Consider the following 57,671-nt stretch of genomic DNA (forward strand, 5'->3'; position numbering starts at 1 on the left):
CCAACCAACATCCTGAGAAACATAATATGGTAAGAAAATTGTTTCCATTGGTGCAGGAACTATTCCGTCTTTTGACTCTAATGTCAATTTAAAATTGAATAATTCACTGAAAAAGTGTTTAAGTTTAACATGTTCAACTGAATTGTTAGCTCCCATACCATTAAAAACAGACACTTTTGAATTTCCATCTTTAATGTAAAGAGTTTCATCTTTTCTAATAAAAATATAATTTTCGCTTACACCATTTTTTTCAATAATTATATTTAGTCTAACAAATATATTTTCTGATAAAATTTTCACTAATTTAAATTTATTATCATTTATCCCAAAAGCAAATAATATAAGTTGAATGAGTGTACTTTTTCCTGCGGTGTTTGGCCCATAAATGACATTGAGTTTTGATCCAAATTCAGTGTAAAATTTGGTTTTTGAAGATTCGCTATATAAAAAAATACTTTTTAAACTTAAATATGTTTTCATTGTTTAGTTTTTATAAGATAAAATGCTGCTGCAATTGCTGCTTTTAACTGAATTTCGGAAAGTGTTGAACTTATATCCTTATGGAATTTCTCATAAAGAGCACGTATACATTTGACGTCATTAAAATGCTTATTTAGTAAGTCAGAATTTTGTGTAACAAAATCTAATATTTTTCTGTGTTCACTTTGAGTAAGGTCTTTAAATTTATCTAGACTATTTTCAAAGTTTAATTCGAAATACGAACTGTCAAATAAATTAATCTGTAATTTTTCACAAATTTTTTCAGATTTTTGTCGGCAAAATTCTAAAGCTAATTTATGTGTCGTAATTACATCTAATATCTCGTTGACTTTTGTCGATTCAAGTCGCTTTTTAAAGTCGGAAAGTTTAGCAATGTTATTTTGGTTAAATTTTGAATCAATTGCATCTAATTCATAAATAAAGGTGTCACGTGCAGCTTTGTGATCTAAAATCGAATTTCCAAATACTTCTTGAAATTTTCCAATTAGTAGTTCCATTTGAGTCTTGCTATTTCGACCAAAGTCTAAATAAGAAAAATTTAATGTGCTAAAGTGCAAGGCCTGAATGTCAGTAAATTTTATTTTAGAATTACCTTTGAGTAACAATTCTCTCAATTCATTTGGTAAATCAAGGAAATGAACAGATTCGTTAGTTTCGTTTATATATACATTTACCTCATTTTTTAATGAATTTTTATATTTGAGCTTGATAGTGTTATTAGTTATAAAAAATTGATTTTTAGTATAGATAGTTGATTTACATAAATCATCTGAGAGCAATGTAATTCCATTATCAACGATTTTTCGAATTATCTCATATAGGGAAGAATTACTCCAGACAGTGGAAGATTTTTTAGCTTGGTAGGTTTCTACTTTATCAATTTCATCATTATTATTTAAAAACCCAAAAACAATGTCATCATAATGCTCAAGAATGATAAAGTATTTTTGATATTTAATAGTGTGATATTTCTCTAAAAATATATATAAACTACAATTACGTTGAAAATCCATTCCAACATTTGCCTGTACACCTGAATTTACATCTATTTCGGGATTTGCCATTTTTATTTTGAGACTTTAAAGTGGCATTTACGAGATTTGTTAAAGCACTTGTTAACTCATAAATATACACAACTTAATTATTATATATACGCCTTAATTTAAGTGTATTTGCTGTTTATAACTTTTATCTTCCAAATATAATGTTTTTATTTTTTAGTCAGCTTTTTCTTCAATTAAAACTATAAAAATCTGTCCTTTTGTATTTTAGTTATCCGCGCTCGTAAAGGGATTAAGCCCGTTTATAAAAAAGTATTATTGCTCCTGACTCAAAGGTTTTAGTTTTTAAAAGTTTAAAAACCCTCCTGTCGTTTATTTTGTCAAACAATGGCAAACCTTTTCCAATTACAACAGGATGAATACAAAGCTGGTATTCATCAATTAAATCAAGGTTGGTTAATGCTACAATTAAACTTCGGCTGCCAATCAAAATATCCCTGCCCGGTTGTTGCTTCAATTCTGAAACCACTTCATCAATAGGCTGGGTTGCCAATTTTGCACTCTCCCAGTCCGTGTTTTTCAGCGTACGTGAAAAAACAATTTTTGGAATTTTGTCCATGGCCAAAGCAAAGTCGTCCATTGTTTTTTCACCTGAAGGATTTTTTACCAGCGGTTTCCAAAATCCCATAAGCTCATAGGTTATTCTGCCGTATAAAACTACATCCGCGTTATTTAATAATTCCGCATAATGCTGATGTATTTCTTCATCGGGAATGCCTGCCGTATGATCGCAAAATCCGTCAATTGTCATATTGATTCCTGCAATTATCTTTCTCATAACTCATCTTTTAAATAGTCTTAAAGATAAAAAAAAGTTCAACACGGCACTTTTAGAACAACCTATTTTCCTTTGCTTTATTTTTGATAAATCGTCATAAAAAAAGAGCCGTTAATAACTAACGACTCCTTTTATAAATTTATTTTCATGAAGTTTTAATCCAATCCATAAAACCGTTCCGCATTCCTGAACCAAATCAGTTCCTGCTGCTCAATCGGCAATTGGGCAATATAATCTTCGAGGGTTTTTACCACCAACTCATATTCGGAAGCAACCAAACAAACCGGCCAGTCGGAACCAAACATCAATCTTTCGGGACTGAAGTTTTCGAAAACCACGTCTAGATACGGTTTCAAATCATCGGGAGTCCAGGTTTTCCAATTGGCTTCGGTGACCATTCCGGAAATTTTGCAGAGTACGTTTTCGGCTTTGGCCAATTCAACAATGTTATTTTTCCAAGACAGGATTTCCCCCGATTTGATGTCTGGTTTGGCAATATGATCCAAAACAAAAGCTTGGCTCGGGAATCGATTTGCCAAATCAATGGCTGCCGGTAATTGGCGATGGAAAACGAGAATATCATACGTATAATCGTGTGTTTTCAAGGCTTCGATACCACGTCTGAAATCGTCGCGGAGCATAAAATCATCGGCTTCTCCTTGTACCACGTGTCTAAAACCTTTCAGTTTCTTTTCGGCGGAAAAAATATCCAAACGCCCTGCCACGTTTTTGTCCAATAAATCTACCCAACCCACGACGCCTTTGATGAAATCATTTTGCTTGGCCAAGTCCAACAAAAAATGGGTTTGTGCTTCGGTTTGGTCTGCTTGGACAGCAACGCATCCTTTGACGTTGTTTTTCTCCAAAACCGGCAAAAGGTCTTCTGGCAAAAAATCTCTTTGAATTATTTGCATACTCTCGTCAATCCAGCTGTCGCGAACGGGATCAAATTGCCAAAAATGTTGGTGGGAATCTATTCTTTGCGACATGTTTTATCCTAAATCATTAATTAAGGAACGATCCAAATGAACGTAACCGCCATCGACAAAAACAAATTGTCCCGTGGTGTGCGAAGAACGATTGGAAATGATGAAAAGTGCCGTGTCCGCTAGTTCCACCGTCTTGGTCATCCTGCTTTCAAACGGAATGCTCTTGTTGATTTTTGCCAAGGTAGCTTCGCCGTCGGCAAGAGTTTTAATCCAATCTTCGTAGGCAGGAGTGTAACTTTCGGCAATGATTAATGCATTCGAACGGATACCAAATTTAATCAAATCGACCGCCCATTCCCTGGTTAATCCCAACACGCCACCTTTGGCGGCGGCATAACCAGAAGTTCCTCCTTGACCTGTCAAAGCCACTTTGGAACCAATGTTCAGAATATTTCCTTTGGACTCTTTAAGGTAAGGAAGCGCATATTTCGTCAACAAGAAATAACTCACGACGTTCAATTTCAACGAATCCATAAATTCCTCGTAGGAGGCATCAAGACCTGCGCCATCGTTTACCCCAACATTGTTGATAACGGCATCAATTCTTCCGTATTTTTCCACGATTTTTTTAACCGCATTTTCTATTTGAACCGGGTCGGTCACATTGGTTTGCGCAAAAAAGGAGTCGATTCCCCTTTTTTGAAGATTGGCAACGTATTCGTGTCCACGGTCATTTCTGTCCACCAAAACAGGAATCGCTCCTTCGTCGGCCAATCTGTTGATAATGGTTTCGCCTATGCTTCCCGCTTTTCCAGCCGAGCCGGAAACCACAATGATTTTTCCTTTTAATCCTAAGTCCATAAAGAGTGTTTTTTATAAGTTGGTTAGTTAGTTTAGTTCAATAATAGCCTTGATGACATTGTTTTTCGGGTCAATCCATTTGTCAAATTCACCAATCATGTCTTCAAAACCGGCTCTGTGGGTGATGTATTTGCTGGGATCAATTTTACCGGATTTCAAGCATTCCATCACATAGTTGAAATCGTCAGTGGTCGCATTTCTGCTGCTCATCAAAGTAGATTCACGTTTGTGGAATTCAGGATGACTAAACGCCAATTCTCCTTTTTGCAAACCAACCAAGACAAAACGTCCTCCGTGTGACATATAATTGAAAGCGGAATTCATTACGTTTCGATTTCCGGTTGCGTCAATCACTACGGTAGGCATATTGCCATTGGTGATTTCTTTCAGTCTTTCCACCACGTCTTCGGTCATCGGGTTGATGATTTCATCGGCACCCAATTCTTCTTTGCAAAAGTTCAATCGGTATTGGTTAATGTCCATCGCGATTACTTTGGCTCCCGCAATTTTTGCAAAATTGATTAGTCCTATTCCAATGGGACCAACACCCATCACCAAGACGGTGTCTTTGGCTTTTACGTCAGCTCTGCGAACGCCGTGGGCTGCGATGGCCAACGGTTCTACCAATGCCAATTGGTCATAATCCAATCCTTGCCCGTGCAATAAATATTGTTCGGGAATCGTGATATATTCTGCCATTCCACCATCTACATGCACGCCAAAAACCTTGATGTTGGCACAACAATTGGTCAATCCATTGGTGCAAGCGATGCATTTTCCGCAGTGAAAATAAGGGATAAAAGTTACCTTGTCGCCTTTTTTAAATCCTTCAACATTGCCTTCTATATATTCTGCGGCAAGTTCATGTCCCAAAACTCTTGGGTATTCAAAATAAGGTTGTGTGCCTCCATACGCATGAATATCTGTACCGCAAACTCCAATTTTGCGTATTTTAAGAAGTACTTCTCCTTCTTTTCGAACAGGCATTTCTTTTTCTTTAATCAAAAACTCGTGAGGTTTCTCACAAACGATATATTTCATTTTAATGTGTTTGTTAATTGTATTTTTAATATTCTATTGGGTAATAAATGGTATTTGCGACAAACGAAATTAGCGACAGGCACAGTAAATCTACTAAAAATATTCGCTCGGTAATAAATGTTTAAATCACACTTACAAATATACTAAATTAATTAAACTATTGGCTTTCCCCTTCCAATATGACAAAATATCTCGCAAACAAGCTTGGATTTATTTTTTACAAATTCACATTGTTAGAAAAATACTGACAATGTAATGTTTGCCTATTTTGAATGTATTCCAATTTTACATTTTTTTTGAATCAAAAAGATAAAAAATAGCGGCTCGATTTAAAATAACTTATGGCAATACATTCATAATTAAAACTAATTTACAAATAGTGTTTGGTTTGTTTTTAATTTCTAAATTTGTACCCAGTTTGAAATGGTAAACAGTCAAACTTTAAATCTTAAATAAAAATATTATGGCATTAGCAATAACAGACGCTACTTTTGATGAAGTGGTTTTGAAGTCAGATAAACCAGTAATGGTAGATTTTTGGGCAGCATGGTGCGGTCCATGTAGAATGGTAGGTCCAATCATCGACCAAATCAGCGAAGAATATGCTGGTAAAGTTGTCGTTGGTAAAGTGGATGTTGACGCCAACCAAGAATTTGCCGCAAAATACGGAGTGAGAAACATACCAACAGTATTGGTTTTCCACAACGGAGAAGTAGTTGGAAAACAAGTTGGAGTTGCTCCAAAACAAACCTACTCTGATAGTTTAGACGCATTATTGTAATCGGTAGATTATGATTTATATAGAAAGGTTTGACGAAAGTCAAGCCTTTTTTTTATATTTGAAAGATGAAGATAGAATCGCAAATAGAGAAAATTTCCAGTTTCCAACATCTCGAAATGTTGGCCAACCAAATTGTGGAAGGATTTATCTCGGGTATGCACAAAAGTCCTTTTCACGGTTTTTCGGCCGAATTTGCGGAGCATAAAGTGTATAATATGGGCGAAAGCACCAAACACATCGATTGGAAATTGTTTGCCAAAACCGATCGGTTGTACACCAAGAAATTCGAGGAAGACACCAATTTGCGTTGCCACATCATCATCGACAATTCCTCGTCGATGCATTATCCAAAATTGGAAGACAAAGAACAATTTTTCCACAACAAGATAGGATTTTCCGTTTTGGCTTCGGCCGTTTTGATGAATATTCTAAAAAAACAGCGCGATGCCGTAGGTCTGAGCGTGTTTTCGAATACTTACGAATATTATGCCCCCGACAAAGGAAGCGACCGCCACCATCGAATGGTGTTGAACGCCCTGGAAAATCTCTTGGAAAAGCCAAAGACTCAAAAAAACACCGACACCATTACATTTCTGCATCAAATAGCCGAAAAAATTCACCGCCGTTCGATGATTATTTTGTTTACAGATATGTTCCAATCTGGCGACGAAGAAGCCTTGTTCGATGCCTTGCAACATTTAAAACACAACAAGAACAAGGTAGTTTTATTTCACGTTATCGACAACAAAACCGAATTGAATTTTGACTTTGACAACGCTCCAAGGAAGTTTATCGACATGGAAACAGGTGACGAGGTCAACCTTTTTGCCGAAAATGTGAAGGACGAATATGAAAAAGGAGTGAATAATTACTTCAAAAAGCTGGCATTAACCTGTGCCCAGAACAAAATCAAGTACATTCCCGTGGGTGTTGGAGAAAATTTTGAAAAAATATTGACCACATATTTAGTTGAAAAACAAAACTTTGGATAAAGGTTCAAAAAAATATTTAAAATTCTCTACTGAAAGGCTTGCGTAAACGAAAATCTATTGTATCTTTGCCACCGCAATAAAGCAGAGGTTTGGTAGTTCAGTTGGTTAGAATACATGCCTGTCACGCATGGGGTCGCGGGTTCGAGTCCCGTCCAGACCGCTAAATTGGGAAGAAGCGATTCAGAAATGAATCGCTTTTTTTGCCCAAAAAAGCATCTAAAATAGTTGTGTTGTTTTCGTCACGCCTTTGTAAAGCGTGGCCGGTTTAGTAGTTAGACCAATGAAAAGCTTTCCACTTTGTGGACAGCTTTTTTGATTTTAGGGCTGTTCCATATATCAATTCCAAAATTAATTATAAATTTGGTTAAACTTTTTGGTGTAATCTAATCTACAGCCTCTTTAAAAAAGTTTTCTAAACATATGGAAAAAACTACTTCTCTGAGCTCAAAAAAACATTATCCAATACTTGACGGTTTACGCGGCGTTGCTGCAATCATGGTGGTTGCCTTTCATATTTTTGAGACACACACAACCAGTCGTCTGGATCAAATCATTAACCACGGGTATCTTGCCGTTGACTTTTTCTTCCTGCTTTCCGGGTTTGTTATCAGCTATGCTTACGACGATCGTTGGAGCAAAATGAGCGTTGCCGATTTTTTTAAAATCCGCCTTGCCAGACTGCAACCGATGGTGGTTATGGGAATGATTATTGGAGCCCTTTGTTTTTATTTTCAAGATTCAGCACTCTGGCCAATGATTCACGAAGTTCCGATATGGAAAACATTGCTTGTCATGCTTATCGGATTTACCTTGATTCCCCTATCGCCATCCATGGATATAAGGGGGTGGCAAGAAATGCATCCGCTGAATGGTCCCGGCTGGTCTTTGTTCTTTGAATATATAGGCAATATTCTTTATGCATTGTTCGTAAGGAAATTTTCGAATACAGCGCTTGCCATATTGGTGTTTTTATCAGGCTGTCTTTTAATCCATCTTGCGGTATTTGGCCCAAAAGGTGATGTTATTGGCGGCTGGACTCTTAATTACGAACATCTTCATATTGGATTTTCACGTTTGTTGTTTCCTTTCTTTGGAGGATTATTATTGCACCGAATAGTAAAACTGACAACTATCAAAAATGGCTTTTTTTGGACTAGCTTATTAACGATTGTCGTACTTGCAATGCCTAGAATTGGCGGAAAAGAACATTTATGGATGAATGGTTTATACGATTCGTTATGCATCATTATCGTTTTTCCATTGATTGTTTTCTTGGGAGCAAGCGGAGAAGTGACCGGCAAAACCTCAACCAAAATCTGTAAATTTTTAGGCGACATATCCTACCCCATTTACATAACACATTATCCGTTGATTTATATTTACACGGGTTGGGTTCGTGGCAGCAAACCTTCCTCTCAAGAAGCACTACCATTTGGCTTATTGACATTAATTGGATCTATTGTCCTTGCTTATGTTTGCTTAAAATTATATGACGAACCGGTACGTCTTTGGCTAAAACAGAAAATATTAACTTATAAATTGGCATTCATTCCGGTTAAATAGCAGGAATAAAAAAAGCTTCTAAAATAGTTGTGTTGTTTTCGTCACGCTTTTGGATATGCATAAAAAACCGCAATTATCAGTTACGGTTTATATTGTGTTTATTTAATTTATTTTGGTCTAAAGGCTCCTGTTTCTTTGTCAAGTCGTGGATCGTTATTTATCGCTTCGAGTCGCTGTAATTGAATGTTTAATGGATATTCGGCACAAGCCATTATTGCATGGTTATAAATTACACTTATGTATAACCCATTTGTATTTACTTCTATGTCCTGATATAGTTCACTGGAACACAGTATAGTATGATACCCGTCGCTTAAAACTTTTACGCTATAAATATCGTAAATTCTTATTTCTCCAAAATTTACAATTTCTACAGTTGCGTTTAGGAGATTAATTTCTACGCAAATAGAATTATCTTCGCACAAGTGTTTGTTTGTTGCCAGATCGACAAGAAAACCATCATTTTTGTTTTCTCCAAAAAAAACGTTTTGATTGTATTGGGCATTTGAATTTAAACCAAGTAATGCAATGGCAATAAAAAGCAGTTTTTTCATTATTTTTCAATTTTATAATTAACGGTAATTGAAGGAATAAATTTTACTAATTCATCCTAAACACATTTGTTCAAACAACATCATAACGCCTAATTACTGTTTATATTTTGATTATTTTATGTGATGAATACAAGCAGCCTATTTGTCAACCAATACACAAGACTAATCACCAATAATAGCAGTTTTACATTCTTTTGATACTCTCATAGAAATACATTTCACAACTAGATTATTTGAAAATATTAATTGCTAAATTTTTATAGTGAGAAATATTTAGACACAAGGTTATACCCCCGAATACACAACAAAACACAAAAACAAAAAGTTAATACAATAAAGGGAGGGGGTTTCTTAATTTATACACAGAACTAAAAAACAGGGTAGTTATTGGGGCAGAGTAAAATAAAAAATCCTTTAACCGTTTGTTTACAACGTTTAAAGGATTTTTAAAGTGCGGATAATAGGACTCGAACCTACACGCCTTGCGGCACCAGATCCTAAGTCTGGCATGTCTACCAATTTCACCATATCCGCAAAATTGTGAGTGCAAATATAAACATAACTTCCAACTTTCAAAGGAATTTATTCAAAAATATTTACGCTCTTTTTTGTACTTTTGAAAGTATAAAATTATAACCCATTATGGAAACCATAAAATCCTACGTTCAACAGCATAAAGACCGCTTCATTAACGAGTTAATCGAATTGTTGAAAATTCCTTCCGTTAGCGCCGATTCCGCTTACCATCATGATGTTATCAATACTGCCAATGCCGTAAAAGCCAGCCTGGAAAAAGCAGGTTGCGATTTTGTGGAGATTTGCGACACGCCTGGAAACCCAATTGTATATGGCGAAAAAACTATCGACGCCAGTTTGCCAACCGTTTTGGTTTACGGTCATTACGACGTGCAACCCGCCGATCCAATCGATTTGTGGACGTCTCCCCCATTCGAACCTGTTATCAAAAAAACCGAAATTCATCCCGAAGGTGCGATTTTTGCCCGCGGTTCCTGCGACGATAAAGGTCAAATGTACATGCACGTAAAAGCACTGGAATACATGATTCAATCGAATACTTTGCCTTGCAACGTGAAATTCATGATTGAAGGCGAAGAAGAAATTGGCTCCAAAAGCTTGAGTTGGTTTGTGGAACGCAACCAAGAAAAACTAAAAAACGACGTGATTTTAATCTCGGACACTGGAATGATTTCCAACCAACAACCTTCCATCACTACCGGATTGCGTGGTTTGAGTTATGTGGAAGTCGAAGTTACGGGCCCCAATCGCGATTTACATTCTGGTCTTTATGGTGGTGCAGTTGCCAATCCCATCAACGTTTTGGCCAAAATGATTGCTTCGCTTCACGACGAAAACAATCACGTGACCATCCCCGGTTTCTATGATAAAGTCGAAGAATTGTCATTGGAAGAAAGAGCCGAAATGGCAAAAGCGCCTTTCAACTTGGAAGATTATAAAAAAGCATTGGACTTGAATGATGTTTATGGCGAAAAAGGCTATGTAACCAACGAAAGAAACTCGATTCGTCCAACGCTTGACGTGAACGGAATTTGGGGCGGATACATTGGTGAAGGTGCCAAAACGGTTATCGCGAGTCAGGCTTTCGCCAAAATCTCGATGCGATTGGTTCCAAATCAAGATTGGGAAGAAATCACCGAATTGTTTACCAAACATTTCATCAACATTGCACCTGCCGGAGTGAAAGTAAAAGTAAAACCGCATCACGGCGGACAAGGCTATGTGACGCCCACGGACAGCATTGGATACAAAGCCGCCAACAAAGCCTACACCGAAACTTTTGGAGTTCCCGCGATTCCGGTTCGTTCCGGTGGAAGTATTCCAATTGTAGCCTTGTTCGAAAAAGAGCTGAAAAGCAAAACCATCCTGATGGGATTTGGCCTGGACAGCGATGCCATCCATTCGCCAAACGAACATTTCGGAATTTTTAATTACCTGAAAGGAATTGAAACGATTCCGTTGTTTTACAAGTATTTTGTGGAGATGAGTAAATAAGTCTATTGCACACTGATAAAACGGATGATACAGATAAAAACGGATTTTCTTCAGTGAAAATTCGTTTTATCCGTTTAAATCCATAGGCTGTAAAACTATTCATCAAGCATTATAACCCAAATAAGGCACGATTTGCTCCTTGAAAACAACTCCAAATTCTTCCAACTCTTTCAAAATGGGCAAATACACTTCTTCTCGAATAGGGAGTTGCACACCGGGAGTTTTTATCTTTCCGTTCAGGATTAACAAAGTTGCCATTGCCACGGGCAAGCCCACTGTTTTTGCCATTGCAGTATAAGTTTGGTCTTCGCCAATGCAAACCATTTTGGAATCTATTTGCTCTTTTTTGCCGTTCAATTCATAGCCAAATTTGTGATACATCACGATCATGTCTTTGTCTTTGGGTTGCAAAGTCCAGCTGTCGGTCAGGATTTTTTCGAGAATTTGGGCGGGAGTGGCCTCTTTTAGACCTACTTTTTTGTTGGGATTGAACAAATCCAATTCCAGCAATTTGTCCCACATAATATCATCCTGATCGATTTTTAATATAAAACGCATCTTGATTTCGACAGAATCCGTTGGATGATAAGGCAAGAAAGAATTCACGAATTGACGGTAACTCATCTCTTCTGAACCTTCCATAACATAACTATCATCCGTCATTCCAAGCTGCACGAACATATTCCAAGCCTTGGAAAATCCGACCCTGCGAATGGTTCCCCGATACAAGGTAAGAACATCTTTCAAACCATAAACATCGAGATATTTCAGTGAATCCCGGTTCGAATAAGCTTCAAACCGTCCATAACCTTCGACTTCCAGAAATTCGGTTCTGCGGAATAAATTCCAATACGGGATGTATTTATAAGTTCCTTCCTGGATGAATTTTGCAGCTCCACCTTGGCCCGCCAATACCACGTTTCGAGGCGCCCAAGTGAACTTGTAATTCCACAAATTCGTGTCCGATTCCGGAGCGACAAGACCTCCACAGAAAGATTCAAACAAAAGCATTTTTCCTCCTTTGGCCTTGATTTCGTGAATCACCTTCATAGCGCTCATATGGTCAATTCCGGGATCAAGACCCACTTCATTCATAAAAATCAAATTGTTTTCTTTGGCCGCAGAATCCAATTCCTGCATGGCATCGCTAATATAGGAAGCCGTCACCAAATGTTTTTTATAGGCAATGCAATCCTTGGCAACTTCAATATGTAGATGTGCCGGCAACATCGAAATCACGATATCCACTTTTTGGACAAGTGCTGTCCTTTGATTTTGGTCGAAAACATCCAATGCTATTGCGGTTGCATTGGGATGATTATTGATTTTCTTTTGGGCGGAAGCCAATGACAAATCCCCAATAATGAGGTGCAGATTTTCCTCGTCGGATTTGTTTAAAAGATATTGAATCAAGGACGAAGCCGATCTTCCCGCCCCGATGATTAGAATGGTTCTCATAACTGTGATTATTAAGGCAAATGTAAGTTAATCATAAAATAACGATCCAGCCAAAAGTTAGCCACAAATTACACTAATTGTCACAAATTTGAAATGATTTAAAATCGAATCACGCGAATTTTATCAATTTTTAGAATTCGTGAAATAAAAAACAGATTGCAATTCGTCTTCATTGGTGTAATTAGTGGCAGAAACTTTTAAAAACAACAACAATAAAGTATCGTTAAAATTGATTCTATTTAGTGATAAAGCAATATTTTTGTAGTTAAAACATATAAAAAATGGACAAAAAAATAATTTCTACAGGAGCAATTTTCGGAATGCTGGCCATCATATTGGGAGCTTTTGGAGCACACGCCCTCAAAAAAGTTTTATCCCTCGAAGAACTTGCCACATTTGAAACGGGAGTAAAGTACCAAATGTATCACGCCCTATTTTTATTGTTCATTGGCTTGGCTTCTGGAATTTCTGAAAAAACAAAGAAAACCATTTACTATTTGGTTGTTGTTGGAGTACTTTTCTTTTCGGGTTCCATCTATTTATTGGCCACAAACAGCCTTACCACTTTTGATTTCAAAACCATAGGATTTGTAACTCCCATAGGCGGATTGCTGTTAATATTGGCTTGGGGAGCATTATTATTGCATTATTTTAATAAAAAATCATAAAATTACTGTAAACCAATCTTATACGGATTTTTATTTCTATTTTTGTATCATAAATCAAATCTCACGAAAACGATTTCGTTTTAGATTTAATATTGATTTTTCAAAATTTTCAGCATTTGTAAATGCAGGAATTATGACAGAGGCAATCTCTGGTTTAGTTAATTTTAATTCAAAAACAAAAAGAGCTGCTCGAAACGAACAGCTCTTTTTTTATCTTCAAATGAAATTTACAACAATTGGTAACTTTTGGCGTTAAATAGCTACTAATCAACATCAATCATCAAAGCGACGGGAAACTGGCGCTGCAAATCAAAATCAATCATGTTAAAACAATTCTTCATCCTCTGTTCCGGAGCCGATAAATCCTTGCTGGAAGGCTGCTCCGAAGGTGAACAAACCAAATATGTGGGTATTGGCGCCACGGTTTTCTTCACTGCCGTCATGGCTTTCATCGCCAGTTCTTATGCGCTTTTCACGGTTTTTGACAACCCTTTTATTGCCATGGGATTTGGAGTCGTTTGGGGATTGCTCATTTTCAATTTGGATCGGTTCATTGTCTCCACGATTCGAAAAAGAGATAAATTCAAAAGCGAATTCCTGCAGGCCAGTCCGCGAATTATTTTGGCGATAATCATTGCCATCGTGATTTCGAAACCATTGGAAATTAAAATTTTCGAGAAGGAAATCAACACCGTTTTATTGAAAGAAAAAAACGCCATGGCCTTGAACAATAAAAAGGAAGTTGCCAATTATTTCAAATCGGATTTGGACAAAAACAAGGCCGAAACCAACGTTTTGAAAGCGGAAATTGAACGTAAAGAAAAAGAAGTAAACACTTTGTACGAAACCTACATTACCGAAGCCGAAGGAACAAAAGGCACAATGAAACTGGGAAAAGGCCCGGTTTTCAAGGAGAAAATCGCCAAGCATAATTTGGTTTCCGCCGAACTGGATTCCATTCGAAAAACTAATTTGGCCAAAATTGCCGTCAACGATAAAAAAGCCATAACCCTTCAAGCCGATTTAGACAAAAAAGTAACCGAAACCCAACCCATAATCGAGGGTTTCGATGGTTTGATGGCGCGAATTAATGCGTTGAACAAACTGCCGTTGATTCCTTCCTTGTTTATAATGTTGCTGTTTTTGGCGATAGAAACTTCGCCAATCATCGCCAAATTATTGTCCCCAAAAGGCGAATACGATTATAAGTTGGAAGATTTGGAAACGGCTTTGAAAGCCACTTTGTCACAAGACAAATACCAACGCGATTTATTGGTAAAAACTAGCGCTTCGATGCACGATAAAGTCTATGACGACATTGCCCAAGACAAGAAAATCTATGATTTACAACGCCAAAAAGCCACCGAATTGCTGGAACTTCAAGCGCATAATTTTGTGGAAAAACAGAAGAGAACTTTATAAAAAAGGTTCTATTGGTATTTGTGCAAAAGAGTTGAACCATTAAGCACATTAAGAAAATTAAGATTTGCATTGTTCTTAATTTTCTTAATGTGCTTAATGGTTTGAAAAAAAGAATGCTCACAACATTTCCTGTAGATCCATAAAAAACAATAAACCCGACAAATTTCGATTTGTCGGGTTTATTGTTTTTAAAACGAGATGATTTTACATCAAACTCAATATTTCTTTTTTGAAAGCGTCGTATTCGCCTTGTAAAATCAATCCGTTGTCGAGGAGTTTTTTATAATTTTGAAGTTTGGCAAAAAGCTCGTCTTGCGTCAATTCACTTGAAGGTTTTTCAGTTGAAGTAGCCGTGTTTTCAACAACAGGTTCTGCATAATTGGTAACTGCCGGCATAATTTCGGCATAATTCACCACTTCTTCCGTTTCTACTTCTTCCACAATTTCTTCTGGAACATATTCCGGGATTTGAATTTTTTCTTCTTCAGAAACCACAGGATTTACAACAGGATTTTTCAACAAATCCAATTGTTCCTTGGCGTAAGTGGAAATCTTTCTAGCCTGAATTTTCGGAATATAATCAATGGAAACCTGAATCTGTGTCTTGGTTGAAAACGAAAATTCGGAACCCAAAATATTTTCTTTCATGAAAGTCCCTTCAATTTCATCCCAAGTAAAATCGGTGAAATTCATGGAAAGCCCCATGTTTTTGGGTTGGCAAATGATGATTCTTTTATTGGTCACTACAATGCTGTCCGGAAAAACGGTGATAGCCGGTTTTTTTTGAACGGCGATATAGCCAATTTCTTCGTTTTTCATCAATAAATCATTCAATTTTGAAGTGATTTTCTCGATGGCTTTTGGGTCTTGTTCTTCGTTCAGGAATTTTTTTATATTGTCAATCATGCTGTTTTTATTTGAATAATGTTCTAAAATTTTTAGCAAAAGTAATGCCTAATTTTCTAATTGCTTCGCCTGTTCGGTAAATTTTTTACCTCGGGTGCAGAATTTCGCTTTGGATTTTTTTGGTTAAACTTTTGAAAACCAATTCATAGGAATCGTCAATCAATTCCTTTACAAATTTATCCGAAACCTCGCTGTTTATGGCAATCGAGTTCCAATGCACTTTGCTCATGTGAAACGCCGGCTGGATATCGTCATATTGGGCGCGCAATTCCTGGGCATAATCGGGATTGCACTTCAAATTCACTTTGGGTGCGCCATTTTCCCATTGCAACAAAGACGACAGCGCAAACATTTTTCCACCCACTTTAAACACTAAAGTGTCTTGGTCGAACGGAAAATGTTCGGTCGTTCCTTTCTTGGACAGGCAATATTCGTAGTAGGTTTCTAAATTCATATCGTTACTTTTTCCATCATTTTTTCTGGGTGTGCCAATGCCCTAAAACCGAATTTCTCGTATAAATAATGCGCATCCGATGTGGCCAGTCGCCATATTTTAATGTTTTTCAAAACCGGTTCGTTCATCATCGCATCAATCAAAATGGATGAATAGCCGTTTCCTCGATGTTCTTCGGCAATAAAAACATCCATCAAATAGGCAAAAACCACATAATCCGTAATCACTCTGGCAAAACCTATTTGGACCCCATCCAAATAAATCCCGAAACATACCGAACTGTCAATCGTGGTTTGCACTTCGTCAATGGTTCTTCCGGCCGCCCAATAAATGTCCTTCAAAAAATCTTGGATGAAAGGAACATCGAGCTTCGTCTTATCTGTTGAAACGGTAATCATATCTTTTTATTTTAAATCCAAATAAAACAAATCACTGGCAATTCCATCGGTCAAAAATTTTCCTTTTGGAGTGGGTTTGAGAATCTTCTCGTCAATAAAAAGCAAGTCGTCATTAATGAATTTCCGGGATAGTTTTTGCAAATAATCCAAATAGTCCTTTCCAAATTCTTGTTCAATTCTATCCAAGGAAACGCCCCAAATGGTTCGCAAACCCGTCATGACATATTCGTTGTAACGGTCGGATTTGGACAAAATTTCAATTTCGTTGGGCAATTTATTTTCCTCCAATGATTTCAAATAAATGGAATTATTCGAAACATTCCAACTTCTGGAAATTCCGTCATAACTGTGCGCCGATGGACCAATTCCGATGTATTTTTTTCCCAACCAATAAGCCGAATTGTTCTTCGAGAAATAATTTTCTTTGCCAAAATTCGACAATTCATAGTGGATAAAATCATTATTTTCAAGCGTTTCGACCAAAATCTGGAAATGGGCTTCGGCAACTTCGTCTTTGGGTTTGGCTATTTTTCCGGTTTGGATAAGTTTGTTCAAAGCCGTTTTGGGTTCGACCGTCAAGGCATAACTCGAAATGTGCGGAATGCCGAAAGACAAAGCCGTTTCGATGTTTTGTTTCCACTTTTGGTTGCTCATCCCTGGAATCCCATAAATCAAATCGAGGGAAATATTGTCGAAATATTTTGTTGCTTCCTCCAAACATTTTTGGGCTTCAGCCGAATTGTGGGCACGATTCATCATCACTAAATCTTCTTCAAAAAAAGACTGGATTCCGATGCTCAATCGGTTGATTGGAGTTTTCGACAATTCAATTATTCTCTCATTCAATAAATCATCGGGATTGGCTTCAAGCGTGATTTCAGGGTTTTCAGCAACAGCGTAATTTTCATAAACCGCATCAATCAAAAATCGTATTTCGTCAATCGTCAATATTGATGGCGTTCCTCCTCCGAAATAAATGGTTTCCACAACTTCATCTTTGAACTCAGTTTTGCGCATTTGTAGTTCTTTGACCAAGGCCAAAACCATCTCGTCTTTCTTCTTCATCGAAGTCGAAAAATGAAAGTCGCAGTAATGGCAAGCCTGCTTGCAAAAAGGGATATGAATGTAGATTCCTGACATAATTTAGTGTTCAGTTTTTTAGTATTCAGTCGCAGTCGCAGTTTTCAGTCCAGTGGCTGGAAACTGCGACTGAAAACTATTTCTTGATTCGTTCTTCATTATTTTTCACAAAAGCATCCCAACCCGAATAACTTTTCTCGCCCACCACTTTCCCGGAATTGAAAAAATGACAAACCGCAGCCGCCAAACCATCGGTGGAATCGAGATTTTTGGGTAATTGTTTCAGTCCCAAAAGTTGTTGGAGCATTTTGGCCACTTGTTCCTTGCTGGCGTTTCCGTTGCCGGTGATGGCCATTTTTATTTTCTTGGGCTCGTATTCGGTGATGGGAATGTCTCTCGAAAGTCCCGCCGCCATTGCCACGCCTTGTGCTCTTCCGAGTTTTAGCATTGATTGCACGTTTTTGCCAAAGAAAGGCGCTTCAATCGCAATTTCGTCTGGATGGTGCGTGTCGATGAGTTCGATGGTGCGTTCGAAAATGATTTTCAGTTTCTGGTAATGGTTGTCATATTTGGACAATTGCAATTCGTTGAGTTGCAAAAATTCCATTTTCTTGTTGACTACACGAATCAATCCAAAACCCATAATCGTGGTTCCGGGGTCTATTCCTAATATAATGCGTTCGTTTGTATTTGTCATTTCAAAAATTTCATTTCAAAATTCATTAATTCTTTTTCCTTCGCTGAAATTTTATTTCTAATCATTTTATTTTTGTTATCAATAACGAAGGCCTTTCCGTTCTTTTGGACGTAAAATTCTTTGCCCTTCAGATTTAGATTAAAAGTTTCTGTACATATCTTACTATAATCAAAAGGAATAACTAGAGTGTTTTTAATTGTTACAACTCCAAACTTTTGGTTTTTAGCCAAAATAATAGTTTGGTCATTGATGAAGCGTAATTCGTCATAAACAGGAGGAATAATTGTCTTTCCTCCTTTTGTAATCAACCCTTTTTTATTGTTTTTTGTTACAAAATGATAATTAGAACCGGGTCCATATTCAACCCAATTTGATAACTCGTCGTATTCAAATGGTATAATAATATCCCCTCTTAAACCAATAACACCATATTTATCATTCTTTTTAGCAATAAATAGATTTTTAGGATTATAATGGCAAGGTGATATATCTTGATAGTTGAAATCTAAAACAGGTAAAAGATTTTTATTTATAATTCCTGCTTTATCATTTTTCTTTACAATATAGAAATCCAAATCCCTATCTCTCAAAATCCAATCATTATTAATTGGATAGACAATTTCATTATTAGATTTAATCAAACCATACTTATTTTTTGACATTACTGTAGTTACACTATCACCTCTAAATCGATTAATTTCATCATAAATTACCGGAATTAGAACTTTACCTTTTTCATCAATTACACCCGAAAGTCCATTTCCTTTCTGAATTTGATAAATGGTTTTTACTTTATTATTTAATCTACAAACATCTTTAAAATAATCTTTTATGCCCTCAATTATCAAATTTCCTTTTTGATCAAATAAGGTCAGTTTATCATTTTTAAAACCAACAAAACAATCAGAATCACTATATTCCTCTTGAAGATATCCTATCGAGTCAAATTCAGTTTTAATGACTTGAAAATCCTTATTATTAATTACTCCAAAACGATTCTTTTTTGATACAATTGCCAAACCATTATTGTTAAAAGGCGTTCCATAATCATATTTTCCAATTGGAATCTTTTCGGTTAAATTAGAATCTAAATACCCAATTTTTTTGTCCTTCTTTATTAGAATCAGGGATTTTTTAGAAAAAGTAATTTGATCGTAAATAAAGTTTGTAACCTGTTTTCCTTTTTTAGAAAAAAATGCCCACTTCTTATTTTTAGATATACAAATTAGAGAGTCTTTTTCAGACAGAAATATATTTTCGTAAACAATTGGAATAATAAAAGTCCCTTTTTGGGTTATGATTCCGTATTTATTATTCTTTTGCACTATAGCCAATCCCGATTGATAAAATCCGTCAACTTCATCAAATTGAAAATCTATAATCTTCTTGCCTTTTCTATTTAAAAACCCATATTTCCCATTAATTTTAGCCGACGCTAATCCTTCTGAAAACAAACTTAGTTCATCATATATGAATGGAATAATTATATTTTGATCAATATCAATATATCCATATTTATTCCCTTTTTGCGCATAAATCATTCCTTCTTCGTCAATCGGATTTAAAAATGAATACTTATCCAAATTGTATGTTTTAGATTGGTTTGTTGTATCATTCTTATTACAAGAAAGAAATAACAAAAAAAAGAAATATAATATGATGCGTTCGTTTGCCATAATTATTTTGTTCCTAAAGTACCTGGAATAAATTCATTGGAAATCAACCAATTTTCACAGGCTTTCGACCAATTTTTGTTGGTTCCTTCAACACCCAAACCAAAGCCGTGTCCACCATTTTCAAACAGGTGCAATTCCACTGGAATCTTATTTTGTTTTAGTGCCAAATAATAATTGATGCTGTTTTCAACCGGAACTGCTTTGTCATCGGTAGCGTGAACGATAAATGTTTTGGGAGTAGTTGCATTTACTTGTTTGTCATTCGAATATTTTTCGACCAAGGTTGCGCTTGGATTTTCGCCCAACAAATTGGTTTTCGAACCTTTGTGCGTCATTCCGCCCTGCATAGAAATCACGGGATACATCAAAATCGAAAAATCGGGACGCGCGCTGGTATTGTCAACAGGAACATATACTTTTTCGAGAAATTTCGTGGACAAGCTGGAAGCCAAATGTCCTCCTGCCGAAAACCCCATAATGCCAATTTTGTTGGGATCCAACTTCCATTTTTCGGCATTGCGCCTTACCATCCTTAATGCTTCTTGAGCGTCTTGCAAAGGACCAACTGTTTTGTCTTTCATCGTCAAATCACTCGGCATTCGGTATTTTAAAACAAAGGCCGAAATACCTAAAGTATTCAACCATTGAGCGATTTTATACCCTTCTTTATTAATGGACAAATGATGGTAACCTCCTCCGGGACAAATAACGACAGAGGTTCCGTTGGCTATTTTGGCGTCGGCCATAAAAATGGTCAATGTAGGTTCAGAAACTTTACTGATTCCGTTAATGGCTCCTGCTGCGTCATACGTGAATTCTTCTTTATAATCCTTCGCTTCAATGGCATCGGGAACTTTTTCCCACAACGGAATTTCGGTGTTTTGCGAAAAACCGCAAAATCCAGTTCCCAAAAACAAAAGGATTAAAACCAATTTAGTGTCTCTATTTTTTTTCATGTTCTTCAATTGCTGCTGTTGTTTTATTCTCATACAAATCTAATTCATTTGTGGCAGTTCCTCCAATAATTATTTTAGGAGTGTTCGTGACGAATTCTAAAGAAAAAACAGTCTCAATTTTGATGCTAATTATAAATTTCAGGACAGTACAGGACAGCATAGGATGGATTAGTTTGGAAAAAGAATTACATTGCCCTATCATTTCTGTAATTCAGTTATTTAAAAAAAATTAAACTGCCGAGGCGCTTCTTTCCATTGCTATGAGAACTAAAAAAACACTTATTCTAATTTTTGGATATCTATTGCTTTTATTTCCGCTTCTTTTAATAAGTCAAGAAAAAGAAACCACACCACCATTGGCACGCAAAATTCATTATGCACCGGAAGGAAACAGTTTTGTCTTGAAAAATGGCAGTCGAAAATTCAATCGCGCCCTTTATGGAACCAATACGGGTTTCAGGGTTGAAACGGGTGACTTACCCGAATTTGCATTGTATCTGCCTGGAATGGGCGGCAATTTCAAACTGGGAATCCAAAAAGACGACAACAGCAAATGGATTACAGAAGCCAAAACAATCGATACCCGATACACTTTGGGAATTATGTATTACAAAATCCAAGATCCCATTTTAGGAAATGGAGAACTGCAAATTGAAGTAATCGCCCTAAAAAACACCGAAGGTTTTGCCTTGAAAGTTACCGGCAACAACATCCCGAAAGACGTTTCATTGATTTGGGCTTTTGGCGGAGCGAGCGGCAAAAAATTCAGTCGTGATGGTGATATTGGTGCCGATCCTGAATCGGTTTTTTATATGCAACCCAATTATTGCATCAACAATAAATATATGGTACAAAAGGAGTCTTTTTTATTGGAATACGGTTCTGAAATCAACAAACAAAAAACTGGCAACAACAAGAGTTTAATTGGTTTTTATCCGAAATCCGAAATCCATTTAACCAACGCCAACAAACAAAATTCACCTTTAGAATTATATCGTTCTACTCCAGATTCATTGACAGTAATTAGCGGAAAAATAAACAACATTTCGAAAAACAGTATGTTTTGGATGATAGAAACGGATGCCAAAACCAAACTCAAAAACCAAAAAGAATTGGCTGTTATTTTCGGGAATTCTGTTCAAGAAACCCAACTTTTGGCCAATCGTGTTAAAATCGTTACGCCCGATCCATACATAAATACTTTAGGTTCTGCCTTGTCCATTGCCGCAGACGGAATTTGGGAAAGTCCTGCTTATTTGCACGGAGCGATTGCTTGGCGAATGCACTTGAATGCTTGGCGAGGAGCTTATACTGCCGATCCTTTGGGATGGCACGACCGAGCCAAAACCCATTTTACCAGTTACAGTCGTTCCCAAGTTTTGGAACCTTTAAGCGGTCCTGCAACACCCGATGTTACCCGAAATTTAGCTCGTGAAAAAGAAGAAATTGGAACTTCGATGTTCAGCAGTGGTTACATTAGCCGGCGACCGGACAACAATACCATTGCGCATCATTATGACATGAATTTGGTGTTTTTCGACCAAATGTTGCGTCATTTTAAATGGACTGGCGACACGACTTTTATGAAAGAAATGTTTCCCGTAATTCAAAGACATCTGGATTGGGAAAAAAGAAATTTTGACACCAACAATGACGGACTTTATGATGCTTATGCCGCCATTTGGGCGAGTGATGCCTTGCAATACAGCGGCGGAGCGGTAACGCATACTTCGGCATATAATTATTATGCCAACAAAGAAGTTGCGGCTGTTGCCAAAATTTTAAATATAGATGATACTCCTTTTTTGAATGAAGCCGAAAAGATTTCAAATGCCACGAACGCCCAACTTTGGATGCGCAATAAAGGAATTTTTGCCGAATACAAAGACGGTTTAGGCAATCAATTATTACACGATTCGCCAGGGGTTTGGAGCATTTACCACACGATTGATTCGGAATTATCGAATCCTTTTCAAGCCTATCAAATGCTTAATTATGTGGACACCAAAACGCCTCATATTCCAATTGTTGCCGAAGGATTGAACAAAAAAGATTTGTATGCCATAAGTACCACCAATTGGCAACCCTACGATTGGTCCATCAATAATGTAGCGCTTGCAGAACAATTACACACCTCATTGGCTTTTTGGCAAGGCGGACAACAAGAAACGGCTTTCAAAATGTGGGAAAGTGCCTTGATAGGAAGCATGTATTTGGGTGCTTCGCCGGGCGGATTTGAACAGCTTTCTTTTTACGATGCCATGCGTGGCGAATTGTATCGCGATTTTGCCGACCCGATTGGAATGACTTCCCGAACATTGGTCGAAGGTCTTTTCGGCATTCAGCCCAATGCTTTGGAAAATACATTAACAATTCGACCAGGATTTCCTAAACAATGGGATAATTCGACTTTAGAAATTCCAGATATTTCTTTTTCGTTTAACAGAAAAGACAACACCGATTCCTATCAAATCAAAACTCATTTTAGAACAAAAATGGATTTGAAATTCCAGGTAAATATTCCATTTGACAATATAAAATCGGTAACCATCAACGGCGAAAAAGCGACTTGGAAAACCAATCCAAACGCTGTTGGAAATCCGCAATTGATTATCGAAAGTCCTTTCAAGGAAAATTACAAAATCGACATTGCTTGGGAAGGCGAAAAACTGGAACAACCCAAAATCGAAAAAAACTATTGCATTGGCGAAAGCCTTTTTTTGCAAACTACGAAAGCCAAAATCCTTGATTTTTACGATCCGCAATCGGCATTAAGCGAAATTTCGAAAACGAATTCCGAACTTAAAGCGAATTTGAAAGCCAAAGAGAATGCTACTTTTTTCGTGCAATTGCAACAAGGAAATACAACTTGGTCGCAACCTATAAATCTGATTATAAAACCAGAAATCGAAGTAAAAACCACCAGAACAGCAAACAACAACTTACTTTTTACGCTAAAAAACAACAGCCAAAAAAACATTGAAGGCAACTTGATTTTCAATCCTTTTGGGGCGGAAATTTCACAAAAAGTAAATCTGTCGAAAGATTCCGAAACGACTATTGTTATTCCATTCGCAAATTTGATTTCTGGAACCAACGCTTTAGTATTAAAAACTATCGAAGGAAAAACATTCCCCATTTCGTTTACCAACTGGGACATTCCTTTGCCTAAAGGAACAAAGCTGGAAACGGTTTCTCTTACCGCAAATTTCAATTCGAAGGTGACCGATATTTTCAATCAGGAATACTTATCGCCTAGACCCAAATCACCTACTTTGCAATTGCCAAAACACGGTATCGGGAATTGGTGTTATCCTAATTTAGACGTGAAAATTGATGATTCCGGCTTGCGTCAAAGTGCTAAAAACAACAATCAAATTAGCGGTCCACAAGGAATTTTGTTTCAAACGCCTTCGGATGCTGGTTCGAGAAACATTGTGTTTACCTCAATGTGGGACAACTTTCCGGATAGTATTGCTGTTCCCCTTTCGGGAAAAGCATCACACGTATATTTGATGATGGCGGGAACCACAAACCCAATGCAAAGCCGATTCACTAATGGGGAATTGGTCGTTAATTATACTGATGGAACTTCAGAAATTTTACTTTTAAAAAATCCAGAAAACTGGTGGCCAATAGAACAAGATTACTTTATTGATGGCTTGGCTTTCACGACCGATGCTCCAAAACCACCGAGAGTTTATCTTAAATCAGGAATTATTTCCCGAACTTTCACCGATTTCACTTCCATAAAAGGATTTAGCAATTATGCAGTCGATGGCGGTGCGGCTACCATTTTAGATTTACCATTAAACAAAAATAAAACACTAAAAAACATCACTTTGAAATCCATTGCCAATGACGTGGTAATTGGAATAATGAGTGCCACTTTGGTTCGATAAAAAAAGACAATTTCAATGGCAATTTCAATAACAATGACAATTTCAATAATAACAATTTTACCCTTTCTATAAATTAACAACCGATGAAAAAAAACCTAATAATTACAGCATTCCTATTCTCTATTACAATGATAGGACAGCAAAAAATTGACCGAAAAGCATTGGTCACACGCCATAATGTAAAAATCACGTCAATCGACACCTTGGCTTCTTTATCCATTGGAAATGGGACATTTGCCTTTACCGTAGACGCCACGGGATTGCAAACTTTTCCAGAGAAATATCAAAAAGGAGTTCCTTTGGGAACCCAATCGGAATGGGGTTGGGACAGTTATCCGAATACCAATAATTACAAATTTTCGGAAACTTTAAAAGACTACAATCAATACGGAAAAACGATTACCTATAGCGTTCAAGAAAAAGCAACGCCACGAAAAAACGAAGCCGTAAACTGGTTCCGACAAAATTCACATTTACTTCAATTGGGAAATTTGGGTTTTGAAATCACCAAGAAAGACGGCAGTTTGGCTCAACCCAAAGACATCCAATTTATTGATCAAACGCTAAATCTTTGGACTGGCGAAATAGAAAGTTCATTCAAAGTGGAAGGCGTTTCTGTAAAAGTGAGCACCGTTTCCCATCAAGAAAAAGACGCGATTGGAGTAAAAGTCGAATCCGATTTATTGCAACAAGGGCGTTTGAAAATTCGATTGAAAATTCCGTTTCCCACTGGCGAATGGGCAGATTATGGAACCAAATGGGAAGGAACCCAAAATTACAAAAGTGACATTAGCAAAAGCAGCAAAACATCGGCCGTTGTCACTCACGTGATGGACAGTATTTCATATAACATCCATTTGAAATGGAAAGGAAATGCCGAATTCAAAAAAACGGGAGCTCATTATTTTGTGGTAACACCATCCAAAACAAAAACATTGGAATTGAGTTGTTTATTTGCTCAAACCACCAAAAAAATTGCCGAAATTCCTGCTTTTACAGACATCCAATCCAATAGTATTTCGGGCTGGAAAAAGTTCTGGGAAAGTGGTGCTGCAGTTGATTTTTCGGATTGTACCAATTCCCGAGCGAATGAATTGGAACGCAGAGTTGTCCTTTCGCAATACTTGACCAAAATTCAATGTACCGGAAAAAACCCTCCACAAGAAACTGGTTTGACTTATAACAGTTGGTTTGGAAAACCGCATTTGGAAATGCACTGGTGGCACGGCGTTCATTTTGCACTTTGGGGTAGATCCGAATTGTTGGAAAAAAGTATGCCTTGGTATCAAAACGCATTCGATAAAGCCAAGAAATTAGCCGAAAGACAAGGATTTAAAGGTGCCAGATGGCAAAAAATGACAGATACAGAAGGTAACGAAAGTCCGTCTTCAATAGGTGCATTTTTGATTTGGCAACAGCCGCATTTCATCACTTATGCCGAATTGTTGTATCGCGATGCTCCAACACCGGCAACATTGGAAAAATACAAAGAACGCGTTTTTGCCACCGCCGATTTTATGGCTTCTTTCGCCCATTATGATGCAGAAAAAAAGAGATATTTTCTAGGACCAGGCGTAATTCCTGCGCAAGAGCGTTTCAAGGCAATCGAAACTTTTAATCCAACTTACGAATTGGCGTATTGGAATTGGGCTTTGAACACGGCATTGGCTTGGAAAAAAAGATTGAACGAACCCGCTCCAAAAGAATGGCAAGATGTTTTGGCTCATTTATCGCCATTGCCAGTTGCCGACAACGTGTATTTGGCCACCGAAAGTGCCAAAGATTCCTACACCAATCCCGAATTCAAAACCGATCATCCATCCGTTTTGGGAACTTTCGGAATGTTGCCGGAAACCACGCTGCTGGACAAGAAAATTATGAAAAATACTTTTGATTTAGTTTGGGACACTTGGTCTTGGGACAAAACTTGGGGTTGGGATTTTCCTATGACCGCAATGAGTGCGGCGCGTTTGCAAATGCCGGAAAAAGCCATTGACGCCTTGTTCATGAACGTCGTGACGAACACTTATTTGAAAAACGGACATAACTATCAATCGGAACGATTGACTTTATACTTGCCAGGTAATGGAGGTTTGTTAACCACAATTGCGATGATGTGTGCTGGATGGGATGGAACAACAGAAAACAATCCAGGTTTTCCAAAAGACGGAACTTGGAAGGTGAAATGGGAAGGTTTGAAACCAATGCCTTAATTATAATAATACGGCTACTTTTCTATTGAAAACACTAAAAAAGTAGCCGTATTTATTTTTTATTAAAAAAAAATACATACTATTGTGCAATCGATTACAATTCGGTATAGTTTTTGCTAAAACAGTTTGTAATTTATTAACTAACAACCATTAACCACAATTTTATGAATAATCTTAAAAAATTAACCCTATTTGTTGGCATCCTTTTTTTAACAGCCTGCAGTGGTGACAAAGAAATAGCAGACGACGGTTCAGTAAAATCCATTACAATCAACTATGCTATTACTCCTATCACTGATGGACTTTCTAGACAATTATCAGTCACGGTTCTTCCTACTAGTGCAGCAAACAAAGCAGTTACTTGGACTGTTTCAGATCCAACTATAGCTGCAATTTCACAAACAGGACTTTTAACTCCCTTGAAAAATGGAACTGTTACAGTAGATGCTACGGCAAAAGACGGCTCAGGAATTTCAAAACAAGTTACCATTACCATTACAGGAGTAACAGGCCCAGTTGTTCTTGCCACAAGTGTAACAATTGGTGGAACAAATAGTACTGACGGTCAATCACAACAACTTTCTTTAGCCTTATTACCGGCTGATGCAACCAACAAAACAGTTACTTGGTCCACTTCTTCAGCTATTGCCACTATTTCGGCGACTGGAATTTTGACACCAAAATTAAACGGCACGGTTATCATTTATGCCACGGCAAATGATGGCAGCGGAAAAGTGGGTCAACTTCAGCTTACTATTTCTGGTGTAACCACTGCGTATGCTACCAAAGTAAGATCTGAAAGTATCTTGATTTGGCAAAGAAGCAATGGCGGATGGGGTAAAGCAGTTCCTGATTTGTCTTCATACAATATTGCACAAACCGATGCAGAAAAAGCTACTGCTTTAAGCACTAAAAACAGCACGGACACAACTATCGATAACGGACACGTAACAACAGAACTCAGATGGTTACTTGAGGATTATAAATCTACCAATAATCCTAATTATTTAGTGGCGGCAGAAAAAGCAATTGATTTTCTATTTACTGCACAATATGCCAATGGTGGTTGGCCACAATATTATCCAGACAAAAGCGGATACAGACATCAAATTACCTACAATGACGATGCCATCGTTAAAGTAATGAATGTGATGTGGGATATTTCCAAAAGTAAAAACAATTTAGACCTTGTAAATCCATCCTACAAAAGCAAGGCAGTAACCGCTTTCAATAAAGGAATTGAAATCATATTGAAAACACAAATTACTTCACCTGCTGGCAAAAAAACAGCTTGGTGTGCGCAACACGATGAAGTAACCTTATTGCCTGCATTAGCCAGAGCCTACGAGTTACCTTCCATAAGCGGTTCTGAATCCGTAGGAATAACAAGAACTTTAATGCTTGTCGAACAACCATCAGCAGAAGTAAAACAAGCCATAAAAGATGCCGTGGATTGGTTCAACAGCGCTAAAATTTATGATATTAAAACACAAGCCACTACCAATCCAACCGATGTTGTTGTTGTCGCTTCTCCTGGTAATATTTTGTGGGCACGATTTTATGATTTGACTACTGGTTTACCATTTTTCTGCGGTAGAGACGGAATCAAGAAAAACACTTTAGCTGAAATCGAAGTAGAAAGAAGAACAGGATATTCTTGGTATGGCAACTGGCCTTCCGGTTTAATCGGCTCTGAATACACAGCTTGGAAAACCAAACACGGTTTGTAAAATTTAGATCAACATCATCAAAACAGCCCGAAGCCCAATCGTTTCGGGCTGTTTTTTTGGATTAATCCCTCAAATATTCAACACGGATTCCACGGAATATCACGGATTAATTTGTTATTTTGCCAACATGATTTCAATTTCTCCCAAAACGAAGCGGTTTCTTTTATTTATAATCAAGGTCTTGATTGTGGGTGGAGCGTTTTATTTTATTTATAGCCAGCTCGCCAATAACGACAAACTGGATTGGCAAAAGTTCCTCGTTTTGTTCCAGAAAAATTATTCTCTTGGCGGAATTGCCTTCCTCCTGCTTTTGAGTATTTTGAATCGCCTTTTCGAAATTTTGAAATGGCAAATTTTAGTTTCCTTTCTCCATAAAATCACTCTTCCTGAAGCTACCAAGCAAGTTCTTGGCGCATTGACCACAGGATTATTCACGCCAAACGGAGTTGGCGAATATGCCGGAAAAGCATTGTTTTTCGAAAAATCGAAAGCCAAAAAAATTGTCTTTTTGAATTTGATTTGTAATGGAATCCAGATGATTTTGTCGGTGGTTTTTGGAATATTTGGGCTGTTGTATTTCAATGCCAATTACAATATCATTACAACAAAAACGGTATCCCTACTTTTTAGTATTGTCTTCGTCTTTTTTCTGTCCCTGTTTTTCTTGAAAAAAATAACGATCAAAGGCTATTCCATCGAAAAGTTGATTCATAAAATCAATGAAATTCCGAAAACCATTCATCAGAAAAATATTTTTTTGGCAATTTGCCGATACTTGGTTTTTTCGCACCAATATTATTTTTTGTTCTTGGCTTTTGATGTGGATTTGCCTTATTTTATTTTGATGGCAACCATTGCAAGCGTTTACTTTTTGGCGTCCTCCTTGCCAACTTTCCAGTTTTTGGACTTTGCGGTAAAGGGAAGTGTTGCCGTTTATTTTTTCGGAATTCTGGGCGTAAATGAATGGATCGTGGTTTTCATAAGCACCTTGATGTGGTTTTTGAACGTGGTTTTGCCCGTTGTCATTGGGAGTTATTACGTGATGAATTTTAAAATTAAAATCGAACAATGATTTTTGTTTTATATATAATCATATTCGCATACTGCTTGGCGATACTTGCCTTGATTTTTGGTTTTGCCAAAATCAATTCCTTTGATTATCTTGGGCTGGAGCCAAAAACCAAATTCTCGATAATAGTTCCTTTTCGCAATGAAGCCGAAAACCTGCCCAAACTTTTGAACAGTCTTTCGAAACTGAATTATCCTGTTGATTTATTCGAAGTAATTTTGGTTGATGACAATTCAGATTGCAGATTGCAGATTGCAGATTGCAGATCCGAGCGACAGGGAACCGACGAAACGTTTCAGATTTCAATAATTGACAACGTTAGGGTTTCAAATTCACCGAAGAAAGACGCCATTTCAACGGCAATACAAATCGTGAAAACCGATTGGATTATCACGACCGATGCAGATTGCGTGGTTCATAAAAACTGGTTGTCGGCATTGGACAATTACATTCAATTACACAAGGTTTCGATGATAGCCGGAGCAGTTACTTATCATTGTGAAAATTCATTTTTGCATCATTTCCAGCAATTGGATTTGGCGAGTTTGCAAGGCGCAACGATGGGAAGTTTTGGACTTCGAAAAGGATTTATGTGCAATGGAGCCAATTTTGCCTACACCAAATCCTTTTTTCAAGACTTAAATGGTTTTGATGGAAATGAAAGCATTGCCAGTGGCGACGACGTTTTTTTGTTGCAAAAAGCTATTGCCCGATTCCCAGAAAAAGTTCATTATTTGAAATCCGGCAACAATATCGTCATCACAAAACCAGAGAACGACTGGAAGTCCCTGTTCCATCAAAGAGTGCGCTGGGCTTCGAAAACGGGGTCTTATCAAAGCAGGTTTGGAATTGGTTTGGGATTGATTGTTTTTGGAGGGAATGTTGGTTTGTTGTTTGTTGTTTGTTGTTTGTTGTTTGGAAAAGAGAACTTTTTTTTAATGTGTTTTTTGCTGTTGGCGAAATTTACTGTTGACTTTGTTTTAATCAAAAAAACGAACGTATTCTTAAAAAACAAAACGCATTACTTTCTGATAAGCAGTTTGTTCTATCCTTTTTTCAGTTTAAGTGTGGCTTTGTATTCTTTGTTTGGAAAATATGAATGGAAGGGACGTAAATTTTAGATTGCTGATTTTTGATTAACGATTGCTGATTTTAGATTTTTTTTCAGAACAACAGTATCGTTCATCCCCTAAATCTCAAGCCCAGATAGTAGTGGAAATCCTTTTCTTTTTTCTTTAAAAAGAAAAGATTGCAACGTATAGCTGGAAAAAGCTCCTCGGAAAACTACTCTACTTTCAAAATAACCGGAAGAATAAATTGGGTTTTCACGGGGATTCCCCTTTTTATGGCTGGATTTATTTTGGGAAATCCAACCAAACGTGCTTTGAGAATGCTGTCGATTTTTATGGTGTCGTAAGCGACGGAATCTTTTGGAAACAAGGGTTCGAACATAATTCTTGAGTTGGGATAAACCGTAACTTTCACTTCTATCGTGTCTAGCTCTGGATAAAGTATCGACAAGGTGTCAACGCTCAATTTTTGCTGGATTAGCTGTGTCATGTACTCGAAAAAGCATTGTTGGCGAAGTGTTTTGTCCTCTATTTTTTCGCAACCGGCAATCGACGGAAATTCATCGACTTCTTTCCAATTGATGGCTTTCAATTCCTTTTGCAACAATTCCTTTTCGGAAGGTACTTGCTTGTCAAAATATTGACAGGAACTAAAAAGTAGTGGCAAAAAAAATAATATTAGAGTAATTTTCCTCATATTCGTTATCGGAACAAATGCTGTTTTAATTTTGTTTAAAAGTACTGCTTTAATTTTCAAAAATACTAAAAAAATACTTTATGGATTTACTGCTTCTGATTATTGGTTTTGTATTTATTGTATTGGGTATTTTCGGAAGTTTTATGCCTGTTTTGCCTGGACCTAGTTTGAGTTGGATTGGATTGGTGCTGCTCTATTTCACGAATGCCGTTCCTGCCAATTATTGGATTCTGGGAATTAGTTTCCTGATTACCTTGGCGGTTTCGGTGCTGGATTATGTCATACCTGCCAAGGGAACCCAGAAATTTGGAGGAAGTTCTTATGGTATTTGGGGAACGAACATTGGTTTGGTTGTGGGGCTTTTTGCTCCAATTCCTTTCGGATTTATTATCGGTCCATTTGTTGGTGCTTTTATTGGTGAGCTTGTTTACGACAAAAAAGACCATCGCAGGGCATTCAAGGCTGCCACAGGTTCGTTTATAGGTTTTCTGACTTCCAGTTTCATGAAGTTTGTGCTTTGCATAATGTATTTGGGGTTGTTCTTTTGGATTGTCTGGAAATATAAAACCGACTTGTTTTTCAATTAACACTTTTCCGGAAAATCTACTGTTGATTTAAAACCCATATTTTCGTTCCAGTTAAAAATCCTTTCAAAATTGGCAGAAGGTGTGCAATCTTTTCCTACCTTAGATAAATATTATCCTATTAATTGACAAATCTTATGTGTGCAAAAGAAACAACCAACTTTAAGCGTTTAACACCCGAGGAATGGGAAAACGCATGGCAACAACATTGGAAAAAAGCCCAACTGGACTATGAATTGCCAATAAATAAATCCGAGGAGCATAAATTTTTAAGTGAAAAAAGGACACCTGAAAAAGAGAAGGAACGATTGGAAAGAATTACCCAAGAGTTTGAAATGGGGTTTAAAAAACTGGGGAAATTGGGCCCGGCTGTAACTATTTTTGGATCGGCAAGATTCAAGCCCGGCGAACCTTATTACGAATTGTCGAGAGAAACCGGAAAGGCTTTTGCCAAGGCCGGCTTCACGGTTCTGACCGGAGGAGGTCCCGGCGCGATGGAAGCGGCAAACCGTGGTGCAAATGAAGCTGGCGGCCCCAATTATGGACTCAATATTATATTGCCAAAAGAACAAGCACCGAATCCTTATGTAACCGAAAGTTTCGAGTTTAATTATTTCTTTATCAGAAAAGTGATGCTGGTTAAATATTCCTGTGCCTACATCGTTATGCCGGGTGGATTGGGTACTTTGGACGAATTGTTTGAGGCAGCCACATTAATCCAATGCAACAAGATTGGACCATTTCCCCTTATTTTGGTTGGTGGAAAATTCTGGAAAGGATTGCGTGATTTTGTGGCTTTTATGGCAGAAGAGGGTGTTTTTTCTCCCGAAGAAATTGGATTTTCCAGAATTGTTGAAACCCCGGAAGAAGCCATAGAAATGGTATTGGCAGGATTGCCGCAAGATTTTAAAGAATCCTTGAATCCGCTATAGCAAGTTTAAAAAAAAATGTATCCAAAACATAAGTCTAAAAAAACATAAATGGAAATAAAAGTATTAGGAGCAGCTGGAGGTGAAGTAACAGGCTCGTCTTATCTGATTAAAACAGACAAAGCAACCGTGTTGGTAGATGCAGGAATGTTTCAAGGAGGAAAAGAATCAGAAGCAAAAAACAAACTACCGGAAGGTGCCACCCCCAGTAAAATAGACGCCTTGCTGCTTACACATGGACATTTGGATCATACGGGACGAGTACCTTTGTTAATCAAGTATGGCTATAATAGTCCAATTTACAGCACGGAAGAAACCTTGAAACTGGCACAAATTATCTTGCAGGATTCTGCCAGATTGCAAGTGGCCGATGCGATGCGAAAAAACAGAAAACAATGGAAAGAAGGACAGCCCATTGCAGAACCGCTCTACAATACCGAGCATGTGGAGTATATGAAAGAACTTGGTCGAGCAGTTGAATACAATACACCTATTGAAGTTGCCGAAGGAATTACCGCCAAATGGATTGAAGCAGGTCATATGTTGGGTTCTGGCAGTATTGAAGTAACTGTTACCGAAAATGACAAAACAAAAACTATTGTTTTTTCGGGTGATTTAGGACCACTTACCTTGCCGTTGTTAAAACCTTTTGATCATTTTAATCATGCCGATTTGGTTTTCTTGGAATCTACTTATGGAGATCGAGACCATAAATCCTTTGAAGACACGATGGTGGAGTTCGAGAATATCATTGTTGAAGCGCAAAAATCAGGGGCAAAAATATTGGTGCCTACATTTGCCATTGGTCGAGCACAACAAATCATTTATCATTTAGCCGAGCTTTTTCATCTTGGCAAGGTGCCTCCGTTTCCTATTTATCTGGATAGTCCAATGGCCATAAAAGCTTTGACTATTTATAGAGATCACCAGGACTTGTTGGACGAGGAATTTCAAGAATTAAAACGTAGAGGTGCTTTCCCTTTGAATGCGGAATATTTCATTCCTTGCACCTCATTGGAGGAATCCAAAAAGATTAACGAGGTGCAAGGGCCTTGCTTGATTTTGGCTGGTGCCGGAATGTGCAATGGCGGTCGAATCATGCATCATTTATACCACAATATCGAAAATCCGAATACCCATGTGTTAATTGTTGGCTACCAATCCTATGCTTCCTTGGGAAGAAAATTAGTCGAAAAACAAGCCGTGATACGAATTTTTGGAGAAGAGAAAAGACTTCGAGCACATGTACATACCTTGAGTGGTTTCAGTGCGCATGCTGGACAAACCGATTTGTTGAATTGGTTTTCTTATTTGGCTCCTTCCAAACCCAAAGTTGTCCTTACCCACGGTGAAGACATGCAAAGAGAAACCTTGGCTTCCCTTATCAAAAAAAATCATGAAATTGATTCCATTCTGCCAGAAATTGGAGATATAATAGAGTTATAATCTTCATTATTTTCCACAAAAAAAGTTTCTCGTTTGAGAAACTTTTTTTGTTTTAGAAATTGGAGAATGCAAATTTCTTTACTTCATGTTCGAAACCTTGTATGTTTTTCCGTCGGCAGTTGCTTCAACGACTTTAGTCAGTTTTTCTGGACTTAACATGGTTTTGTCGAAAGATACCGTCGCCAATTCTTTGTCAAAATCTACCGTCGCAGTTTGGACTCCATCAAGTCCATTGAGTTCTTCCTGAATTGTTTTGGCACAACCAATGGCGCAGGTCATTCCTTTTATGGTAAAACTTGCCGTTTGCAAATTTGCTGCGGCAATTTCCTTTTTCACTTTTGGAGTACTGTTTTCAGTCGTTGCATCTGAAACATTTTCATCTATCTTGTGTTTACAACCCACAAACAAAAGGGCTGCAAGCGTTATTGTCAATATTGATTTTAAAAAATTCATTATTATTGGGGTTTTAATAGTTTAATTATCTTGTTATTGAGGACAAAATTAACGAAAAAAAGCACTGTTAATTCATAAAATAATTACAATTTTGAGCCAAAATTTAGTTTATGGATTCGAAACGACTGAAATGGATTTATTTGATAACTCTGGCACTCATTTGGGGCAGTTCATTTATCCTGATAAAGAAAGGTTTAGTCGGCTTGACGCCAATGCAACTCGGGTCATTGAGAATTCTATTCGCCGCCATTTTCCTGTTGTTGATAGGATTTAAAAGTTTGGCAAAAATCCCTCGTGTTCAATGGAAATACATAGCCTTGACTGCAACTTTGGGCACATTTGTTCCAGCCTATCTTTTTGCGATTGCACAAACCCAAATCGATAGTTCCGTAAGCTCCATCCTGAATTCCTTGACACCGTTAAACACCTTGATTTTTGGAATTTTGGCTTTTGGATTGAGTTTCCGAAGATCTCAAATTTTTGGAGTGGTCATTGGGTTGATAGGAACTTTTTTGTTAATAATAAATGGTGCTTTGCATCATCCCGAGCAAAATTACTATTACGCGATTCTGGTTTTGATAGCTTCTTTTTGTTATGCAATTAATGTCAATTTAATCAAGAAGTATTTGTCGGATTTGAGTCCGTTGAGTATCTCGACGGGTAATTTTTTGATACTGCTTTTGCCTGCTCTCCTGGTTTTGTTTTTCTCTGGCTTTTTTGAGGTAATTCACGTTGAAAGTGTTCAGCATTCGGTTTCGTTTGTCCTGATTTTGGGCGTGATGGGAACTGGAATTGCCAATATTATTTTCTTCAAGAACATCCAAATTTCTTCGCCTGTTTTTGCCACTTCGGTAACCTATTTGATTCCTGTCGTGGCCTTTGGTTGGGGACTATTGGATAACGAAATGCTGACGCCGGTCCAGTTCCTGGGTGCTTTCATCATTTTGTTTGGAGTTTATTTGTCGGCAAAGAAAGAGTAGTCAATTTATAGAAAAAACAACAAAGGCTGTCCCAAAAAGACAGCCTTTGTTTATTGATTCAATATTTATTTATTGGAAATCAGCATCGGTAACACCTTCGTTGATTTTCACGTCCGACATTTTTATGTCCAATTCAAAACCTACATTTTGGATAATATTGAAAGGAATTTTAACCCCTTTCACGGCTCTGTAATCTCCGTAATTGGTGGTTTGTGTCATTGTTTTTCCAGCTTGCTCCATTGTTTTTGATTCGGCAACTTTGAGCCCGGATTTTGTATCGTAATACTTGGTGGTTTTGCCATTTTGCACCGCATAAGCTTCACTTCCGTTGATGGATTCAATGCCTGTCAGCACAATTCCCGTTTTCTTGGCCAATTGCACTTCTTCAAAAGGAATGGCACTGGCTTTCATTTCGGCTAAATCGTTGCCTTCAATGTTTTTTCTTTGTCCTTGTTGTACCACATAAGCGCCTTTTTCGTTGACTACTTGTTTCATCAAACTCATCGGTCCCATGGCTATTTCCACCATCAATTTGCCTTTGCTGTCCATTTTATTGGTAAAGGTCAAAGGTGATGGCGCTTGTGGAATGGTTGTAGAACCCAGCATTGAAATCGTTTTTACCGTTGCTATCGCTTTCTCGCCACCAATTGCCTTGATGTAATTGTCCAAAACAATTTTAGCAGTTACGCCAGCTGGAACCTCTTTTTTGAGAACTGGTTTTTCTACAGGATTGCCGTATTTATCAAAATAAAATATCGGGATTTTTAAACTTTCCAAACCTGGAATCACTTCGGCACCTTTTCCGGCAATCACGATTCTGGTGTTGTCAACCAGAAAATACTTATTGGCGGCAAGCTGCACTTGCTCAGGAGTTACGGCATTTATATTTTTTATATAGTTTTCATAAAAATCTTCGGGAAGATCTTCTGTTTCAATGTTCAAGGCATATCGAGCCACGGATTGAGGCTTCTCAACTTGCATTACAAAACGGCCAATGTAACGAGCTTTGACATTTGTAAGAGCTTCTTCGCTTACTTTTTCAGTTCTAATTTTTTTAATTTCCTTTATGAATTCCACAACGGCACTGTCAGTAACCATATTTCTAACTGCCGCTGTTGATTTTAGTTTTGAATCATATTTACTAGATCCAATTTCAGCATATGCGCCATAAGTCCAGGCATGTTTTTCTCTTAAATTCATAAATAAATAACTCTCAGAGCCACCACCTAGAATATAAGCTGCAATAACTGCCGGGAAAAAATCAGGATCGCTCATTTTTAATTTTACTGTATTGACCAATAAAATTTCCGATTGTACTGCATTCGGCATGTCTACAAAATTAATTTGTGTGAAGGCAACATTTTCTGGAGCAGGATAGGTTAACTTGGGGGCACTTCTTTTTTCCCATTTGCCAAATAGTTTTTCAACAACGGATTTTATTTTTTTGTACTTTACATCGCCAATGATTACCAAATAGGCATTTTCCGGAACAAAATAATTTTGATAATTGGCTTGAACATCGGCAAGTGAGACGTTTTTCAACGTTTCTTCTGTTACAAATTCACCTGATGGGTGTTTTTTTCCAAAGGCTAAAGCATCAGTGACCCTATTGGAAATTGTAGTGACGCTCTTCTCTTGTGTCTTGAGACCTTCAAGCATTTTGGCCTTTTCTTTGTCGAATTCTACTTGGGTAAAGTTCGGATTCAAGGCACCATCGGCCATCAATTCGAGAATTCGATTGGCATATTTAGAAAGGGAATTGGCACTAGCGCCACTTGAACTAAAGTTGACATCCGCACCTAAAAATTCTATCTCTTCATTAAAAGGGTCTTTTGCTATTTTTTTAGACCCATTTCCTATTAAACTGCTGGTCAAATCGTCAACGCCTTTTATTTTTCCTTCAGCATAAGGGGCATTGTCCAGAGTAAGATTATAGGTTACTCGGGGTAACTTATGGTCTTCTACAATCATCACTTTCAATCCATTTGCCAGAACAAAGGTTTGCGGCTTCTTGATGTTGACCACTGGAGCTTTTCCAGGTTTTGGTTGCGGACGGTCTTGTGCTTGCATAAATCCAGTTAAGAACAAAATGAATACTACTATACTTGTTTTTTTCATGATACGATGTCTTAGTTTTGAGCTTTTTCAGTTGAAGGAACATAGTCCAAAATCAATCTTTGATTAGGATTCAAGTATTTTTTGGCAACCTCCCTAATTTCTTCTCGTGTAATGGAGTGGTATAATTCAATCTCGTTGTTGATTAAATTGATGTCGCCATAAAGAAGATGGTACGTTGCCAAGTTTTCGGCTATTCCTTCTAAGTTAGAATTCGCATTTACAAATCGATTTTCGAAAGTGTTTTGCAATTTTTGATAGTCTTTTTCGGAAATCAATTCGGTTTGAATTTTCACGACTTCTTCATCAATTTCTTTCTGTAAATCTGCCAAAGTGAAATTCCCCATAGGCAAACCATATATAATGTACATTCCGTAGTCTTCTTGGTTAAAGCCAAAAGCCCCAATTTCCAATGCCATTTTCTTCTCGTCTACTATTTTCTTGTAAAGTTTTGAACTTTTTCCTCCACTTAAATAGGAAGAAATTAAATCCAAAACACGGGCATCCCTTGTTTTCATCGATGGAGTTCTATAAGAAGTTACAATTGCAGGAATTTGGATATTTGGATCTTGATAGGTTGCTTTTATGGTTTGTGTTATTGGTTCCTCTACAAAAGTCTGTTTTTTCAATTCCTCTCCTCTTTTGATAGCACCAAAATATTTCTGTACCCATTCTTTCGTCTGGGCAATGTCAATCTGGCCTGCAACTACTAAAACAGCATTGTTTGGGGTGTAGAATTTTTTGTTGAAAGCCTGAAATTCTTCCAAGGTGGCAGCATCTAAATGTGCCATCGAACCAATGGGCATCCAACGATAGGGATGGTTTTTGAACATATTTTCTTTTACGGCCGTTAAAAAATTTCCGTAAGGTTGATTATCCATACGCATTCTTTTTTCTTCTTTTACAACTTCGTTTTGCGTATCAACACCAATTTGGTTGATAACAGGATGTAGCATTCTTTCAGATTCCATCCAAAGTCCCAATTCCAGATTATTCGAAGGAAATACTTCATAATAATAAGTACGGTCATCTGATGTGTTGGCGTTGTTCACCCCACCGTTTGAAGAGACAATCTTGAACCATTCGCCTCGTTTGATATTTTCGGTTCCTTCGAACAATAAATGCTCGAAAAAGTGGGCAAAACCAGTCCTTTCCGGATTTTCGTCTTTTGCCCCCACGTGGTACATTACCGAGGTAACGACTACTGGAGCAGAAGAATCGTTGTGTAAAATTACGTGTAACCCATTATCTAAAGTGTATTCTTCGAAATCCACTTTCTGGGCAGAAGCAATTCCTCCAAGCAAAAGTGCAGCACTTAACGCCATTATTGATTTTTTCATAAGGATTAATAAATTTATTTACAGTTGGTAAGACAATGCCTATTATTGTTACATCAAAAATATCTTATTTTTGATGATGAAAGGTTAATCGTTTCAACTTTGTTGAAAATTTAACAATTTTACACCCGTAATATTACTTTAAAATCATTGCAAAAGTCTTCAAAAGCAAGTCTTTACCTAAAGAAACTATTTTTTTGGCGGAACTAATTGCAGGATAAATATTTAATTGTATATTTGCAACCTTAAAAATTTATAAAACAATTTGTTATGTATGCAATCGTAGAGATAGCAGGGCAACAGTTCAAAGTTAGCAAAGACCTAAAGGTTTACGTTCACCGTTTGGCAAATGAAGAAGGTTCGAAAGTTTCTTTCGACAAAGTTTATTTGTTAGATGACAACGGTTCAATCACAATAGGCGCCCCAGCTATAGAAGGTGCTTCAGTAGAAGCCAAAGTGTTACAACACTTAAAAGGAGATAAAGTAATCGTTTTCAAAAAGAAAAGAAGAAAAGGGTACAAAAAGAGAAACGGTCACAGACAGTATCTTACTCAAATTGTAATCGAAGGCATTACAGCTTCAGGAACTAAAAAAGCAGCTCCTAAAAAAGAAGCAGTAGCTACAGAAGAAGTTGCAGAAGCAGCTCCAAAAGCTAAAAAAGCGGCTCCAAAAGCCAAAAAAGAAGACACACAAGAATAATAACAATATAAAACTAATACGTCATGGCTCACAAGAAAGGTGTCGGTAGTTCCAAGAATGGTAGAGAATCAGAATCAAAACGTTTAGGCGTTAAGATTTTTGGTGGACAAGCTGCTATTGCAGGGAACATCATCGTAAGACAAAGAGGTTCAAAACATAATCCAGGTGAAAACGTTTACATTAGTAAAGATCACACACTACACGCAAGAGTAGATGGAGTTGTTTTCTTCCAAAAGAAAAGAGATAACAAATCTTATGTATCTATACTTCCATTCGAAGCATAATCATCAAGATATTATTTTTACAAAAAAAACCGTTTCGATAATCGAAACGGTTTTTTTTTCCAAATTTTAAACACAATAAAAGAATAAATTACGACAAAGACAGAAACGTTTAATTTCTCCAAACCAAATATAAAGCAAACATAAAAAAAGGCTCTTCATCACTGAAAAGCCTTTTTTTATGTGTTTTTATTAACTAAAACAATGGAGCCAGTTCAATTTCCAAACCTTCCAAATCAGGAGTAATCGGAATTTGGCAACTCAAACGACTATTGGATTTGACATGCAATAATCTGGAAAGAGTACCCAATTCTTCTTCTCTTTTTTCAGGTAAGTCAACATCGTTTTGGACATAACACTGACAGGTATGACACATCAGCTTTCCTCCACACATTCCAACAGTTCCCAAAGGCTCCAACTCATAAGCCTGAATCACTTGCATCAAGTTCAGCCCCATATCGGTAGGGACTTTTACTTCATGTGCCTGACCTTTGCGGTCCGTAATTTTTATTGATATATCCATTTTTAAAATCGAGTATAGGATAACTTAATGGCAAAAAATTGATTTTGAAAGACCAATAAATGCGTAGATTTTTTAAGATTCAGGTGCCAATTCTAATTCAAGACCTTCCAATTCCATGGTAATGGGAATTTGACACCCCAAACGACTATTTGGTTTCACGTGAAAAGCTTCTGAAAGCATGGCTTCTTCATCATCTCCCATTGTAGGCAACTCCACTTCATTAAGAACATAGCACTGACAGGAAGCACACATTGCCATTCCGCCACAAGTTCCTTCCACGGGAAGCTCATAAGCCTTGCAAAGTTCCATAATATTCATTGCCATGTCTGTTGGAGCTTGCAGTTCATGCATAGTTCCTTCTCGGTCTTTTATTTTTATTAATACATCCATTCTTTTAGGTACTGGGATTTGTGGGTAATGTTTTGTTCAATTGTGTTTTGTATGCATTGAAAACAGGGTCAAACCATAATTTTCTAGGCAATATTGACAACAGTTTCTATTTGTGGAGCATATTTTTTGATAGTGGTTTCCACGCCTGCCCTTAGCGTCATGTGACTCACGCTACAACTGTTACATGCTCCTTCAAGACGAACGGTTACATGTTTGTCATCTTCGATAGAGACAAGCTTGATGTCGCCTCCGTCAGAATTTAAAAAAGGCCTGATTTCTTCAAGTGCCTTTAGAACATTACTCGTAATTTCTTCTGTTGTCATTTTTATATTTTAATCACCATCAAGGCGAATTTCAAGATTATTTTTTTACTGATGAACAACCTGCCATTGTTGTTATTTTTACAGCTTCGGTAGCAGGTAAATTCTCGTTTCTGCTTACTACTTGCTCAACTACGTTTCTGGTAATTTCTTCAAAAACAGTTTCTATGACAGAACCCGTTTGCATTGCTGCCGGACGACCAAAATCTCCAGCTTCACGGATAGATTGCACGATTGGAACTTCTCCCAAAAATGGCACCGCCAAATCTTCTGCAAGATTTTTTGCTCCTTCTTTTCCAAAAATATAATATTTGTTGCTTGGCAATTCTTCTGGTGTGAAATAGGCCATGTTTTCTATAATTCCCAAAACAGGAACATTTATGGCTTCAGACATAAACATGGCAACACCTTTCTTGGCATCGGCAAGAGCCACCGCCTGCGGCGTACTCACCACAACAACACCCGTAATAGGCAAAGCCTGAACAATGGACAAATGAATATCCCCAGTTCCCGGCGGCAAATCAATCAACAAGAAGTCCAGTTCACCCCATTCGGCATCAAAAATCATTTGGTTTAATGCTTTTGCCGCCATTGGCCCACGCCACATAACGGCTTGACTTGGAGAAGTAAAAAATCCTATTGAAAGTATTTTTATATCATAACTTTCGATAGGTTTCATTTTTGACCTTCCATCCACTTCTACAGAAAGTGGTTTTGCACTTTCCACATCAAACATCATGGGCATTGAGGGACCATAAATGTCGGCATCCAGAATTCCCACCGAGAATCCCATTTTTGCCAGCGATACCGCCAAATTTGCCGTAACGGTAGATTTTCCCACCCCTCCTTTTCCGGAGGCAACAGCGATAATATTTTTTATTCCAGGAATAGCTTTCCCTTTAATTTCCTCTTTGTGTGGAGTTTCAACTTTAACGTTGATTTTTACTTTGGCCTCAGGCGAAACCAATGCCAAAATAGTTTTTGTAATGTCTTCTTCTGCACGTTTTCGGATGTGCAAAGCTGGAGCATGCAAAACCAAATCTACCACTACTTCATCTCCAAAAGTGATTACGTTTGCAACGGCACCGCTTTCCACCATATTTTTGCCCTCTCCTGCAACAGAGATGGTTTCTAATGCTTTAAGTATTTCTTTTCTATCTAATTTCATATATTGACCGTGATTTTCAATTGATTTTTTTCAATCGAAATATTATACTTATTTAAACTGATTCTAAAATGCAAATATACTATGAAAAGTTCTTATTCTAAAGCTTTTGGGAATGATTTATTACAACCCAAATCGCATACTTTTAATGTTTTTCAACGAAATATTTAGATATCTAAAAACTCATTTCTGGCTCCCAAAAATGTTTTTCGAAATCAACAATCTGATTGTCCACCACCACGATTCCTTCGCTTTCCAGCAATTGCTGCATTAGATTGGTTCCGTCAAAATGGTGTTTCCCGGTAAGCAACCCTTTCCTGTTTACCACTCGATGTGCGGGAACATCTTCCAAGTTATGCGCTGCATTCATTGCCCAGCCCACCATTCGAGCCGATCGAGCCGATCCCAATACTTTTGCAATCGCACCATAAGAAGTGACTTTTCCATAAGGAATTTGTCTGGCAACGGCATAAACTCTTTCGAAGAAATTATCGTTTGGCCTGCTCATTTTACCAATAATAATTGATGATATTGATCAAGGTAATTATGGAAACCAATCCGGTAATGCTCCCGATGATGGTATTCATGTTTTTCATGATATAATCTCTCTTGCTTTCAATTCTGTTAAAGAAAGAAATATAAACATAAAAAACCAAAAAAGAACCCATTACAGACCCAATCACGAAGATAAAAATGGAGGTTAGGTCGAATAAAAACAACTTGTAAGAAGCCAAGCTTATACAAACAAAAACATAATAAGGAATGGGGAAAAAGTTGAGTGCCGAAAGCAGCATCCCCAGAAAAAACCTTTTGGTTTTACTTCTTTTTTTCAATTTCTTTGTTTTGCCCGTGGGTGCTTTGGCAATTCCCAAAAAATAAATAGTCAAAGCCGTAAATATGCCAAACCCTATTTCGCGCAACAAAGTCACTATATCCGGACGACTGTTTATAATTTTTGCAAACAAGATGGCGAAAAAAACCTGAAAAAAAATAACCAGTATTGCTCCAAAAACAAACCATAACGCATTCCGTTTTCCTTCTTTATGGTTTACTTTTGCGGCAGTCATATTGATTAATCCCGGAGGAATAATACCTATAAAAGCACTAATAAAACCGAAAAATATTGGCGTTATATAATTCATTTATGAATGTGTCAGCGTTGAAAAACGACTATTCTTTTATTTTAAATTGAATGTACGTAATGGCTTTGTTAATTTCTAAATATTGTTTTTCGTAAAAAGTCTGAAAAGCAGTCACCTCCTCTGGACTTCCTTCGTTCACATAGACATTATGGTTGGCATACAAAACCTCGTGACCTTCGCCGTGCAACAACCCCAAGGTGTAACCGTGCATGAATTCGCTGTCGGTTTTCAAGTTGACAACTCCGTCTTTTTTGAGGATTTTTTTATACAATTGCAGAAATTCCGAATTGGTCATCCTGTGTTTGGTGCGTTTGTATTTGATTTGGGGATCCGGAAAAGTAATCCAAATCTCGTCCACTTCGTTTTCGGCAAAAACATGATTGATTAATTCGATTTGGGTGCGAATAAAAGCCACGTTATGCAATCCCGTTTCCACGGCAGTCTTGGCTCCACGCCAAAAACGCGCTCCTTTGATGTCGATTCCAACGAAATTCTTATTGGGATATCTTTCGGCCAAACCAACGGAATATTCGCCTTTGCCACAGCCTAATTCAATAACTATTGGATTATCATTTTTGAAGAAATCTTTGTTCCATTTGCCCCTGAGCGGAAACAAATCGCCCACTACTTCTTCTCTTGAAGGTTGAAAAACATTGTTGAATGTTTCGTTTTCCTTGAATCTTTTTAACTTGTTTTTACTTCCCACGTTTATGTTGAATATTTCGGCAAAATTAAGGAAATATATAAGACGGAATCCAAATCCTATTTCTTTTTAGTGGTTTGTTTTTCTTGAGAGGCTTCTTCAGATACTTTGCCTAATTTTATTTTGGTTTCTCCGTTTTTTCCGTCAACCACAAGCAAGTTTACGACGATTCCTTTGTACCGAGCCGCTTCCCTGGCCTTGGCGTCGGTAATCTTGTAATCGTCTTTTGGGTTTCTCAAAGGAATTCTCACCCCCAAATTCGTTCCTGTATGAGACAAGGAATAGGTTCCTTTGGCGTCTAAATTCAAAACATTGGACGTTATTTTAAATTCTTTAACCGTTATTACATCTCCTTTTACGGTCGTGATTCCATATAAATCGCTAAAAGCGATATTGCTCACGTCCCTATTCGAAAAAGCCACTTTCCCTATTTTTTGAATCGGTCCAAAATTGACCAAAGCACCATTTTTTATCTGAAAATTAAAATTTCCAGCAAGCGAGCTTTTCACCAAATCTCTTTTGGCATTGAGAACTCCCGAAAGAGAAGCATTGAACGAAAGCTTTCCCTTGATGTCATTGGGCTTAAAAGATTTTACACCAAAATTATTGAAAGAAGCCAAAAACCTTGAAATTTCGCCATCGCTAACTTTTATATTGGATTTAAAAAGTGCCAATTCGTTTTTTGGAACCAGCTGCGCATCAAAAGAAATAGAACTTCCGGTACTGCCTTGCATCGATCCATTTCTGACATACAAACCGCTATTGGACAACAAAATATTGACCTTGAACTTGTTTCCCACCATTTTATTGAATGCCATTTTATCAACCAACAAATCAAGAGTAACTTTTGATTTGCTGAATACTTGCTGCAATTGACCAGAAGAATGATTTTTGGATTTGGTTTTTTCGGGTGCCGATTTATCGTGATAAGACAAAACCGCAACAGTTTGCCTAATGTCTAAATACGGGCTGTAAATCTTCCAATTAACCGTCATTTTTTCAGGAGCATCATAGTATAAATTGAGAAAGTTATCCACTTTCCCCTCCATTAAAACCGTGTTTACTTTGTTTTGGTATTTGATTTTTTCAATCAACAAGGCTTTTTCGGTAAAATGAAGCACAATGTCTGTTTTTTGAAAATTGATGTTTTTGGGTTTGAAATAAAAACTGGCGTTTTTAATATCGATATTTCCCGTAAAATGGGGCTTGTTCAGCTTCAAATTAACGATATCCACTTTAAAATCAAGATTCACCTTGGCCGTTCCTTCCGAAAATTTCATTAAATCCTCGCTAATGGTGTTGTTTAATTTAACCACCTCATATTCTGAATTGAATTTGCCGGTAGCCACCGGTTTCTCCAAATTATTGATAATTGCCGACGGAATACTGATGGGAATTTCCCTGAAATCCCCCTTGAAATTAGTGATGATAACGGCAGAGTTGGCGTCATTGCAACCGGGTCCTTTTACGTAATTGTTGGTGAATTTTCCATTAAAACTGCAATTTTCGACTTCCCCATAAGAAGTTTTCAGTTGGTCGTCTTTAATCACGGCATTGACCACAATTTCAGGATCGCCCGCAACGCTCATGTCGCCTTTTATAACGCAAGAAACCTGAAGCTGTTTTCCTAAATCAAACTTGTTGAGTTTGGAACTAATATTGTTGGACAATAAATTATAAGCATTACTCCATTTAATTTTGGTCCGAATGTCAATATCAAACAAGGAATTCCCTTTTCCAATGTTGAAATGAGCCGTAATGTCAAAAAGATCGTCCCCAATTTCCAAATCCTCGGTAACGACACTAATCTTCTCTTGTGCATTCGAAAAATCGACTGCCAACTTGCCTACTATGGCTTTCTCTTTCACAAAACTTCCGTGTTTGGTGTTAAAGGCTAGGCTTTTGGCAAAGGTTTTTATGCGGACATCGGTTTTCCAACCTTGATCCGTGTATTCTATTTTAGTTTTCAGGGACTCTATTTGAAAAGAAAACAACTTTCTCCCTTTTTGATTTTCCGAAATAAAGTTGACATTTTTCAAAACCACCTCATCAATGGAAGTCGTGGTGTTGCTTTCCTTTTTTGGCTTGTTCTTTTTCGGCTTGAAGATATTGGAATTGCTGACTCCGTTTATGTCTTTAAACAAATCAATTGTCGCGTCGTTGATGACTATTTTATGAATGCTGACCTCTTTTCTCAACAACTTCAAAACATTCAAACGCACCTCGATTTCACCCGCTTTCAGCACGGGACGCTTATGAACGGCTATCAAACTGTCTTTCAGTTCGACGTCTTTCAAGACTACGGTAAAATTAGGGAATCCTATCAAGAACTTGTATCCAATGTCGCCAATTTTGGCTTCCCCCAAAATATTCTCGTTGATTTGGGCATTGATTTTGGAAACTATTTCGGTTTTATTCCTTTCAAAATAAATACGCAAGCCTATTGCGCCAACCAATATCAAGGCAAACAAGCCCAGAAAGAAAAACCCAACAATTTTGAATGTTCTTTTAAAACCTTTGGTTGCAAAAAAACTTTTGGCACTCTCGAAATAGTTCCCCATATTCTTTATGTTTATTTTAAAATTAAAGATAATAAAAATCTTATACGGCTTAGAAATTATTTTTTAATCTTGCTTCAAGGCAATTTCAGCTTGAATCTTGACAATACAATCCTCCAAATTATTTTTAATCTCCGTGCTCCAAAAGCGAATTACCGTCCAGCCTTGTTCCGTCAAATACTTGCTGACTTCAAGGTCTCGCTGCATGTTTCTTTCGATTTTCTTTTGCCAAAATTCTTGATTGCTCTTGAATCGGTTTTTCTGGGTTTCCCAATCTTTGCCGTGGAAAAATTCGCTGTCGACGAAGATGGCGATTTTGAGTTTTTTAAAAGTAAGGTCGGGTGTGCCAAAAACTTTCCGGTTGTTTTTTCGATACCGATAACCGAGATGCCACAAGGCTTTTGCCAAACGCACTTCGTCCTTGGTGTTGGTACTGCGAATGGCTCGCATAATTTTGGAACGCTGGATTGAAGTTAGATTGTCCATAAAAAATGGATTTAAAACCTAATTCAAAGTTAGCGGTTTTATGCGGTTTATTAAACCAAATCATAGGATTTTCGAATCGCCAAGCCAATTGCTTTCGACAATAATGGTGGAACGGCATTGCCCAATTGCACCAATTGTTTGTTTTTTGGCCCTTCAAAAATAAAATCGTCGGGAAAGGATTGAATTCTTGCCATTTCCCTTGCCGTCAAGACTCTTGGCAATTTGGGATGAACGTTTACTCCTCCGTGGTTTTCTTTGATGGTGCAGGAAGCCTCATTCCAAGGGCATTTTTTCCAAGCGTCGGAATAGCCTTTGTAGAGACTTTTCCCTTCTTCGAGTTGCAACATTCTTTCGGCCATATCGGGACGATGTTTGGTGAGCACGTGATTGAATTCAATGTTGTCGCCCATTTCCATCAAATCGCCAATGGCTTCGCCTGTCGTGATATATTCCGTTGGTTTCAGAAAAGGCGTTGGGTGAAAATTGGTTTTATCAATGCGATTGCCTACAAAAATAACACGGTCTCTTTTTTGGGGAACGCCATAATCGGCAGCGCGCAAAACGGTTACTTTCATTTCGTAACCGGCAGCCTTGAAATCGTTGATGATCATTTCTTCGACTTTGCCTTTGTGCATTGATCGGATACCAACGACATTTTCACAAACCACGAATTCGGGATTCAGGGTCGTCACAATTTCCAATAATTCCTTGTATAGAGAATTTCTCGGATCGTCAACAATTCGGTTGCCAGCCATGCTAAATCCCTGGCACGGAAATCCGCCAGCAACGATATTTAGTGGTCTTCCCTTCAATTCTTTTGTTACGGTGGCATAAAATTCCGCTTTCTTTTCGGGTGATTTGATGTCGCCTTCTATGAATGGATGCTTGAAATTTCTTCGGTAGGTTTTTCCGGCCGCTTCAAACCAATCCAGTCCGCAAACGCCATTCAATCCTGCCATTTCAAATCCTTTGGTGATACCTCCTGCCCCTGAAAACAAGTCCACAAAGGTGAGTTTGGATTTTTTTGGATTCTTCCAATCTTCCACAACATCTATCCAATTGACGTCGTCTTTGGAATTGTTTTTGTAATTATTGGTTGTTTTTGAAGTCTTTTTCGGCTTTTCTATTGAGGAATCAGAATTCAATAATTCTTCGTTCTTTATCTCGATATCATTGATGAAATCATCCAATGATTGAACTGGAATTTTATAAACTCCGCCAATTTTGGTCGATTGCAAAGCTCCGCTCGCGATATGTCTTCGGACTAGTTTTTGCGAAACTCCAAGTTTTTCGGAAATTTCGGTGATGCCGTAGAAGAAATTATTTTGTGATTCTTTGTCCAAAATGCTGTAGTTTATTTGGCGCAATTTACAAAAATCAAACTGCTAAAAAAATTTATGCGAAAAGCTTTTGTCTTCATTTTCGAAAATAAAAATGACACCCGATTTTACGTTTTGATAATGGACAAAATTGGAAGAAGACGAAATTTTGGAAGCATATTCTTTGTATAAATTCTCTTTGTAATCCCAATGGCATCTCAAAACCATTTCTCGTTCCGGACTTCTGAAAGAATGGTGAACAACAAACAACCTGTTTTGAACATGGTCACGAACACCACAACTTTGCTTTTCATAGAAAAACCGAACCATCTCGGTCGGATCTTGGATTATGACATCAATGTTGTCCCTGAATTTCTTTGGAATGACCGTTCCTTTGACATCAAATCGCAGTTGCGAATTTCCGTTAAACTCGATGTCATAGCCTTGGTCTTTTGAGTTGGGATTTGCAGTTACATTGCTGTTCGTGCAGAAAATATATTCGTCACATTGGGCACATTTCCACAAAAACCATCTTCTTCGAAAATAATTCTTGTCTTCCTCCGACAAGTTTTGGATTCGAATTTCCAAGTCCGCAAAGGAATGGATTTGGAACATATTAATCTTATGATCGGTTCCATCATTTTGAATCGCACCCCAATGAAGCGGAATGGTTTTTAGCAGTTGCTGCAAATCGGAAGAAAGTTGGCGATATTCTTGATGCGTCATGTAAACAGCTATTAATCAAATCAATAATACGAATTTTTTTTCGACCTGAGTTTCATTATCGTCCAAAAAAACCAATTCCGGTTTATATTGGCTATTTCACTGCTTGTTTGATGATGCCAAATAGTCCTATTTTATGGACTCTACATTATAATTGCAAAAGTAACATCGCATTTTTCTGACTCTCAATTAAACACAATTACAAAACCAATCTTATCATGTTTTTTGAACTATCGGAACTTTCGCACTAAAAAACCATCCAAACATTGCATCAAACCGTATCTTTTTACTTACTTTTGATAATCTAAAAACCAAATACCATGAAAATCAAATCATTACTATTCAAAATTCCGATGCTGGCGGCATCATTGCTATTGCTTGTGGCATATAGTAAAAAAGAAGAACTGCTTTCTGGCATCATTCTGAAAAACATGGATACTTCCGTAAAACCAGGAGATAATTTTGACGCTTATGTCAATGGAACTTGGATTAAGAACAACGAAATTCCTTCAGATAAATCCAGCTATGGTGTAGGCTACATCATTGATGACAAAGCACAAGAAGACGTAAAGGAAATTATAGAAAATTCTTCAAAAGGTAATTTTGCTGATGGTTCGAATGAACAAAAAATCGGCGACTTTTATAAGACTGTTTTGGATACGATAACACGAAATCAGAAAGGAATTACACCTTTACTTCCTGAATTTAAAAAAATAGATGCAATTGCCAGCTATGCAGATTTAGCAGCCCATTTTGGCTATGTCAATAAATTAGGTGACAACATTCCTTTTTCCATAGGGGTTGTTGAAGATTTTAAAGACCCAACCCAATATATGTTGGTTACTTGGCAGGGCGGCCTTGGGTTACCTGAAAGAGAATATTATTTTCTTGAGGATGCCAAATCAAAAGAAATACGTGTAAAATATGTAATCCATATTGAAAAAATGCTACGGCTTGGAGGCCTGAAAGATGCTGCTGTACTTGCTCCGAAAATTATGGCTTTAGAAACGGCTCTGGCTTCGAAGCACATGAAAAAAGAGGAAACTCGCGATATGGTAAAATTATATAACAACTATGCCATAAAAGATTTGAACCAACTTATGCCAGATTTTGATTGGACTTCGATGCTGAAAAACGCAGGAATTCCCAACCAAAAAACCATCGTCATCACGCAAGTTGATTACATCAAATCACTCAATACCATAATAAAAACAACGCCTTTAGACACGTGGAAAGCCTATCTAAAATGGAGTAGCATCCACGGAGCCGCAAAATTGTTAAATATGGCTTTATTAAACGAAAACTTTGATTTTTATGCCAAAACTCTTTACGGCATCGAAAAACAAAGACCCTTTTGGAAAAGAGGCGTTCAAATGGTTAACGACAACCTTGGCGAGATTGTAGGTAAAGTTTATGTCGAAAAACACTTCTCGCCCGAAGCCAAAGAACATGTAACCATTATGGTGAAAAACCTACTTAAAGCTTATGAAGAAAACATCAAAACGCTAGACTGGATGAGTCCCGAAACTAAAAAACAGGCTTTAGACAAGGTATCCAAATTCACCATAAAAATAGGTTATCCTGACAAATGGCGAGATTATTCCACTTTAAAAGTCATTAAAGGAGATCTTTACGGCAACTTGGCAAGATCAGCAACCTTTGCCTACAATAGACAAATCAACAAACTAGGCAAACCTGTCGATCGAACCGAGTGGGGAATGACACCACAAACTGTAAACGCATATTACAGACCAACACTTAACGAAATTGTATTTCCAGCAGCCATTTTACAACCTCCTTACTTTGACATGACCGTGGAAGACGCCGTGAATTATGGGGGAATTGGAGCCGTAATCGGACACGAAATCGGACACGGTTTTGATGATAAAGGAAGTACTTTTGATGGCGATGGCGTGATGCGTAACTGGTGGACCCCAAAAGATTTAGAAGCCTTCAAAATAAAAACAGGAGCTTTAGTGGCACAATACAACGGGTTCAAAGTGTTCCCTGACTTGAATGTTAATGGAGAATTTACCCAAGGTGAAAACATAGGAGATTTGGGAGGATTATCTATTGCTTTAAAAGCTTACAAAATGAGCCTTGGAGATAAAAAATCGCCAATTTTAGATGGTTTCACAGGCGAACAACGCGTGTTCATTGGTTGGGGCCAAGTTTGGCTAGACAAAACTCGAGAGAAAGCATTAAGAAGTCTAGTGGCGGGTGATTCACATTCTCCAAACAAATTTAGAATAAATGGTGTTGTGAGAAATATTCCTGAATTCTATACCGCTTTCAATATAAAACCAACTGATTCTTTATACTTGCCTCCAAACAAAAGAGTTAAAATCTGGTAAATCAGATTTGTATTAATCGACTTCAATTTTAAAACAAAAAAACCATAACTACGAAAAAAGTAATTATGGTTTTTTATTGTGGAGAATACCGGATTCGAACCGGTCACCTCTTGCCTGCCAGGCAAGCGCTCTAGCCAAATGAGCTAATCCCCCAATTGTGGCGCAAATATAACACATAAATAAAGTATAAAGCAAATTTCTAAAAAAAATATCCTGCTTCCCTTAATATTTTTAACTTTACATCAAATTCTGTGTAATGACAACTCAAAACCCAAACGGCTCACTAATCACGACAATCAAAAACAAAATCGCAACCCTGGAATTTGGGCATCCAGCGAGCAATTCTTTTCCAGGTGATTTGCTAAACCGATTGGCGAATGAACTCAATGAGCTTAGCAACAATTCATTAGTTTCGGTGATTGTTTTAAAAAGCAGTGGTTCGGGAGCATTTTGTGCCGGAGCCTCTTTTGACGAACTCCTTGCCGTTTCCAATCCCGAAGAAGCCACAAAATTCTTTTCCGGTTTTGCCAATGTCTTGAATGCGATGCGCAATTGTTCGAAAATAATCGTGGGAAGAATTCACGGAAAAGCCGTTGGTGGCGGAGTGGGCATTGCTGCTGCCTGCGATTATGCTTTGGCAACAACTGAAAGTGCCATAAAATTATCGGAATTAGCCATAGGAATTGGACCTTTTGTGATAGAACCTGCCGTAACCCGAAAAATAGGAAAAAGCGCCGTAACCGAAATGACCTTGGATACCGAATGGAAAACTGCCATATGGGCCAACCAAAAAGGATTATACGCCAAAGTGTTTGAAACTTCAGCCGAATTAGATTTGGAAATTGCGGCTCTCGCCAATAAATTGGCCAGTTACAATCCTGAAGCTTTAGCTGAAATGAAAAAAGTGCTTTGGGAAGGAACCGAAAACTGGAGCACTTTACTTTACGAAAGAGCCGAAATTTCGGGAAAATTAGTGCTTTCGGATTTTTCGAGAAAAGCCTTGACTCAATTTAAAAAATAAACTAATGATGTACCTCATCCTGCCTTTACTACAAGTGAATGTTGCAGAAAAAATAAAAGACGCACCCGACAGCAGTTATCAAATCGGCGTAATCATAGGTTCTTATCTCCCTTTTGTTTTATTGGTTGGCGTTGCCTATTGGATGTATTATAGGGCAAAAAAAAGAGACAAAAAGGAGTAGATTCACTAAATTTGCACTCAAATAAAAATACAATGAGCAAAATCAGGATTACAAAGCAGTTTGGTTTCGAAACCGGTCACGCCCTTTACGGTTATGACGGCAAATGCAAAAATGTGCATGGACACAGTTATAAATTGTCGGTTACCGTAATTGGAACTCCCATAACAGACCGCAAGAACGTGAAATTTGGAATGGTGATCGATTTTACTGATTTGAAGAAAATAGTCAAAGAAGAAATTGTGGACCAGTTTGACCACGCCACGGTTTTCAATGAAACTACTCCTCATATTGAATTGGCAAACGAACTAAAATCCCGTGGACATCACGTAATTTTGGTTGATTATCAACCGACTAGCGAAAATATGGTGGTCGATTTTTCAAAAAGAATCATCAGTAGATTACCCGAAAACATCAACCTTTTTTCCTTGAAATTGCAAGAAACCGAATCTTCTTTCGCCGAATGGTTTGCAAGCGATAATTTGTAATTCAAAAAACCTACTTTAGCTTTATGCAAATCACGCCCAACAAAAGAATATATTTCGCTTCCGACCAACATTTTGGCGCACCAACCCCTGAATTGAGTTTTCCCAGAGAACAAAAATTCGTCGCTTGGCTCGACGAAGTCAAAAAAGATGCTGAAGCGATTTTTCTGTTAGGCGATTTATTCGATTTCTGGTTCGAATACAAAACCGTTGTCCCCAAGGGTTTTGTGCGGGTTTTGGGAAAATTGGCCGAAATTCGTGACAGCGGAATTCCCATTTATTTCTTTGTGGGCAACCACGATTTATGGATGGATGATTATTTCGAAAAAGAACTGAACATTCCCGTGTATCACGACAACCAGGAATATACTTTCAACGGAAAAACCTTCCTCATAGGTCACGGCGACGGAAAAGGTCCCGGCGACAAAGGATACAAACGAATGAAAAAAGTATTCACGCATCCGTTCTCCAAATGGCTGTATCGTTGGTTGCATCCCGATATTGGAATGAAACTGGCACAATATCTTTCGGTAAAAAACAAGTTGATTTCCGGCGATGAAGACGTGAAATTCCTTGGCGAAGAAAACGAATGGCTGATTTTGTATTCCAAAAGAAAACTGGAAACCAAACATTACAATTATCTTGTTTTTGGTCACCGCCATTTGCCAATGATCGTTCCTGTTGGCGAAAAGGCCGAATACGTGAATCTCGGAGATTGGATTAGTTATTTTACCTATGGAGTTTTTGATGGAGAAACTTTCGAATTGAAAAAGTTTGAATAAAAACTTTTAACCATATAAGTCATGTAAGCAAAATTGAGCAACTTATATGGTAACCTTATTTATGATTTTCGTGTTCCTCCAAATCTTTTTGTAAATCCAGTTTTCTAAATCCCGGCAATTTAATTCCCGTGAAAACCACGATTAAAAGGGTCATGCTTCCGCCAAAAACAACCGCTGAAACCGTTCCCATCAATTTGGCCGTCAATCCACTTTCGAAAGCGCCTAATTCATTGGACGAACCTACAAAAATAGAATTCACTGCTGCCACACGACCTCGCATGGAATCGGGTGTTTTGAGTTGCAAAATCGTTTGACGAATCACCACCGAAATTCCATCGGTAACGCCGCTCATAAACAAAGCAAAAACCGATAACCAAAACCAAGTGGAAAGTCCAAAAACAATGATACACACACCAAAACCAAAAATGGCCGCCAATAATTTGATTCCCGCATTTTTATAAAAAGGCAAATGAGCCGATACAAACATCGTCAACAAAGCGCCAACAGCCGGAGCAGCTCTTAATATTCCGAAACCTTCGGGACCTACTTTCAAAATATCTTGGGCAAAAATAGGCAAAAGTGCCACCGCACCTCCAAAAAGAACCGCCACCATATCCAGTGTCAATGCTCCCAAAATCGATTTATTGGTGTAAACGAATTTTATTCCTTCCTTTAAACTTTCCATTATGGGTTCTCCTATTTTTGGATTCAAAATAGGCTTTTTGGAAATTTGTGTCAAAGTCAACAAGGCTAAAACAGAACAGGCAAAAATAGTGCACATAGACCAGTGCACTCCTATCCATGTAATCGAAAATCCAGCCACGGCAGGTCCAACAACAGCACCAATTTGCCAAACCGAACTACTCCAAGTAGCTGCATTGGGATAGGCTTTTTTAGGAACAATTAAAGACATCAACGAGAAAATGGTTGGTCCCAAAAACGCACGAACCAATCCTCCTAAAAAAACCAAAAAGTAAATGGAATATAAAATAGTATCGGTCGACCAATCACCAACCACTCTAGGCCAAGTCAATAAAAAAAGACCAAAACTAATGATGGAAAATCCCAAAATACATTTGACAAGCATTCCTTTTTTTTCTTTTTGATCGACAATATGTCCCGCGAACAATGCCATCCCGATGGCAGGAATTACTTCCATCAATCCAATCATTCCAAGCGAAAGCGCACTTTTGGTCAGACTATACACTTCCCATTCGATGATGATAAATTGCATCGACCAGGCAAAAACCATGGCAAATCGCAACATCAAAAACACATTGAATTCTCTAAACCGCAAGGCTGCGTAGGGATCTCTAACTTTAACTTTCATAATCTCTTCTACTTAATATCTTTCAATCGCAATTGAACGGAAGTTTTGCCATTCCATTCGTTCTCGTCTATGCAATACACCGCTTCAAACGGCTTTTTATTCGTTGTCAATTCCATTTTGTTTCCCAATCCAAAACCAATTGCCGCCATTCCTTCGGAATTATTTTGGCGTACAAATAGTTTCAAATGTTCTTCATCGGCTCCTAATTTTTGTGCATATCCGGTATCTTTCACCTTTTTGGTCAGGAAAACGGGCGTCATGTTTTGAGGTCCAAAAGGTTCGAACTGTTTCAAAATTCGGGTTAATTTTGGAGTGATGTCCGATAAATTGATTTCGGCATCTATCGAGATTTCCGGCGTCAACATATCGGGATGAATGGTTTCTTCGACCACTTTTTCGAAAGCATTTTTGAAAGCCAAATAATTCTCTTCCAACAAAGTCATTCCAGCTGCATACATATGTCCGCCAAATTGCTCCAAATGTTCCGAACAAGCTTCCAAGGCATTGTAAACGTCAAAACCTTTTACCGAACGTGCCGAAGCCGCATATTTATCGCCACTTTTAGTAAAAACCAAGGTCGGTCGATAGTAGGTTTCTATCAATCGCGAGGCCACGATTCCTATCACTCCTTTGTGCCAATCTTCCTGAAAAACAACCGTCGTAAAACGCTCTTTTTCGTTATTTTCTATAATTTGACCAAGCGCTTCTTTGGTAATCTGCTTGTCTAAATCTTTCCTTTCAGAATTATACGCTTCAATTTCAGATGCAAATTGTTGGGCTTGTTCAAAGTCAAATTCCGTCAGCAATTCCACGGCGTGATTCCCGTGTTTGATCCTTCCGGCCGCATTGATTCTGGGCGCGATGATAAAAACAACGTCGGTAATATCTAAAACTTTCTTTTTTATTTGATGTGTCAAAGCTTTAAATCCCGGTCTCGGATCGGAATTGATGACCTGCAAACCAAAATAAGCCAAAACACGATTTTCCCCCGTCATTGGAACGATGTCGGCAGCAATTGCCGTGGCCACCAAATCCAGATAAGGAATCAAATCTTCGATGGTTTGATTTTTGTTTTCGCCCAATGCCTGAATCAATTTGAAACCAATACCACAACCGCACAATTCATCATACGGATAATTGCAATCATCTCGTTTTGGATCCAAAACCGCCACCGCTTCAGGTAAAAATTCTCCTGGTCTATGATGGTCGCAAATGATGAAATCGATGTTTCGCTCTTTGGCGTAAGCCACGTGATCAATCGATTTTATACCGCAATCCAAGGCAATAATCAACGAAAAACCATTGTCGTCTGCAAAGTCGATTCCTTTGAAAGAAACACCATAACCTTCATCATAACGGTCTGGAATATAAGTGGCAACATTGGGATAATAAGTTTTTAAATAAGACGAAACCAAGGAAACTGCCGTTGTTCCATCGACATCATAATCGCCAAAAACGAGAATGTTTTCACCGTTTTCAATTGCCAATTCAATACGTTCAACCGCTTTATCCATATCTTTCATCAAGTATGGATTGTGTAAATCTTCTAAAGTGGGACGAAAAAATTGTCTGGCTTGTTCGAAAGTTTCAATGCCACGTTGTACAAGAAGTGTTGCCACAAATTCCTCAATATTTAAAGCTGCTGCCAACTGTTTTACTTTTTCTTCCGAAGGTTTTGGTTTGATGGTCCAGCGCATAATTGATTTACGAATTAGGGTTTTGTGAGATAGACAAATTTAGTTTAAAATATGGTCAAAAAGAAAACCATTAAGATATTAAGTTCCATTAAGATTTAATGCTTAATGGAACTTAATATCTTAATGGTTCAAAAAATAAAATTAATTTTTTAAATATTTAAGAAAGCCTTTAAAAATAAATAC

At 37.7% G+C, this 57,671-nt stretch carries 54 protein-coding genes and 3 tRNA genes (1 of these 57 running past the window's edge); 23 read left to right on the plus strand and 34 right to left on the minus strand.

Translation table 11 applies throughout. The features are described 5' to 3' along the window. The 6 genes from BUC16_RS01145 to BUC16_RS01170 form a co-directional block, all read right to left on the minus strand. Window positions 1-480: the 5' portion of an ATP-binding protein gene (locus BUC16_RS01145; protein WP_073367308.1), read on the minus strand. Its footprint begins 1,254 nt before the window's first position; 480 of the gene's 1,734 nt are visible here — the first part of the coding sequence; it begins with the start codon at window positions 478-480; the stop codon falls past the left edge of the window. Beyond that, window positions 477-1,565: a hypothetical protein gene (locus tag BUC16_RS01150; protein WP_073367310.1), complete on the minus strand. Its 1,089-nt coding sequence runs from the start codon at window positions 1,563-1,565 to the stop codon at window positions 477-479. The genes BUC16_RS01145 and BUC16_RS01150 overlap by 4 nt, the downstream gene beginning before the upstream one ends. Window positions 1,566-1,794: 229 nt before the next feature. Beyond that, the gene (locus BUC16_RS01155) at window positions 1,795-2,340 is read right to left on the minus strand and encodes a dihydrofolate reductase family protein (RefSeq protein ID WP_073367311.1); all 546 of its coding nucleotides are present in this window, start codon (window positions 2,338-2,340) and stop codon (window positions 1,795-1,797) included. A gap of 155 nt (window positions 2,341-2,495) precedes the next feature. Continuing rightward, the gene (locus BUC16_RS01160) at window positions 2,496-3,329 is read right to left on the minus strand and encodes an amidohydrolase family protein (RefSeq protein WP_073367313.1); all 834 of its coding nucleotides are present in this window, start codon (window positions 3,327-3,329) and stop codon (window positions 2,496-2,498) included. A gap of 3 nt (window positions 3,330-3,332) precedes the next feature. Continuing rightward, window positions 3,333-4,130 (minus strand): SDR family oxidoreductase, encoded by a 798-nt coding sequence (locus BUC16_RS01165; RefSeq protein ID WP_073367314.1) that lies wholly within the window; start codon window positions 4,128-4,130, stop codon window positions 3,333-3,335. A 27-nt stretch (window positions 4,131-4,157) separates the two neighbouring features. Continuing rightward, the gene (locus BUC16_RS01170; protein WP_073367316.1) at window positions 4,158-5,171 is read right to left on the minus strand and encodes a zinc-binding alcohol dehydrogenase family protein; all 1,014 of its coding nucleotides are present in this window, start codon (window positions 5,169-5,171) and stop codon (window positions 4,158-4,160) included. Between the two features lie 463 nt (window positions 5,172-5,634). Between BUC16_RS01170 and trxA the strand changes: the two genes are divergently transcribed. From trxA to BUC16_RS01190, 4 genes are all read left to right on the plus strand, one after another. Further along, complete coding sequence (trxA, locus tag BUC16_RS01175; RefSeq protein ID WP_042563349.1) at window positions 5,635-5,952, plus strand: thioredoxin; 318 nt, start codon at window positions 5,635-5,637, stop codon at window positions 5,950-5,952. Between the two features lie 65 nt (window positions 5,953-6,017). Further along, the gene (locus BUC16_RS01180; protein WP_073367317.1) at window positions 6,018-6,944 is read left to right on the plus strand and encodes a DUF58 domain-containing protein; all 927 of its coding nucleotides are present in this window, start codon (window positions 6,018-6,020) and stop codon (window positions 6,942-6,944) included. 86 nt (window positions 6,945-7,030) lie between these two features. Continuing rightward, window positions 7,031-7,104: transfer RNA gene (locus BUC16_RS01185), tRNA-Asp, on the plus strand. 260 nt (window positions 7,105-7,364) lie between these two features. Beyond that, window positions 7,365-8,507 (plus strand): acyltransferase family protein, encoded by a 1,143-nt coding sequence (locus BUC16_RS01190; protein WP_073367319.1) that lies wholly within the window; start codon window positions 7,365-7,367, stop codon window positions 8,505-8,507. Window positions 8,508-8,614: 107 nt separating this feature from the next. On the opposite strand, the gene BUC16_RS01195 is transcribed toward BUC16_RS01190, so the two are convergent. After that, window positions 8,615-9,061 (minus strand): hypothetical protein, encoded by a 447-nt coding sequence (locus BUC16_RS01195; protein WP_073367320.1) that lies wholly within the window; start codon window positions 9,059-9,061, stop codon window positions 8,615-8,617. A gap of 452 nt (window positions 9,062-9,513) precedes the next feature. Beyond that, window positions 9,514-9,595, minus strand: a tRNA-Leu gene (locus BUC16_RS01200). Between the two features lie 108 nt (window positions 9,596-9,703). Here BUC16_RS01200 and BUC16_RS01205 point away from each other — a divergent pair. Continuing rightward, the gene (locus BUC16_RS01205; protein ID WP_073367322.1) at window positions 9,704-11,092 is read left to right on the plus strand and encodes a dipeptidase; all 1,389 of its coding nucleotides are present in this window, start codon (window positions 9,704-9,706) and stop codon (window positions 11,090-11,092) included. A 102-nt stretch (window positions 11,093-11,194) separates the two neighbouring features. Here BUC16_RS01205 and BUC16_RS01210 read toward each other — a convergent pair whose 3' ends face one another. After that, window positions 11,195-12,550 (minus strand): saccharopine dehydrogenase family protein, encoded by a 1,356-nt coding sequence (locus BUC16_RS01210; protein WP_073367323.1) that lies wholly within the window; start codon window positions 12,548-12,550, stop codon window positions 11,195-11,197. A gap of 281 nt (window positions 12,551-12,831) precedes the next feature. Here BUC16_RS01210 and BUC16_RS01215 point away from each other — a divergent pair, with 281 nt between their 5' ends. After that, the gene (locus BUC16_RS01215; RefSeq protein ID WP_073367325.1) at window positions 12,832-13,218 is read left to right on the plus strand and encodes a DUF423 domain-containing protein; all 387 of its coding nucleotides are present in this window, start codon (window positions 12,832-12,834) and stop codon (window positions 13,216-13,218) included. Between the two features lie 321 nt (window positions 13,219-13,539). Further along, on the plus strand, window positions 13,540-14,640 hold the full coding sequence (locus BUC16_RS01220) for a DUF4407 domain-containing protein (RefSeq protein ID WP_073367326.1): 1,101 nt from the start codon (window positions 13,540-13,542) through the stop codon (window positions 14,638-14,640). A gap of 204 nt (window positions 14,641-14,844) precedes the next feature. Here BUC16_RS01220 and BUC16_RS01225 read toward each other — a convergent pair whose 3' ends face one another. The 7 genes from BUC16_RS01225 to BUC16_RS01255 all read right to left on the minus strand — a co-directional run bounded on the left by BUC16_RS01225 (window position 14,845) and on the right by BUC16_RS01255 (window position 20,840). After that, window positions 14,845-15,546: a PH domain-containing protein gene (locus BUC16_RS01225; protein WP_073367328.1), complete on the minus strand. Its 702-nt coding sequence runs from the start codon at window positions 15,544-15,546 to the stop codon at window positions 14,845-14,847. A gap of 85 nt (window positions 15,547-15,631) precedes the next feature. Further along, window positions 15,632-16,000: an MmcQ/YjbR family DNA-binding protein gene (locus BUC16_RS01230; RefSeq protein ID WP_073367329.1), complete on the minus strand. Its 369-nt coding sequence runs from the start codon at window positions 15,998-16,000 to the stop codon at window positions 15,632-15,634. After that, complete coding sequence (locus BUC16_RS01235; protein ID WP_073367331.1) at window positions 15,997-16,398, minus strand: GNAT family N-acetyltransferase; 402 nt, start codon at window positions 16,396-16,398, stop codon at window positions 15,997-15,999. The genes BUC16_RS01230 and BUC16_RS01235 overlap by 4 nt, the downstream gene beginning before the upstream one ends. A 6-nt stretch (window positions 16,399-16,404) precedes the next feature. Next, complete coding sequence (gene hemW / locus BUC16_RS01240; protein ID WP_073367332.1) at window positions 16,405-17,538, minus strand: radical SAM family heme chaperone HemW; 1,134 nt, start codon at window positions 17,536-17,538, stop codon at window positions 16,405-16,407. Between the two features lie 76 nt (window positions 17,539-17,614). After that, window positions 17,615-18,175, minus strand: coding sequence for a crossover junction endodeoxyribonuclease RuvC (gene ruvC, locus BUC16_RS01245; protein ID WP_073367334.1), 561 nt, complete (start codon window positions 18,173-18,175; stop codon window positions 17,615-17,617). After that, window positions 18,172-19,758 (minus strand): WG repeat-containing protein, encoded by a 1,587-nt coding sequence (locus BUC16_RS01250; RefSeq protein WP_170860843.1) that lies wholly within the window; start codon window positions 19,756-19,758, stop codon window positions 18,172-18,174. Before BUC16_RS01250 ends, ruvC begins: the two co-directional genes overlap by 4 nt. A gap of 95 nt (window positions 19,759-19,853) precedes the next feature. After that, window positions 19,854-20,840 (minus strand): alpha/beta hydrolase, encoded by a 987-nt coding sequence (locus tag BUC16_RS01255; protein ID WP_244534318.1) that lies wholly within the window; start codon window positions 20,838-20,840, stop codon window positions 19,854-19,856. A 227-nt stretch (window positions 20,841-21,067) separates the two neighbouring features. Between BUC16_RS01255 and BUC16_RS01260 the strand changes: the two genes are divergently transcribed. From BUC16_RS01260 to BUC16_RS01285, 5 genes are all read left to right on the plus strand, one after another. Next, window positions 21,068-24,709, plus strand: a complete 3,642-nt coding sequence (locus tag BUC16_RS01260) for a DUF4450 domain-containing protein (RefSeq protein ID WP_073367338.1) — start codon at window positions 21,068-21,070, stop codon at window positions 24,707-24,709. 83 nt (window positions 24,710-24,792) lie between these two features. After that, the gene (locus tag BUC16_RS01265) at window positions 24,793-26,922 is read left to right on the plus strand and encodes a hypothetical protein (protein WP_073367340.1); all 2,130 of its coding nucleotides are present in this window, start codon (window positions 24,793-24,795) and stop codon (window positions 26,920-26,922) included. Window positions 26,923-27,086: 164 nt separating this feature from the next. Further along, window positions 27,087-28,652, plus strand: a complete 1,566-nt coding sequence (gene pelA / locus BUC16_RS01275; protein ID WP_084546069.1) for a pectate lyase — start codon at window positions 27,087-27,089, stop codon at window positions 28,650-28,652. 127 nt (window positions 28,653-28,779) lie between these two features. Further along, window positions 28,780-29,724 carry a hypothetical protein gene (locus tag BUC16_RS01280; protein ID WP_073367341.1) on the plus strand — a complete coding sequence of 315 codons (945 nt, stop codon included), beginning with the start codon at window positions 28,780-28,782 and terminating at the stop codon, window positions 29,722-29,724. Beyond that, entirely contained in the window at window positions 29,721-30,842 is a 1,122-nt protein-coding gene (locus BUC16_RS01285; RefSeq protein ID WP_073367343.1) for a glycosyltransferase family 2 protein, read from the plus strand. The genes BUC16_RS01280 and BUC16_RS01285 overlap by 4 nt, the downstream gene beginning before the upstream one ends. A gap of 163 nt (window positions 30,843-31,005) precedes the next feature. Here BUC16_RS01285 and BUC16_RS01290 read toward each other — a convergent pair whose 3' ends face one another. After that, a complete protein-coding gene (locus BUC16_RS01290; protein ID WP_073368622.1) occupies window positions 31,006-31,488 on the minus strand; it encodes a hypothetical protein in 483 nt (160 codons plus the stop codon). Window positions 31,489-31,568: 80 nt separating this feature from the next. On the opposite strand from BUC16_RS01290, the gene BUC16_RS01295 reads away from it, so the two are divergent. The 3 genes from BUC16_RS01295 to BUC16_RS01305 all read left to right on the plus strand — a co-directional run bounded on the left by BUC16_RS01295 (window position 31,569) and on the right by BUC16_RS01305 (window position 34,447). Beyond that, a complete protein-coding gene (locus tag BUC16_RS01295; RefSeq protein WP_073367344.1) occupies window positions 31,569-32,075 on the plus strand; it encodes a DUF456 domain-containing protein in 507 nt (168 codons plus the stop codon). 134 nt (window positions 32,076-32,209) lie between these two features. Continuing rightward, the gene (locus BUC16_RS01300) at window positions 32,210-33,004 is read left to right on the plus strand and encodes an LOG family protein (protein ID WP_141226053.1); all 795 of its coding nucleotides are present in this window, start codon (window positions 32,210-32,212) and stop codon (window positions 33,002-33,004) included. Between the two features lie 48 nt (window positions 33,005-33,052). Continuing rightward, the gene (locus tag BUC16_RS01305; protein WP_073367346.1) at window positions 33,053-34,447 is read left to right on the plus strand and encodes an MBL fold metallo-hydrolase; all 1,395 of its coding nucleotides are present in this window, start codon (window positions 33,053-33,055) and stop codon (window positions 34,445-34,447) included. 78 nt (window positions 34,448-34,525) lie between these two features. Here BUC16_RS01305 and BUC16_RS01310 read toward each other — a convergent pair whose 3' ends face one another. Beyond that, window positions 34,526-34,900: a heavy-metal-associated domain-containing protein gene (locus tag BUC16_RS01310; protein WP_073367348.1), complete on the minus strand. Its 375-nt coding sequence runs from the start codon at window positions 34,898-34,900 to the stop codon at window positions 34,526-34,528. Window positions 34,901-35,010: 110 nt separating this feature from the next. On the opposite strand from BUC16_RS01310, the gene BUC16_RS01315 reads away from it, so the two are divergent. Next, window positions 35,011-35,880 carry a DMT family transporter gene (locus tag BUC16_RS01315; protein WP_073367349.1) on the plus strand — a complete coding sequence of 290 codons (870 nt, stop codon included), beginning with the start codon at window positions 35,011-35,013 and terminating at the stop codon, window positions 35,878-35,880. 69 nt (window positions 35,881-35,949) lie between these two features. Here BUC16_RS01315 and BUC16_RS01320 read toward each other — a convergent pair whose 3' ends face one another. Then, window positions 35,950-37,998, minus strand: a complete 2,049-nt coding sequence (locus BUC16_RS01320) for a M16 family metallopeptidase (RefSeq protein WP_073367351.1) — start codon at window positions 37,996-37,998, stop codon at window positions 35,950-35,952. An 11-nt stretch (window positions 37,999-38,009) separates the two neighbouring features. After that, window positions 38,010-39,335: a M16 family metallopeptidase gene (locus BUC16_RS01325; protein WP_073367352.1), complete on the minus strand. Its 1,326-nt coding sequence runs from the start codon at window positions 39,333-39,335 to the stop codon at window positions 38,010-38,012. 267 nt (window positions 39,336-39,602) lie between these two features. Here BUC16_RS01325 and rplU point away from each other — a divergent pair, with 267 nt between their 5' ends. Together rplU and rpmA are read left to right on the plus strand one after the other, a co-directional pair. Further along, the gene (gene rplU / locus BUC16_RS01330; protein ID WP_073367354.1) at window positions 39,603-40,031 is read left to right on the plus strand and encodes a 50S ribosomal protein L21; all 429 of its coding nucleotides are present in this window, start codon (window positions 39,603-39,605) and stop codon (window positions 40,029-40,031) included. A gap of 23 nt (window positions 40,032-40,054) precedes the next feature. Continuing rightward, window positions 40,055-40,315: a 50S ribosomal protein L27 gene (gene rpmA / locus BUC16_RS01335; protein WP_073367355.1), complete on the plus strand. Its 261-nt coding sequence runs from the start codon at window positions 40,055-40,057 to the stop codon at window positions 40,313-40,315. A 193-nt stretch (window positions 40,316-40,508) separates the two neighbouring features. On the opposite strand, the gene BUC16_RS01340 is transcribed toward rpmA, so the two are convergent. From BUC16_RS01340 to BUC16_RS01390, 11 genes are all read right to left on the minus strand, one after another. Further along, complete coding sequence (locus BUC16_RS01340; protein ID WP_073367357.1) at window positions 40,509-40,835, minus strand: 2Fe-2S iron-sulfur cluster-binding family protein; 327 nt, start codon at window positions 40,833-40,835, stop codon at window positions 40,509-40,511. Window positions 40,836-40,907: 72 nt separating this feature from the next. Then, the gene (locus BUC16_RS01345; RefSeq protein WP_073367358.1) at window positions 40,908-41,225 is read right to left on the minus strand and encodes a 2Fe-2S iron-sulfur cluster-binding family protein; all 318 of its coding nucleotides are present in this window, start codon (window positions 41,223-41,225) and stop codon (window positions 40,908-40,910) included. An 83-nt stretch (window positions 41,226-41,308) separates the two neighbouring features. Beyond that, window positions 41,309-41,548, minus strand: a complete 240-nt coding sequence (locus BUC16_RS01350) for a NifU family protein (protein ID WP_073367360.1) — start codon at window positions 41,546-41,548, stop codon at window positions 41,309-41,311. 37 nt (window positions 41,549-41,585) lie between these two features. Then, window positions 41,586-42,713, minus strand: coding sequence for an Mrp/NBP35 family ATP-binding protein (locus tag BUC16_RS01355; protein ID WP_073367361.1), 1,128 nt, complete (start codon window positions 42,711-42,713; stop codon window positions 41,586-41,588). A gap of 172 nt (window positions 42,714-42,885) precedes the next feature. Next, window positions 42,886-43,218: an MGMT family protein gene (locus BUC16_RS01360; RefSeq protein WP_073367363.1), complete on the minus strand. Its 333-nt coding sequence runs from the start codon at window positions 43,216-43,218 to the stop codon at window positions 42,886-42,888. Between the two features lies 1 nt (window position 43,219). After that, window positions 43,220-43,852: a LysE family transporter gene (locus BUC16_RS01365; protein ID WP_073367364.1), complete on the minus strand. Its 633-nt coding sequence runs from the start codon at window positions 43,850-43,852 to the stop codon at window positions 43,220-43,222. A 28-nt stretch (window positions 43,853-43,880) separates the two neighbouring features. After that, entirely contained in the window at window positions 43,881-44,558 is a 678-nt protein-coding gene (trmB, locus tag BUC16_RS01370; protein WP_073367366.1) for a tRNA (guanosine(46)-N7)-methyltransferase TrmB, read from the minus strand. A 56-nt stretch (window positions 44,559-44,614) separates the two neighbouring features. Then, window positions 44,615-47,116, minus strand: coding sequence for an AsmA family protein (locus BUC16_RS01375; protein ID WP_073367367.1), 2,502 nt, complete (start codon window positions 47,114-47,116; stop codon window positions 44,615-44,617). A gap of 63 nt (window positions 47,117-47,179) precedes the next feature. Beyond that, on the minus strand, window positions 47,180-47,599 hold the full coding sequence (locus BUC16_RS01380) for a very short patch repair endonuclease (protein WP_073367369.1): 420 nt from the start codon (window positions 47,597-47,599) through the stop codon (window positions 47,180-47,182). Between the two features lie 50 nt (window positions 47,600-47,649). Continuing rightward, on the minus strand, window positions 47,650-48,942 hold the full coding sequence (locus BUC16_RS01385; protein ID WP_073368626.1) for a DNA cytosine methyltransferase: 1,293 nt from the start codon (window positions 48,940-48,942) through the stop codon (window positions 47,650-47,652). Window positions 48,943-48,984: 42 nt separating this feature from the next. Then, window positions 48,985-49,644 carry a hypothetical protein gene (locus BUC16_RS01390; protein WP_073367370.1) on the minus strand — a complete coding sequence of 220 codons (660 nt, stop codon included), beginning with the start codon at window positions 49,642-49,644 and terminating at the stop codon, window positions 48,985-48,987. Between the two features lie 317 nt (window positions 49,645-49,961). On the opposite strand from BUC16_RS01390, the gene BUC16_RS01395 reads away from it, so the two are divergent. Then, window positions 49,962-51,995, plus strand: coding sequence for a M13 family metallopeptidase (locus tag BUC16_RS01395; protein ID WP_211517970.1), 2,034 nt, complete (start codon window positions 49,962-49,964; stop codon window positions 51,993-51,995). 79 nt (window positions 51,996-52,074) lie between these two features. On the opposite strand, the gene BUC16_RS01400 is transcribed toward BUC16_RS01395, so the two are convergent. Next, window positions 52,075-52,148: transfer RNA gene (locus tag BUC16_RS01400), tRNA-Ala, on the minus strand. 103 nt (window positions 52,149-52,251) lie between these two features. On the opposite strand from BUC16_RS01400, the gene BUC16_RS01405 reads away from it, so the two are divergent. Genes BUC16_RS01405 through BUC16_RS01415 form a run of 4 tightly spaced genes read left to right on the plus strand, consistent with a single transcriptional unit; the run spans window position 52,252 to window position 54,461 of the window. Continuing rightward, window positions 52,252-53,016, plus strand: a complete 765-nt coding sequence (locus BUC16_RS01405; protein WP_073367372.1) for an enoyl-CoA hydratase/isomerase family protein — start codon at window positions 52,252-52,254, stop codon at window positions 53,014-53,016. Window positions 53,017-53,020: 4 nt separating this feature from the next. Next, window positions 53,021-53,197 (plus strand): hypothetical protein, encoded by a 177-nt coding sequence (locus tag BUC16_RS17690; RefSeq protein ID WP_170860840.1) that lies wholly within the window; start codon window positions 53,021-53,023, stop codon window positions 53,195-53,197. A 32-nt stretch (window positions 53,198-53,229) separates the two neighbouring features. Beyond that, complete coding sequence (locus BUC16_RS01410; protein ID WP_073367373.1) at window positions 53,230-53,682, plus strand: 6-pyruvoyl trahydropterin synthase family protein; 453 nt, start codon at window positions 53,230-53,232, stop codon at window positions 53,680-53,682. 23 nt (window positions 53,683-53,705) lie between these two features. Further along, entirely contained in the window at window positions 53,706-54,461 is a 756-nt protein-coding gene (locus tag BUC16_RS01415) for a UDP-2,3-diacylglucosamine diphosphatase (protein WP_073367375.1), read from the plus strand. Window positions 54,462-54,516: 55 nt separating this feature from the next. Here the strand turns inward: BUC16_RS01415 and BUC16_RS01420 are convergent, their stop codons facing one another. Together BUC16_RS01420 and recJ are read right to left on the minus strand one after the other, a co-directional pair. Continuing rightward, the gene (locus BUC16_RS01420; RefSeq protein ID WP_073367376.1) at window positions 54,517-55,791 is read right to left on the minus strand and encodes an MFS transporter; all 1,275 of its coding nucleotides are present in this window, start codon (window positions 55,789-55,791) and stop codon (window positions 54,517-54,519) included. Window positions 55,792-55,799: 8 nt separating this feature from the next. Continuing rightward, window positions 55,800-57,488, minus strand: coding sequence for a single-stranded-DNA-specific exonuclease RecJ (recJ, locus tag BUC16_RS01425; RefSeq protein ID WP_073367378.1), 1,689 nt, complete (start codon window positions 57,486-57,488; stop codon window positions 55,800-55,802). Window positions 57,489-57,671 lie beyond the last annotated feature (183 nt).

The organism is Flavobacterium fluvii, assembly GCF_900129545.1.
GTDB classification, from domain to species: domain Bacteria; phylum Bacteroidota; class Bacteroidia; order Flavobacteriales; family Flavobacteriaceae; genus Flavobacterium; species Flavobacterium fluvii.

Bases quoted from the DNA above. Each gene is read 5' to 3' on its own strand.
- BUC16_RS01390 (WP_073367370.1), bottom strand. From the start codon at position 49,644: ATGACGCATCAAGAATATCGCCAACTTTCTTCCGATTTGCAGCAACTG.
- BUC16_RS01340 (WP_073367357.1), bottom strand. From the start codon at position 40,835: ATGGATATATCAATAAAAATTACGGACCGCAAAGGTCAGGCACATGAA.
- BUC16_RS01255 (WP_244534318.1), bottom strand. From the start codon at position 20,840: ATGAGAATAAAACAACAGCAGCAATTGAAGAACATGAAAAAAAATAGA.
- BUC16_RS01230 (WP_073367329.1), bottom strand. From the start codon at position 16,000: ATGAATTTAGAAACCTACTACGAATATTGCCTGTCCAAGAAAGGAACG.
- BUC16_RS01360 (WP_073367363.1), bottom strand. From the start codon at position 43,218: ATGAGCAGGCCAAACGATAATTTCTTCGAAAGAGTTTATGCCGTTGCC.
- BUC16_RS01220 (WP_073367326.1), top strand. From the start codon at position 13,540: ATGTTAAAACAATTCTTCATCCTCTGTTCCGGAGCCGATAAATCCTTG.
- BUC16_RS01420 (WP_073367376.1), bottom strand. From the start codon at position 55,791: ATGAAAGTTAAAGTTAGAGATCCCTACGCAGCCTTGCGGTTTAGAGAA.
- BUC16_RS01320 (WP_073367351.1), bottom strand. From the start codon at position 37,998: ATGAAAAAAACAAGTATAGTAGTATTCATTTTGTTCTTAACTGGATTT.
- BUC16_RS01160 (WP_073367313.1), bottom strand. From the start codon at position 3,329: ATGTCGCAAAGAATAGATTCCCACCAACATTTTTGGCAATTTGATCCC.
- BUC16_RS01350 (WP_073367360.1), bottom strand. From the start codon at position 41,548: ATGACAACAGAAGAAATTACGAGTAATGTTCTAAAGGCACTTGAAGAA.
- BUC16_RS01165 (WP_073367314.1), bottom strand. From the start codon at position 4,130: ATGGACTTAGGATTAAAAGGAAAAATCATTGTGGTTTCCGGCTCGGCT.
- BUC16_RS01380 (WP_073367369.1), bottom strand. From the start codon at position 47,599: ATGGACAATCTAACTTCAATCCAGCGTTCCAAAATTATGCGAGCCATT.
- BUC16_RS01325 (WP_073367352.1), bottom strand. From the start codon at position 39,335: ATGAAAAAATCAATAATGGCGTTAAGTGCTGCACTTTTGCTTGGAGGA.
- trxA (WP_042563349.1), top strand. From the start codon at position 5,635: ATGGCATTAGCAATAACAGACGCTACTTTTGATGAAGTGGTTTTGAAG.
- BUC16_RS01235 (WP_073367331.1), bottom strand. From the start codon at position 16,398: ATGATTACCGTTTCAACAGATAAGACGAAGCTCGATGTTCCTTTCATC.
- BUC16_RS01190 (WP_073367319.1), top strand. From the start codon at position 7,365: ATGGAAAAAACTACTTCTCTGAGCTCAAAAAAACATTATCCAATACTT.
- rpmA (WP_073367355.1), top strand. From the start codon at position 40,055: ATGGCTCACAAGAAAGGTGTCGGTAGTTCCAAGAATGGTAGAGAATCA.
- rplU (WP_073367354.1), top strand. From the start codon at position 39,603: ATGTATGCAATCGTAGAGATAGCAGGGCAACAGTTCAAAGTTAGCAAA.
- BUC16_RS01310 (WP_073367348.1), bottom strand. From the start codon at position 34,900: ATGAATTTTTTAAAATCAATATTGACAATAACGCTTGCAGCCCTTTTG.
- BUC16_RS01290 (WP_073368622.1), bottom strand. From the start codon at position 31,488: ATGAGGAAAATTACTCTAATATTATTTTTTTTGCCACTACTTTTTAGT.
- pelA (WP_084546069.1), top strand. From the start codon at position 27,087: ATGAATAATCTTAAAAAATTAACCCTATTTGTTGGCATCCTTTTTTTA.
- BUC16_RS01305 (WP_073367346.1), top strand. From the start codon at position 33,053: ATGGAAATAAAAGTATTAGGAGCAGCTGGAGGTGAAGTAACAGGCTCG.
- BUC16_RS17690 (WP_170860840.1), top strand. From the start codon at position 53,021: ATGATGTACCTCATCCTGCCTTTACTACAAGTGAATGTTGCAGAAAAA.
- BUC16_RS01285 (WP_073367343.1), top strand. From the start codon at position 29,721: ATGATTTTTGTTTTATATATAATCATATTCGCATACTGCTTGGCGATA.
- BUC16_RS01295 (WP_073367344.1), top strand. From the start codon at position 31,569: ATGGATTTACTGCTTCTGATTATTGGTTTTGTATTTATTGTATTGGGT.
- BUC16_RS01405 (WP_073367372.1), top strand. From the start codon at position 52,252: ATGACAACTCAAAACCCAAACGGCTCACTAATCACGACAATCAAAAAC.
- BUC16_RS01415 (WP_073367375.1), top strand. From the start codon at position 53,706: ATGCAAATCACGCCCAACAAAAGAATATATTTCGCTTCCGACCAACAT.
- BUC16_RS01365 (WP_073367364.1), bottom strand. From the start codon at position 43,852: ATGAATTATATAACGCCAATATTTTTCGGTTTTATTAGTGCTTTTATA.
- BUC16_RS01195 (WP_073367320.1), bottom strand. From the start codon at position 9,061: ATGAAAAAACTGCTTTTTATTGCCATTGCATTACTTGGTTTAAATTCA.
- hemW (WP_073367332.1), bottom strand. From the start codon at position 17,538: ATGTCAGGAATCTACATTCATATCCCTTTTTGCAAGCAGGCTTGCCAT.
- BUC16_RS01180 (WP_073367317.1), top strand. From the start codon at position 6,018: ATGAAGATAGAATCGCAAATAGAGAAAATTTCCAGTTTCCAACATCTC.
- BUC16_RS01375 (WP_073367367.1), bottom strand. From the start codon at position 47,116: ATGGGGAACTATTTCGAGAGTGCCAAAAGTTTTTTTGCAACCAAAGGT.
- BUC16_RS01225 (WP_073367328.1), bottom strand. From the start codon at position 15,546: ATGATTGACAATATAAAAAAATTCCTGAACGAAGAACAAGACCCAAAA.
- BUC16_RS01170 (WP_073367316.1), bottom strand. From the start codon at position 5,171: ATGAAATATATCGTTTGTGAGAAACCTCACGAGTTTTTGATTAAAGAA.
- BUC16_RS01215 (WP_073367325.1), top strand. From the start codon at position 12,832: ATGGACAAAAAAATAATTTCTACAGGAGCAATTTTCGGAATGCTGGCC.
- BUC16_RS01355 (WP_073367361.1), bottom strand. From the start codon at position 42,713: ATGAAATTAGATAGAAAAGAAATACTTAAAGCATTAGAAACCATCTCT.
- ruvC (WP_073367334.1), bottom strand. From the start codon at position 18,175: ATGACAAATACAAACGAACGCATTATATTAGGAATAGACCCCGGAACC.
- BUC16_RS01315 (WP_073367349.1), top strand. From the start codon at position 35,011: ATGGATTCGAAACGACTGAAATGGATTTATTTGATAACTCTGGCACTC.
- BUC16_RS01205 (WP_073367322.1), top strand. From the start codon at position 9,704: ATGGAAACCATAAAATCCTACGTTCAACAGCATAAAGACCGCTTCATT.
- BUC16_RS01395 (WP_211517970.1), top strand. From the start codon at position 49,962: ATGAAAATCAAATCATTACTATTCAAAATTCCGATGCTGGCGGCATCA.
- BUC16_RS01260 (WP_073367338.1), top strand. From the start codon at position 21,068: ATGAGAACTAAAAAAACACTTATTCTAATTTTTGGATATCTATTGCTT.
- recJ (WP_073367378.1), bottom strand. From the start codon at position 57,488: ATGCGCTGGACCATCAAACCAAAACCTTCGGAAGAAAAAGTAAAACAG.
- BUC16_RS01410 (WP_073367373.1), top strand. From the start codon at position 53,230: ATGAGCAAAATCAGGATTACAAAGCAGTTTGGTTTCGAAACCGGTCAC.
- BUC16_RS01150 (WP_073367310.1), bottom strand. From the start codon at position 1,565: ATGGCAAATCCCGAAATAGATGTAAATTCAGGTGTACAGGCAAATGTT.
- BUC16_RS01300 (WP_141226053.1), top strand. From the start codon at position 32,210: ATGTGTGCAAAAGAAACAACCAACTTTAAGCGTTTAACACCCGAGGAA.
- BUC16_RS01345 (WP_073367358.1), bottom strand. From the start codon at position 41,225: ATGGATGTATTAATAAAAATAAAAGACCGAGAAGGAACTATGCATGAA.
- BUC16_RS01280 (WP_073367341.1), top strand. From the start codon at position 28,780: ATGATTTCAATTTCTCCCAAAACGAAGCGGTTTCTTTTATTTATAATC.
- BUC16_RS01265 (WP_073367340.1), top strand. From the start codon at position 24,793: ATGAAAAAAAACCTAATAATTACAGCATTCCTATTCTCTATTACAATG.
- BUC16_RS01210 (WP_073367323.1), bottom strand. From the start codon at position 12,550: ATGAGAACCATTCTAATCATCGGGGCGGGAAGATCGGCTTCGTCCTTG.
- BUC16_RS01155 (WP_073367311.1), bottom strand. From the start codon at position 2,340: ATGAGAAAGATAATTGCAGGAATCAATATGACAATTGACGGATTTTGC.